At 61.4% G+C, this 55,714-nt stretch carries 54 protein-coding genes (2 of these 54 cut by a window edge); 26 read left to right on the forward strand and 28 right to left on the reverse strand.

What is annotated here, in order from left to right; translation table 11 throughout:
* The 3 genes from rdgC to B9A12_RS02205 form a co-directional block, all read right to left on the reverse strand.
* Window positions 1–719: the 5' portion of a recombination-associated protein RdgC gene (gene rdgC, locus B9A12_RS02200; protein WP_084055898.1), read on the reverse strand. Its footprint begins 403 nt before the window's first position; 719 of the gene's 1,122 nt are visible here — the first part of the coding sequence; its start codon is at window positions 717–719; its stop codon lies beyond the left edge, outside the window.
* A gap of 127 nt (window positions 720–846) precedes the next feature.
* Complete coding sequence (locus B9A12_RS17735) at window positions 847–981, reverse strand: DUF6800 family protein (protein ID WP_281247889.1); 135 nt, start codon at window positions 979–981, stop codon at window positions 847–849.
* A gap of 114 nt (window positions 982–1,095) precedes the next feature.
* The gene (locus tag B9A12_RS02205; protein ID WP_084055899.1) at window positions 1,096–1,659 is read right to left on the reverse strand and encodes a hypothetical protein; all 564 of its coding nucleotides are present in this window, start codon (window positions 1,657–1,659) and stop codon (window positions 1,096–1,098) included.
* Window positions 1,660–1,890: 231 nt separating this feature from the next.
* Between B9A12_RS02205 and rfbC the strand changes: the two genes are divergently transcribed.
* Window positions 1,891–2,439: a dTDP-4-dehydrorhamnose 3,5-epimerase gene (gene rfbC, locus B9A12_RS02210; protein WP_084055900.1), complete on the forward strand. Its 549-nt coding sequence runs from the start codon at window positions 1,891–1,893 to the stop codon at window positions 2,437–2,439.
* Between the two features lie 19 nt (window positions 2,440–2,458).
* On the forward strand, window positions 2,459–3,319 hold the full coding sequence (gene rfbD, locus B9A12_RS02215) for a dTDP-4-dehydrorhamnose reductase (RefSeq protein WP_084055901.1): 861 nt from the start codon (window positions 2,459–2,461) through the stop codon (window positions 3,317–3,319).
* Between the two features lie 137 nt (window positions 3,320–3,456).
* Here rfbD and B9A12_RS02220 read toward each other — a convergent pair whose 3' ends face one another.
* The 4 genes from B9A12_RS02220 to B9A12_RS02235 all read right to left on the reverse strand — a co-directional run bounded on the left by B9A12_RS02220 (window position 3,457) and on the right by B9A12_RS02235 (window position 7,503).
* Window positions 3,457–4,335, reverse strand: a complete 879-nt coding sequence (locus B9A12_RS02220) for an aminotransferase class IV (RefSeq protein WP_170920277.1) — start codon at window positions 4,333–4,335, stop codon at window positions 3,457–3,459.
* Window positions 4,332–5,753, reverse strand: coding sequence for an aminodeoxychorismate synthase component I (pabB, locus tag B9A12_RS02225; protein ID WP_139796441.1), 1,422 nt, complete (start codon window positions 5,751–5,753; stop codon window positions 4,332–4,334). Before pabB ends, B9A12_RS02220 begins: the two co-directional genes overlap by 4 nt.
* Complete coding sequence (locus B9A12_RS02230; RefSeq protein ID WP_084055903.1) at window positions 5,750–6,418, reverse strand: anthranilate synthase component II; 669 nt, start codon at window positions 6,416–6,418, stop codon at window positions 5,750–5,752. The genes pabB and B9A12_RS02230 overlap by 4 nt, the downstream gene beginning before the upstream one ends.
* Window positions 6,419–6,522: 104 nt before the next feature.
* The gene (locus B9A12_RS02235; protein WP_084055904.1) at window positions 6,523–7,503 is read right to left on the reverse strand and encodes a methyltransferase; all 981 of its coding nucleotides are present in this window, start codon (window positions 7,501–7,503) and stop codon (window positions 6,523–6,525) included.
* A 176-nt stretch (window positions 7,504–7,679) separates the two neighbouring features.
* On the opposite strand from B9A12_RS02235, the gene B9A12_RS17925 reads away from it, so the two are divergent.
* From B9A12_RS17925 to B9A12_RS02295, 12 genes are all read left to right on the forward strand, one after another.
* Window positions 7,680–7,871: a cytochrome c3 family protein gene (locus B9A12_RS17925; protein ID WP_425430176.1), complete on the forward strand. Its 192-nt coding sequence runs from the start codon at window positions 7,680–7,682 to the stop codon at window positions 7,869–7,871.
* A 177-nt stretch (window positions 7,872–8,048) separates the two neighbouring features.
* The gene (ndk, locus tag B9A12_RS02245) at window positions 8,049–8,465 is read left to right on the forward strand and encodes a nucleoside-diphosphate kinase (protein WP_084055906.1); all 417 of its coding nucleotides are present in this window, start codon (window positions 8,049–8,051) and stop codon (window positions 8,463–8,465) included.
* 599 nt (window positions 8,466–9,064) lie between these two features.
* Window positions 9,065–10,156 (forward strand): lytic transglycosylase domain-containing protein, encoded by a 1,092-nt coding sequence (locus tag B9A12_RS02250; RefSeq protein ID WP_170920278.1) that lies wholly within the window; start codon window positions 9,065–9,067, stop codon window positions 10,154–10,156.
* A gap of 104 nt (window positions 10,157–10,260) precedes the next feature.
* A complete protein-coding gene (locus tag B9A12_RS02255) occupies window positions 10,261–10,998 on the forward strand; it encodes an SIR2 family NAD-dependent protein deacylase (protein ID WP_084055908.1) in 738 nt (245 codons plus the stop codon).
* 31 nt (window positions 10,999–11,029) lie between these two features.
* On the forward strand, window positions 11,030–11,854 hold the full coding sequence (tolQ, locus tag B9A12_RS02260) for a protein TolQ (RefSeq protein ID WP_245802320.1): 825 nt from the start codon (window positions 11,030–11,032) through the stop codon (window positions 11,852–11,854).
* 6 nt (window positions 11,855–11,860) lie between these two features.
* The gene (gene tolR, locus B9A12_RS02265) at window positions 11,861–12,292 is read left to right on the forward strand and encodes a protein TolR (RefSeq protein ID WP_084055909.1); all 432 of its coding nucleotides are present in this window, start codon (window positions 11,861–11,863) and stop codon (window positions 12,290–12,292) included.
* A 9-nt stretch (window positions 12,293–12,301) separates the two neighbouring features.
* Window positions 12,302–13,135: an energy transducer TonB gene (locus tag B9A12_RS02270; protein ID WP_170920279.1), complete on the forward strand. Its 834-nt coding sequence runs from the start codon at window positions 12,302–12,304 to the stop codon at window positions 13,133–13,135.
* A gap of 44 nt (window positions 13,136–13,179) precedes the next feature.
* Window positions 13,180–14,505, forward strand: a complete 1,326-nt coding sequence (gene tolB / locus B9A12_RS02275) for a Tol-Pal system beta propeller repeat protein TolB (protein WP_084055911.1) — start codon at window positions 13,180–13,182, stop codon at window positions 14,503–14,505.
* A 185-nt stretch (window positions 14,506–14,690) separates the two neighbouring features.
* Window positions 14,691–15,260 carry a peptidoglycan-associated lipoprotein Pal gene (gene pal / locus B9A12_RS02280; RefSeq protein ID WP_212636793.1) on the forward strand — a complete coding sequence of 190 codons (570 nt, stop codon included), beginning with the start codon at window positions 14,691–14,693 and terminating at the stop codon, window positions 15,258–15,260.
* 24 nt (window positions 15,261–15,284) lie between these two features.
* Window positions 15,285–16,061, forward strand: coding sequence for a tol-pal system protein YbgF (gene ybgF, locus B9A12_RS02285; RefSeq protein WP_084055912.1), 777 nt, complete (start codon window positions 15,285–15,287; stop codon window positions 16,059–16,061).
* Between the two features lie 35 nt (window positions 16,062–16,096).
* A complete protein-coding gene (gene bamA / locus B9A12_RS02290; RefSeq protein WP_170920280.1) occupies window positions 16,097–17,941 on the forward strand; it encodes an outer membrane protein assembly factor BamA in 1,845 nt (614 codons plus the stop codon).
* Between the two features lie 297 nt (window positions 17,942–18,238).
* Window positions 18,239–18,676 (forward strand): PaaI family thioesterase, encoded by a 438-nt coding sequence (locus tag B9A12_RS02295; RefSeq protein WP_084055914.1) that lies wholly within the window; start codon window positions 18,239–18,241, stop codon window positions 18,674–18,676.
* 16 nt (window positions 18,677–18,692) lie between these two features.
* Here the strand turns inward: B9A12_RS02295 and B9A12_RS02300 are convergent, their stop codons facing one another.
* Window positions 18,693–19,715, reverse strand: coding sequence for a zinc-dependent alcohol dehydrogenase family protein (locus tag B9A12_RS02300; protein ID WP_084055915.1), 1,023 nt, complete (start codon window positions 19,713–19,715; stop codon window positions 18,693–18,695).
* 214 nt (window positions 19,716–19,929) lie between these two features.
* Here B9A12_RS02300 and B9A12_RS02305 point away from each other — a divergent pair, with 214 nt between their 5' ends.
* From B9A12_RS02305 to B9A12_RS02315, 3 genes are all read left to right on the forward strand, one after another.
* Entirely contained in the window at window positions 19,930–23,427 is a 3,498-nt protein-coding gene (locus tag B9A12_RS02305) for a translocation/assembly module TamB domain-containing protein (RefSeq protein WP_170920281.1), read from the forward strand.
* Between the two features lie 80 nt (window positions 23,428–23,507).
* Window positions 23,508–23,735 carry a hypothetical protein gene (locus B9A12_RS02310; RefSeq protein ID WP_084055917.1) on the forward strand — a complete coding sequence of 76 codons (228 nt, stop codon included), beginning with the start codon at window positions 23,508–23,510 and terminating at the stop codon, window positions 23,733–23,735.
* A 122-nt stretch (window positions 23,736–23,857) separates the two neighbouring features.
* Window positions 23,858–24,226: a hypothetical protein gene (locus B9A12_RS02315; RefSeq protein ID WP_084055918.1), complete on the forward strand. Its 369-nt coding sequence runs from the start codon at window positions 23,858–23,860 to the stop codon at window positions 24,224–24,226.
* Here B9A12_RS02315 and yihA read toward each other — a convergent pair.
* The 8 genes from yihA to B9A12_RS02355 form a co-directional block, all read right to left on the reverse strand.
* Entirely contained in the window at window positions 24,214–24,828 is a 615-nt protein-coding gene (gene yihA, locus B9A12_RS02320; RefSeq protein WP_084055919.1) for a ribosome biogenesis GTP-binding protein YihA/YsxC, read from the reverse strand. The genes B9A12_RS02315 and yihA overlap by 13 nt on opposite strands.
* 99 nt (window positions 24,829–24,927) lie before the next feature.
* Window positions 24,928–26,076, reverse strand: coding sequence for a pyridoxal phosphate-dependent aminotransferase (locus tag B9A12_RS02325; protein ID WP_084055920.1), 1,149 nt, complete (start codon window positions 26,074–26,076; stop codon window positions 24,928–24,930).
* 2 nt (window positions 26,077–26,078) lie between these two features.
* Window positions 26,079–26,906, reverse strand: coding sequence for a tetratricopeptide repeat protein (locus tag B9A12_RS02330; protein WP_170920282.1), 828 nt, complete (start codon window positions 26,904–26,906; stop codon window positions 26,079–26,081).
* 65 nt (window positions 26,907–26,971) lie between these two features.
* A complete protein-coding gene (gene hisG / locus B9A12_RS02335) occupies window positions 26,972–27,844 on the reverse strand; it encodes an ATP phosphoribosyltransferase (protein WP_212636794.1) in 873 nt (290 codons plus the stop codon).
* On the reverse strand, window positions 27,841–28,221 hold the full coding sequence (gene hisI / locus B9A12_RS02340) for a phosphoribosyl-AMP cyclohydrolase (protein ID WP_245802321.1): 381 nt from the start codon (window positions 28,219–28,221) through the stop codon (window positions 27,841–27,843). The genes hisG and hisI overlap by 4 nt, the downstream gene beginning before the upstream one ends.
* Window positions 28,222–28,409: 188 nt before the next feature.
* Window positions 28,410–29,444 carry a dual-specificity RNA methyltransferase RlmN gene (gene rlmN / locus B9A12_RS02345; RefSeq protein WP_084055924.1) on the reverse strand — a complete coding sequence of 345 codons (1,035 nt, stop codon included), beginning with the start codon at window positions 29,442–29,444 and terminating at the stop codon, window positions 28,410–28,412.
* Between the two features lie 3 nt (window positions 29,445–29,447).
* Window positions 29,448–30,764 carry an arginase family protein gene (locus B9A12_RS02350; protein WP_084055979.1) on the reverse strand — a complete coding sequence of 439 codons (1,317 nt, stop codon included), beginning with the start codon at window positions 30,762–30,764 and terminating at the stop codon, window positions 29,448–29,450.
* Window positions 30,765–30,909: 145 nt separating this feature from the next.
* Entirely contained in the window at window positions 30,910–32,634 is a 1,725-nt protein-coding gene (locus B9A12_RS02355) for a hydantoinase/oxoprolinase family protein (protein ID WP_084055925.1), read from the reverse strand.
* Between the two features lie 463 nt (window positions 32,635–33,097).
* On the opposite strand from B9A12_RS02355, the gene B9A12_RS02360 reads away from it, so the two are divergent.
* The 7 genes from B9A12_RS02360 (at window position 33,098) to B9A12_RS02390 (ending at window position 39,663) form a co-directional block, all read left to right on the forward strand.
* Window positions 33,098–34,075: a CoA transferase subunit A gene (locus tag B9A12_RS02360; RefSeq protein WP_084055926.1), complete on the forward strand. Its 978-nt coding sequence runs from the start codon at window positions 33,098–33,100 to the stop codon at window positions 34,073–34,075.
* Window positions 34,072–34,911: a CoA-transferase subunit beta gene (locus B9A12_RS02365; protein ID WP_084055927.1), complete on the forward strand. Its 840-nt coding sequence runs from the start codon at window positions 34,072–34,074 to the stop codon at window positions 34,909–34,911. The genes B9A12_RS02360 and B9A12_RS02365 overlap by 4 nt, the downstream gene beginning before the upstream one ends.
* Before the next feature lie 392 nt (window positions 34,912–35,303).
* Window positions 35,304–35,987: a rhomboid family intramembrane serine protease gene (locus B9A12_RS02370; RefSeq protein ID WP_084055928.1), complete on the forward strand. Its 684-nt coding sequence runs from the start codon at window positions 35,304–35,306 to the stop codon at window positions 35,985–35,987.
* A gap of 85 nt (window positions 35,988–36,072) precedes the next feature.
* Window positions 36,073–36,375 (forward strand): DUF167 domain-containing protein, encoded by a 303-nt coding sequence (locus B9A12_RS02375; protein ID WP_084055929.1) that lies wholly within the window; start codon window positions 36,073–36,075, stop codon window positions 36,373–36,375.
* Window positions 36,376–36,427: 52 nt separating this feature from the next.
* Window positions 36,428–37,603 carry an acetyl-CoA C-acetyltransferase gene (locus tag B9A12_RS02380; RefSeq protein ID WP_084055930.1) on the forward strand — a complete coding sequence of 392 codons (1,176 nt, stop codon included), beginning with the start codon at window positions 36,428–36,430 and terminating at the stop codon, window positions 37,601–37,603.
* Between the two features lie 16 nt (window positions 37,604–37,619).
* Entirely contained in the window at window positions 37,620–38,471 is an 852-nt protein-coding gene (locus tag B9A12_RS02385) for a 3-hydroxybutyryl-CoA dehydrogenase (RefSeq protein WP_084055931.1), read from the forward strand.
* Between the two features lie 43 nt (window positions 38,472–38,514).
* Window positions 38,515–39,663, forward strand: a complete 1,149-nt coding sequence (locus B9A12_RS02390; protein WP_084055932.1) for an acyl-CoA dehydrogenase family protein — start codon at window positions 38,515–38,517, stop codon at window positions 39,661–39,663.
* Between the two features lie 117 nt (window positions 39,664–39,780).
* Here the strand turns inward: B9A12_RS02390 and B9A12_RS02395 are convergent, their stop codons facing one another.
* The gene (locus B9A12_RS02395; protein ID WP_084055933.1) at window positions 39,781–40,722 is read right to left on the reverse strand and encodes a DMT family transporter; all 942 of its coding nucleotides are present in this window, start codon (window positions 40,720–40,722) and stop codon (window positions 39,781–39,783) included.
* Between the two features lie 302 nt (window positions 40,723–41,024).
* On the opposite strand from B9A12_RS02395, the gene B9A12_RS02400 reads away from it, so the two are divergent.
* Window positions 41,025–42,563, forward strand: a complete 1,539-nt coding sequence (locus tag B9A12_RS02400) for an SDR family oxidoreductase (protein WP_245802323.1) — start codon at window positions 41,025–41,027, stop codon at window positions 42,561–42,563.
* 3 nt (window positions 42,564–42,566) lie between these two features.
* On the opposite strand, the gene B9A12_RS02405 is transcribed toward B9A12_RS02400, so the two are convergent.
* From B9A12_RS02405 to B9A12_RS02425, 5 genes are all read right to left on the reverse strand, one after another.
* Entirely contained in the window at window positions 42,567–43,010 is a 444-nt protein-coding gene (locus B9A12_RS02405) for a flavodoxin domain-containing protein (protein ID WP_084055934.1), read from the reverse strand.
* 87 nt (window positions 43,011–43,097) lie between these two features.
* Complete coding sequence (locus tag B9A12_RS17850; protein WP_073035801.1) at window positions 43,098–43,205, reverse strand: RCKP-type rubredoxin-like domain-containing protein; 108 nt, start codon at window positions 43,203–43,205, stop codon at window positions 43,098–43,100.
* Between the two features lie 3 nt (window positions 43,206–43,208).
* Entirely contained in the window at window positions 43,209–43,436 is a 228-nt protein-coding gene (locus B9A12_RS02415) for a hypothetical protein (protein WP_084055935.1), read from the reverse strand.
* Window positions 43,437–43,497: 61 nt separating this feature from the next.
* A complete protein-coding gene (locus tag B9A12_RS02420; protein WP_084055936.1) occupies window positions 43,498–43,692 on the reverse strand; it encodes a rubredoxin in 195 nt (64 codons plus the stop codon).
* 354 nt (window positions 43,693–44,046) lie between these two features.
* Complete coding sequence (locus B9A12_RS02425) at window positions 44,047–45,438, reverse strand: sigma-54 interaction domain-containing protein (protein WP_245802324.1); 1,392 nt, start codon at window positions 45,436–45,438, stop codon at window positions 44,047–44,049.
* A 245-nt stretch (window positions 45,439–45,683) separates the two neighbouring features.
* Between B9A12_RS02425 and B9A12_RS02430 the strand changes: the two genes are divergently transcribed.
* Window positions 45,684–46,823 (forward strand): response regulator, encoded by a 1,140-nt coding sequence (locus B9A12_RS02430; protein WP_084055937.1) that lies wholly within the window; start codon window positions 45,684–45,686, stop codon window positions 46,821–46,823.
* Window positions 46,824–46,853: 30 nt separating this feature from the next.
* Here the strand turns inward: B9A12_RS02430 and B9A12_RS02435 are convergent, their stop codons facing one another.
* From B9A12_RS02435 to B9A12_RS02460, 6 genes are all read right to left on the reverse strand, one after another.
* Complete coding sequence (locus B9A12_RS02435; RefSeq protein ID WP_084055938.1) at window positions 46,854–48,767, reverse strand: transglutaminase TgpA family protein; 1,914 nt, start codon at window positions 48,765–48,767, stop codon at window positions 46,854–46,856.
* Window positions 48,754–49,599, reverse strand: a complete 846-nt coding sequence (locus tag B9A12_RS02440; protein ID WP_084055939.1) for a DUF58 domain-containing protein — start codon at window positions 49,597–49,599, stop codon at window positions 48,754–48,756. Before B9A12_RS02440 ends, B9A12_RS02435 begins: the two co-directional genes overlap by 14 nt.
* A gap of 29 nt (window positions 49,600–49,628) precedes the next feature.
* A complete protein-coding gene (locus B9A12_RS02445) occupies window positions 49,629–50,528 on the reverse strand; it encodes an AAA family ATPase (protein WP_084055982.1) in 900 nt (299 codons plus the stop codon).
* 348 nt (window positions 50,529–50,876) lie between these two features.
* Complete coding sequence (gene purM / locus B9A12_RS02450) at window positions 50,877–51,920, reverse strand: phosphoribosylformylglycinamidine cyclo-ligase (protein WP_084055940.1); 1,044 nt, start codon at window positions 51,918–51,920, stop codon at window positions 50,877–50,879.
* Window positions 51,921–52,020: 100 nt separating this feature from the next.
* Entirely contained in the window at window positions 52,021–55,443 is a 3,423-nt protein-coding gene (locus tag B9A12_RS02455) for a S16 family serine protease (protein ID WP_084055941.1), read from the reverse strand.
* Window positions 55,444–55,482: 39 nt separating this feature from the next.
* Window positions 55,483–55,714 carry the 3' portion of a universal stress protein gene (locus tag B9A12_RS02460; protein WP_084055942.1) on the reverse strand. The gene runs 221 nt beyond the window's last position, so only the last 232 of its 453 coding nucleotides appear in the window; its start codon lies off the right edge, out of view; its stop codon occupies window positions 55,483–55,485.

Here is a 55,714-nt window from a genome sequence, read left to right on the forward strand (position 1 = left end):
AGGGCGGCCGTCATGCCCGGGGCGAAGTCGCACTGACCCCCTTCCGTCTCGACGAAATGCCACAGCCAGGTCAGGAACTCGTAGCCGAGAAAGCGCCCTTCGTGCATGGCATGGGGGGACTTGATGGAAATGAGGCCGGCCAGCGTGTCCTTCTGGCGCCCTTCCAAAGGGAGCAAGTTCAGCGCCCATTGGGCGTGGTAGAGGGGCACCGGATAGAGTTTGAAATGGCGTTCGAAATGTTCCAGGAAGGCTTCCAGCATTTTGGGGCTGGAGGTGCCCACGAGCATCCACCGCCCCGCCGGATTCCACACCACGTCGCATCCTGAAGGCTGGGGAAGCACCTGGCTCAAAAGCCTGGTGTGCACTTCGTCGCGGATCTTCAATCTTTCCTGGCGCGGAGGGTAACGGCCCTCATGCTCCTTCCGGTACTGTTCCACGGCGTCTCGAACGTATTGCTTGAGCACCAGGGACGGGACCTTCTTCTGGTCCAGGCGGAACTGGAAAGCGATGTATTCACCCTTGTGGTAGGACGAATAGGCGAATGAAGGGTCGAAAAGATCCTCCCATGCAACGAATCCCCTGGGGGCCTCGGCGCCATCGGAGCCGTCCCGATAGGCTCCCGCGCGAAGCGTCTCATCCACATAGGACCAGAAATCCGCCACATGGGGTTCGGGCACGAAAAAGCGCGTAAAAGACGCGGATCCGCTCTGGATGGGCATGGATTCTTCCCTGCGTGTCTGTCGAAAGGGCCATTTCCGGTGTCACTCGCCGGGCACGAGTGGGAGCGGCACCTGATTAGGGCTTCGGCCCCCACCCGTCGTCGTTACGGTGCACCGGGATGGTGGTTTATCTGCTTTCGGCCTGCTGGTTGCCTTCCGCCGGGGGCAGCAGACCCTTGGCGCGCAGCTTGGCCCTCTTTTTCCTGCGGTGACGACGGCGATCCAGCTCCCTGCGACGTTCGATCCTCTTGTGACGTGCCATTCAAGCCTCCTCGTTCCACATGCGATTTATCAAACACAGAGCCGGCCCATGAGACCGGCTCCCGTTAATACCCCAAGTCAAAGGGTTTTCTTTTAGCGAAACCGACCCGGATCGTCAACGGGAATCTGCCGGATCCGTCTGGCTGCTCTGGCTGATGAAGGTCTCCATGTTGCGGCAGTCCTGGAAGGCCTGGAGTACTTCCGGCATCCCTTGCATCCTCAACGGGCCCAGAAATTCGGCGGTGAGGTGATGGACCCGAATTTCCTCCTCGTTCCTTTCCCGGGGTGGGGCGTCGAAGCTTTGCAGAAATCGAGCGAAACGCACCACATGGATCAACTCGTGGGTCACGATGTAGGTGGCCAGGGGGAGCAGGCGGATGTGGGGGTCCCGCGCAAGGGCTCTTCGGATCACGTGGTCCTGAAGGCAGATCTTGAAGTAGTCCCCATGCTTACTCGCCAAGAGCTTTTCATGGGGTTGGCGTGCGTAGCGCCGGATCTGGGCGAAGGCGCTGTCGGTGATCTCTTCCGGCCGCAGGTCTTTGAGCGACTGGATATCGTAGCGGTACCTTTTCCAATCGGAAGTGGAAATCCTGAAGCGATCTCCTATGAGCTCTTCGGCAATGCGAATCGCCTCGGTCAGAACGGGAATCTCTTTCTGGCTGAACGGCGATCGTTCCATGGGGCTCCTGCGTTCTTACAGTCACGGGAAAGGCCGCCGACCTTGGTATGAAGGCCCTCGTTCGCGCTCGTTTCGAGCGTTGAAAAAATATAGGTTACGCCACAAAAAATCAAAGAATACCTCTGGAATCCTCCCGGGCGCAGAACGTTCTTTGGGTTTGCTTTTTGCCCCGCTATAATGAAGGCCGCATGTTCCCATTCCCCATGACCCCTTACGACGGAGAGGCGGGCAGTGAAACGGCTTGGTACTCCCATTCCCGATCTGGTGCTTTTGGAGCCCCGGGTTTTTGAAGACGAGCGGGGCTTTTTCTTCGAAAGCTACAACAAACGAGTGCTTGCGGATCTTGGGCTTTGCCAGGAGTTTGTTCAGGACAACCATTCCAGGTCCCGGCGAGGGGTTCTCCGGGGCCTCCATTACCAGATGCCACAGCCCCAAGGAAAGCTGGTGCGGGTGGTGACGGGCGAAATCTTCGATGTGGCGGTGGATCTTCGCCGCTCCTCACCCACTTTTTTGCAGTGGTACGGGGTAAAGCTTTCCGCGGAGAACAAACTCCAGCTCTATGTCCCGGAGGGATTCGCCCACGGCTTTCTGACTTTGAGTGAATGGGCTGAAGTGCTCTACAAGACCACCGATTTTTACGCTCCCCAATACGAAAGATGCATCCGATGGGACGATCCCCAACTCCGGATCGAGTGGCCCCTGGATCCGGGCGTGCAGCCGGTGGTCTCCCCAAAAGATGCGGCGGGGGTCCCGGTGGAGAAAGCGGATCTTTTTCCGTGACCCAAGGTGAGGAGTGGGAATGCGTACGGTTCTCGTTACAGGGGCTGGTGGCCAACTGGGTTGGGAGTTGCAGCGTTGCCATCGGCAGGGCCTCCGGCTGGTGGCGCTTCCGCGCGCCGAACTGGATGTGACCCGGCCGGACCAGGTGCGGCGGGCTTTGGAACACATTCGGCCTCAAGTGGTGGTCAACGCGGCGGCCTACACGGCCGTGGACCGGGCGGAATCGGATCCGGAGGCGGCCTTTCTCATCAACCGGGATGGAGCGGCCCACCTGGCCCAGCAGTGCAGCCGGCAACGCATCCGGCTTCTGCATGTTTCCACGGACTTTGTTTTCGACGGAAACGCAAGCCGTCCCTACAAACCCACCGATCCGACCCATCCCCTGGGAGTTTATGGCCGGAGCAAGAGGGCCGGCGAGGAGGCGGTCTTGGAGCTTCATCCCGGCGGGTCCACGGTAGTGAGAACGGCATGGCTCTATTCCGAGCATGGATCCAATTTTGTGAAGACCATGCTGAAGCTCTTCTCCCAGCGGGAGGAAGTGGCGGTGGTTTGTGACCAGGTGGGAACCCCCACGTGGGCCCATGATCTGGCGCGATTCTTATCACACCTGGCCTTCCTGGACGATGCGCCGTCCATCGTCCATTTCACCGATGCCGGTGTGGCATCCTGGTACGATCTGGCCGTGGCCGTGGAAGAAGAAACGCGGGCGGCAAGAGGCCGCCGGGTTCGCGTGCGGCCCATCCCCAGCGCGGCCTACCCCACACCGGCGAAGCGGCCCAACTACAGTGTTCTGGACAAGGAAGAAACCTGGAAGCTCTGGCCGGAAGAGCCGCTCCATTGGAGGGAGACCCTCCGGCGCATGTTATCCCGCCTTCCATGATGCCACCTGGATACATGGGCCAAGCGGCTCTATTGCATGGCACGGCATCACCGCCTTGAGACCGAGGCCCCAAGGGTTCCGATCAGGAAAGGGGCCTTTGGTCGGCTCGGCGGGCCCATGCGTCTTCCCGCAAGGCCTTAGAGGCGTGTACCCGCTTGGAAAAAATGTTCGCGGTATTGGTCGGCTCGGCGTCGGAACATCCGGGGCAAGGCCACATCATCCACGCTCCGCACGGGCAGCACGCCCATGAGGGAGTTGGTGGTCCAAAGCGCCTCATAAGAAGAAAGGTCCCCTGGGGTGACGGCGGCACGGGTCACCTGCCAGCCGTCTTTTGAAAACATCCGAGCGATCCTCTCTTCCGCAGTTCCCGGAAGCCGGAAGGGGCTGGCGGAAAGTGTGCAGACGCCTTCGTTCAGGAAGATCAGGGAGCCGGTGCTGGTCTCGGCCAAGGTACCGTTGGGGTCCGTGAGGAGCGCCTCATGGAAGCCGGTGTCGCGCGCCATTTGCCTGGCCTGGAGATAGAGCAGGTAGTTGCAGGTCTTGAAGGCGGCGAGAGCGGAGGTGAAGGGCGATTTCACCAGGTGCAGCCGCCAGCCCGATTCGCACTCCCGGCGGGTGGGGGGGTGGTAGGGAGCCGCCATGGCCAGCAGGGTGGGGGAGGCCGGGGTGGGGAGCCCGAGATCCATGGCCCGTCCCCGGGTGATCTGGATTCTGAGGCGGGCCGGCCCGGCGGTGAGGCCGTTCTTTTTCAGTAGATTTTCCAATAGGTCCCGCCACCGGGAGATGTCTCTTAGCGACGGGAAGGCGTTTTCGGGCGTCAACCGCAGCTGCCCGGACGCTTTTCGAAGCCTTTCCAGATGGTCGGCCACGTAGAGCACGTTCCCGTTCTGAGCCCGCAGCGTTTCGAACAAGCCGTCGCCGTAGAGGAAGCCTCGGTCCAGGGGCGAAATCCGGGCGTCTGCTTCCGCCACGAATGAGCCGTTCAGCCACACCACGCGATCCGGACTGTCGGTCATGGATCTCCTCCGGTTTCCCGTTCCCATCTTTTCAGGAGATGAAAAAAAGTCCGCCCCTTGTGCAGCGTTTCCTGATACTCCGCCTCTTCGTCGGAATCGTAGACCACGCCCCCTCCCACGGCCAAGTGCAGCATCCCGTCCTTCAAGATGGCGGTTCGGATCGCGATGTTCAGGTCCATGTTTTCGTGCCAGCCCAGGTACCCGATGGATCCCGTGTAGACGTGGCGTACGTGCTTTTCCAGCTCGTCGATGATTTCCATGGCCCGGATCTTGGGGCATCCTGTGATGGATCCGCCCGGAAAAGTGGCCCGAAGAACCTGTCCATGGGTGGTGCCTTCTTTCAGGCGCCCCTCCACAATGGAGATCAGGTGGTGCACGTTTTCGTAGGATTCCACCTTCTTATGGTGGCGGACCACCACGGATCGACGGCGGCAAACCCGGCCCAGGTCGTTTCTCAAAAGGTCCACGATCATGGACAGCTCCGCGTCATCTTTGGGATGGATGATCAGGTCCCGGAGGTTTTCCGCGTCCTCTCCAGCCGTTTTACCCCGGGGCCGGGTGCCTTTGATCGGCCGGGTTTCGATGAGATCCCCCCTGCGGTAGAGAAAGCGCTCCATGGACGTGCTGAGCACCCGATGGCCGGGGGCGTGGATGTGGGCGAAGAAGGGGGCCGGGTTTTTCTGGAACAAGGCGGTCCAAAATCGCCAGGGATCTCCTGCAAAGGGAGCGGTAAACCGTTGGGACAAGTTCACCTGGTAGACGTGTCCCTGGCGGATGTAGCGCCGAATGGCCGCCACGGCCCTCAGGTATTCGCCGTGGCTGAAATCGCTGAAGGCTTGGCCTACGCCGTCCACCAGGTCCGGGGCCTTGACGGACGGGCCCCAAGGGGCCTCAGGAACAGTCCCGGCCTGGTCTTCCAAGGCGAAACGGATGTGGATCGTCCGGGAGCTGGCCCGGTCGTAGACCAGGATATCGCCCGGAATGAAAAGGTACATGTCCGGCAGGTTGAGATCATCTCGCGCGGTCTGGGGCAGTCTTTCCAGGGTGTTCTTGAGCTCATAGGCCAAATAGCCCACGGCACCGCCTGCAAAGGGTTCTGGGGCTGGAAGGTCGGTCGGGGTCGTGAGCTTGAGGAAGTCATCCAGCGCATGGAAGGGATTGGCCCGGAAGGTGTGTGCCTTGGTGGGCAGTTCCAAGCGTACCCGATGTCCCTTAGCCGATAGCACCGCCAGGGGGTTCCAGCAGGCCAGGCAATAACGGCTGCAGTCCAAACAACCGCCGCTCATGAGAACGGCGCTGTGGATTCTTTGTCCAATCGCTTTGGCCCTGTCCAGGAAAGATGGGTCCGTCTCCTGTTCTGAAACCACATGGGAGGACAGGTGCACCGCGGGCTTTAAGATCTCATCAAGACCTTTCACGGCCGGGCCTCCAACATCTCGGACCCGGGCGGCTCGGGCCTCAACCAGCGGGGAAAGCGGGACTTCTGCGGTGCAAGAAGGTCTGCGTCCGGGCAAAAGTTGGGATGGAGGGACAGAAAATTGGCCATGACCTCCAAGCCAAATTCCGACAGAAACGATTCGGGATGGAATTGCACGCCCCACACCGGCAGGCTCTGATGGCGGAGAGCCATGAGCACGCCGTCGTCGGCCCAGGCGGTTGGCACCAGAACCGGGGGCACATCGGCACATTGGAGGGAATGATAGCGGGCCACCCAGAAGGGAGAGGGGATCCCGGAAAACATGGGATCGTGTCCATGGTGAATCCGGCAGCGTTTGCCGTGCAGCGGGACAGGGGCGCGGGTGGTTTGGCCTCCGTAGGCCTCGTTGATCACTTGCATCCCCAGGCACACTCCCAGGATCGGTGTCGTTTCCTGAAAGGCCCGCACAACCTGGATACTGATGCCGGCATGGCGGGGATCCTTTGGGCCCGGTGAGATGCAGATCCAATCCGGGCGCATCCGGGATAGGTCCTGGAGGGTCACCACGTCGTGGCGATAGACCCGCACGTCGATCTGGAATTCGAGAAAGAGTTGGTACAGGTTGTAGGTGAAGGAATCGTAGTTGTCGATGAGCACCAGCTGCATGGTGTCCCCTCCCCAAAAAAAGAAGCCACCCCGCCCTGGAGGCTGGGTGGCTTGAATGGCCTGACATACCTCAATCATCTTTATGCCAGGGGGGGACGGCCTTGTCAAGAAGTGGCGAGAACGAGGGAATCCATGCGCGCTCCTTTGCGTATCCATTGCACATGGCGAAACCCCGCCCATTTTAGGTCTTCCGCCACCTCCTCGAAGGTGTAGGTGTCGCCCCCGGCGGTGTTGGCCAGCATGTTGATGGCAAAAAGGGCGCCCGCCGCCGGCCAGGTTCTATCTGAATCCATGATGTGGTCTCGGATGAGCAGACCGCCTTCGGGTTGCAAGGCCCGTTGGATCTTTTGGAAAAGCGTTCGGTTTTCTTCACGGCTGTTCTGATGGATGATGGCCGACAGTAGAGCCAGGTCGCAGCCGGATGGAAGTTCATCGTTGTAGAAATCTCCCGCAACCAGCGTCACGCGATCCAGCAGTCGTGCCTGCGCCAGCCTTTCTTGGGCCATGGGGATCACGTCGGGCAGATCGAACAGGACGGCTCTCATGGACGGGTTTTCTTCCAGGAACGCTATGGTGTAGGTGCCCGATCCCCCTCCGATGTCCAAAAGGCTGCGGTAAGGGCTCAGGTCCAGGGAGCGGGCGATCTCACGCGCCAGGTTCCGCCCCACCACGTGCATAGCCCCGATGAAGGCCTTTAGGGATTCAGGTCCCGAAGCCGTGGGGGCTTTGCGCTGCGCGTTGGTTCCTTCTTGCACGGTACGAGTGAGGTGGTGCCAATTGTCCCACACATGATTCATGTGAAGCACCATGGGCAAAACGCTCTCGGGGTGGCGGGCCGAAAAGACCGCCCCTTCTTCCGTCAGGCGGTAGGCGCCGTCTTCTTTTGCCAGGTGCCCGAAGGTGACCAGGCAGTCCAAAAGGCGGCTCAGGGCTCGCAGGTCGGTTCCCGTCTTTTCCGCCAGTTGCTCGGCGGACAGGGGCCCGTCGTGCAAGGCCGTGAACACATCCAATTCCGCCGCGGTGAGGAGAATGCGGCTCTTCATAAAACCGCGGACCGGTTCCAAAGGATCGGGGCTGGATGCCATGGGATCTCCTTTTCTGGGTGAAAGGCTCTCATTTTTGAATCACGCAAGAACCGATATCCCAGGCCCGGAGAGCCGTCAACCCGCATGTGGCAACGCGTTTTCGGAAAGGCCATCCGTCACGTTCCCCCATGAACGATACGCCGAGGCCATCGACTGCAGTCGCTGTCATCACGATTATGACCGCTCTGGAGCCAACCTGGGGGGGGGAGGAGCAGAAATGTTCCACCTGCCATACGGCGGTGGCTGACGGGAACGCCGTCCCCCTCAAGAGGGCTTTCCACCTGCAATGCAAATCGTGTGATGAACGGTTGAACAGCCGGGAAGGGATGAACCTGCCGGTGATGTGCGGCCAGTGCCACAAGCCCTGAGAGTGGCCCGGGGCCGACAGCGACACGGCAAACGCAACGCTGCGGGGGGCGAACGGCCCCCCGTTTTTTGTGGTCGCCCCATGGCTCGGCCCCACCTCAAGTTCTGGCTTGACTTTTGTCCCGGCAGACCGCATGAGGTAGCGGACTGAAAAAATCATCGTTTCTAGGAGGTAAGGAATGGAACGGACCTTGTCGATCATTAAGCCCGATGGAGTGGAACGCGGTCTCGTTGGTGAGGTGATCACGCGATTTGAAAAGGCGGGCATCCGGATTGCGGCCATGAAGATGCGCCATCTGACCAAGAAGGAAGCGGAAGCCTTTTACGCGGTACACCGGGAAAGGCCCTTCTTCGACAGCCTCACCACCTACATGTCATCGGGGCCCGTGGTCGTGATGGTGTTGGAAGGGGACCAGGTGATCCAGAAGAACCGGGAGATCATGGGAGCCACCAATCCGGCGGATGCCGCCCCGGGAACCATTCGCAAGGATTTTGCCCTGGACGTGGAAAAGAACACCGTCCATGGATCGGACGCCCCCGAAACGGCGCAAAAGGAAATCGCGTTTTTCTTCTCCGAGCTGGAAATCTGTTCCTGATCCCTTGGGGCATTCCCGCGTTCCTTCCAGGGGATTGCCTGACAATGGCCTTTCGGCCTTTTGTGGCTTTCTGACCGGTTGAAATTTCACCGGCCCCGTGGTGCTTTTTGAATTCTCGGCCAGCTTTTTAGGGGCGGGGTCAAAACCCGCCCCTATCTGCTGCAATGCAGGCCGGCAGCACGGGCCCGCCTGGTAGTCCCAACTTTCCATCCGCCCACGATGGAAACAACCTCCACGTTCTCGGAAAAGCTCCTTTCAGGGGCTTGCCTGCCCGGGCCTGCCTTGAAGGCACGTGGTGTCCAGGTTGTTTTGAAAGCCAGGGGCTTCCTTCTTCGTTCGTCGCTGCGGGGCTCCAGCGCCGCGACTCAATGGCCCATGGGGCGTCCGGGGGCTCTCCGGCGGATCCGATGGGCTGCGCTACGAGAAATCCTTGCATCCCCAGCGCTTACGGAGAGTCTCCTGGAGCCGGCGAACCTTCTCGTGACTCACTCCAACCTCTGTGGCATACTGCACCCACTCGCTGTGAAAATGATCCGCGCCTCCAGAAGGGAAACGGGACCGCCGGGTACCAAAAGGGATTGGCAGCCAGGAGTTGGACGATGATGGCAGGACGAAGACGGTGGGTTGGGGCCCTGTTGGGGATCTGCTTTCTGTGGAGTTCTTTCGCCATGGCTACGAGCGCCCAGTCGGAGCCTTCGGCGCCCGCTCAGGTGGTTCCCTACGTGGCGCCACCCAACCACCTGGACCTGTGCGGCGAGCCGGTTCCGCTCCATATCCAGGATGTGTGGGAGCGTTTCGATCGTGAGTTCACCATCCTGGTCTATGCACACGCCCAGGTCTATCTGTGGCTCAAAAGGGCCGAACGCTTTTTTCCCTGGTTCGAGGAAGAACTCAAACGGCGCAATCTCCCGCTGGATCTCAAATACGTGGCCGTAGCGGAGAGCGATCTTCAGCATGCGGCCTATTCGCCCATGGGAGCTGCCGGCATGTGGCAGTTTATCCCGGGTACGGGGCGGCGTTATGGCCTGGATAAGAGTAGGGCGCTGGATGAACGCTACGACTTCGAGCTGGCCACGGACAGTGCCCTTCGCTACCTCAAAGATCTCTATGACATGTTCCAGAACTGGACCTTGGCCATCGCCGCCTATAACTGCGGCGAAAAGCGCGTTCAGCAGGAGATCGAGCGCCAGAAGGTGCGCGATTATTACCAATTGAAGCTCCCGGCGGAAACCGAACGATACATCTTCCGGATCCTGGCTATCAAAGCCATCCTGTCCAGTCCGGAAAAGTATGGGTACGCGCTGCCGGAAGGGGCCGGCTATCCGCAGGAGACCTTCGACTATGTGGAGGCGGTGCTCAAATACCCCGTACCCATCCAGGCCCTGGCGGAAAAGGCGGGCATCACCTACCGCGAATTCAAGCGCCTCAACCCGGCGTTCATTTCCCAGGTGGTCCCCAGGGGGCACTACCGGTTTCGGTTGCCCCAGGGCCGGGGCGCCCCGTTTCGCGAGAATCTGACGGCGTTCCTCGACGCCTTCAAACCCAAGGAGATTGTCTACCGGGTTAAGAGAGGGGATACCCTGACGAGGATCGCCAAGCGCTACGGCGTACGAGTCTCACAGATCAAGCGATGGAACCGGCTTAAAGGTTCCACCATCCGGGTGAACCAAAGGTTGGTCATCCGGCGTTAATGACCGAAGACCCGGGCGACTCTCGGTCCTTGACAACCGCGCGGCGGCCCCACTACGATGCGGCATGGACTGAGAAATGGGTTAGATAACAGGAGTTTAACCACATGGACCGCCTCATCCAACAGGCTGCGGATCGGCTTTTGAGCAGTGCCTGGGCCGTGGCGCTCACAGGAGCGGGGATCTCCGTGGAGAGCGGAATCCCTGACTTTCGAAGCCCGGGTGGGCTGTGGTCCAAGTACGATCCCATGGAATACGGGGATATCCAGTCTTTTCGGCGCAATCCCGGGAAGGTGTGGCGGATGTTGCTGGACATGGACCACCTGCTCCAGAGCGCCGCTCCCAACCCGGCCCATTACGCTCTGGCCAGATTGGAACAGGAAAAGATCCTGAAAGGGGTTGTGACGCAGAACGTGGACAGCTTGCACCAGCGGGCCGGCAGCCGGAAGGTGGTGGAGTTCCACGGGCATGGTCGAAGCGCTCGATGCGATGGGTGCGGCAGGCATTTCCCGCGGGAGCATCTGGACCTGAAGGAGCTGCCGCCCCGTTGTCCATGTGGCGGTCCCATTCGGCCCAATTTTGTCTTCTTCGGAGAAGCCATTCCCGTGGAGGCCCAGAACGAGGCCCTCCGATGGGTGGAGCGCTGCGATGTCTTGTTGGTGGTGGGGACGTCCGCCACGGTGGCTCCGGCCTCTCATCTGCCGATCATCGCCAAGGGCCGCGGTGCCTTCATTATCGAAATCAATCCCCAGGAATCGGATTTGACGCCAACACTGACGGATCTGTACATTGGTGAGCCCGCCGGCCGTGCCTTGTCCGCTCTCGTTTCGGCCATGGGCCTTTGAACCGACGGCAAGGAAAGCGAGTGGAAACCTGATGATGAATCTAGCCCTTCTTCCAACCGTTTTGACAACCGTGGCTCTGGCATCGCCCTACCAGAGGGCTGGCAATGGTGTGAGCGACATGATTCGCCACGCCGGTCCCTTGGTGAAGGTGGTCCTGCTCCTTTTGCTGGTGATGTCCCTGGTCTGCTGGGGCATCGCCTTGGTGAAATGGCGCCTGTTTCGCCGAGCGGAGAAACAATCGGAGCAATTCTACGAGCTCTACCGGCAGAAGAAGAACTTTGCAAATCTGTACCGGGAGAGCCAGCTGCTGGATGAGAGCTATCTGGCTCAAGTCTTTCGCAGTGGCTATGTGGAATGGAGCCGGCTGAGCAAGACGCTGGAGGTGGGCAATCCCGGGGAGGGGGCCTTGAACGGGGTGGAAGACGCTCTGGAGACCGTGGAGCGCACCATGGAAGGTTCCATGCTCCTGGAAAGACGACGTCTGGAGCGGTTTCTGCCCTTTCTGGCCACCACCGGAAATACCGCCCCCTTCATCGGCCTGTTCGGCACGGTCTGGGGCATCATGACCTCCTTTCAGGAGATCGGTTTGAAAGGGGCGGCCAACCTGGCGGTCGTGGCTCCCGGCATCTCCGAGGCCTTGGTTGCCACCGCGGTGGGGCTGACGGCGGCCATCCCGGCCGTTGTCTTCTACAACCACTTCATCAACAAGGTTCAGGGCATCGACGGGCAAATGCGCTACTTTGCCTCCGACTTCTACAGCCTGATGAAGCGCGAGTGGATGCGCCGTTCTTACTACGGAGCACGGGCGGCGGAGGAATCGCCCGCCGGGGAGCGCACCGGAATAGCCAGCGGGTGATGGGCCATGAAGATCCCGGAATCTCGACAACGACTCATGTCTGAAATCAACGTGACGCCCTTCGTGGACGTCATGCTGGTGCTGCTGATCATCTTCATGGTGACCGCTCCCATGATGATGCAGGGCATCGATGTGAACCTTCCCGAGGTGGAGGCCCCGGCGATCCCAACGGAGCAGGAGCGGTTGGTGGTGACCATCGACGCCCAAAAAAAGGTGTACATCAACGAGTATCCCGTGGCGTTGGATGTGCTGGGACCCAAACTGGCGGCCATCTACCGCAATACGGGCGGGACCCAAGGGGTGTTCTTGCGTTCCGATGCGGCCATTCCCTACGGATACGTGATGCACGTCATGAGCCTGATCCGGCAGGCGGGCATCGATCAGATCGGTCTGGTGACGGAACCGGTGGGCGCCCCTGCGGAGAGCCGCGGTGATTGAGGGGACATGATGGTGGACGGTTCGACGGGATTTTCGCGCCTGCGCCTGCCCAAAGAAGACGTGGTGCTGGGCCTGGGGATATCCTTTGTGGTCCATGTGTTCCTTGCCGCCGCGGTCTTCTGGCTGCCCCAGGTGCTTCCCCGCAGGACCTATGAAATTCCCTTCTACACCGTCAAGCTGGTCTCGCCGGCGGACGTGGGGCTGCCATCTCAGGCTCCTCCTTCCCGATCATCGAGCCGGGGGAAGGCACCCGCCGTTTCCAAGCCCAAGACGGCCCGGAAAGGGTTCCGGCCGCCGCCCGTGGTGCCGGTCAAGAGGCTGGGTGAGGTCTTCAAACCCAAGGAAACCGAGGTCCATAAGCTGAACGCGCCGCTTTCTCCCCAGGTGGCCCCCGTGGAGAAGCCTTCCATCGAAGAGACGGTGGAAAAACTCCTTCCCCAGGAGGTGCCGCGCCGACGGACCGGATCGGCTTCCCAGGGCTCCAAGACCGAGACCCCCGGCCCTCCTTCGTCCCGTTCGGAGCGGGAAGCCCCGGAGGATGAAGACCTGGGCCTGGCCCGTCGGCTCTACTATACGGAGGTGTGGAACGCCATCCGGAGCCAGTGGGCGCTGCCCCGGTCGCTTTTGCAATCACGAAAACTGGAGGCGGTGGTGGTCATTGTGGTCCGACGCGACGGCACGATCGAAGATATCCGCTTCGAGAAGAGATCGGGAAACGCCCTGTTTGACGATTCCGTTTTACGAGCCATCCAGAAGGCCAACCCGCTGCCCAAATTCCCGGATATCTACAGTCCGCCGCGGGATGAGATCGGCATTCGGTTCCGGCCGGAGGACTTGGCTTGAGCTTTCAGGGAGGAGAGCCTTTGGCGAGGAGGAAGCAGCCCACAATGGGAAGACCGCTGGCCGTGTGGCTGACGTTGGCGGTCCTGGTGGCCCTGATGGCGTGGCCGCATCAAGGTGTGGCGGCTGAAAGGGTTTACATCGACATCACCCAACCGAATTTCGTCCGGCTGCCCATAGCGGTTCCCGATCTCCAAGAGGCGGATTCGAGCACCCAGGGGCTGGGGACCTTGCTGGCCTCCGTGGTGGCCAACGACCTGGATCTTTCCGGGTTGTTCCGGGTTCTGGATCCCAAGGGCTTTCTCGGCCCGGAAGCGGCTCCGGGCGTGACGGCGGCGGAGATCCGTTTCGACCGGTGGCGACGAGGGGGGGCGGAATTCCTGGTTCGGGGCCGCTGTGCTCGTTCGAGCACGGGGCTGCGAACCGAATTTCGACTCTACGACGTGGTGGCCCAACGCCTGGTCGTGGGCAAGATCTACGAAGGGCGACGGGAAGACGCGCGCATCATGGCCCATCGGTTCGCCAACGAGATCCTTGCGGCCTTGACCGGCGAGGCGGGCATGTTCGATACGCAGATCGCTTTCGTTCAGGCCAAGGACGGTTCCAAGGAAATCTTCCTCATGGACATTGACGGAGAGAACCTCAAACGGGTCACCGGGGACGGAAGCACCGCTTTGTCTCCGGCCTGGAGCCCCGACGGTCGTCAACTGGCCTACGTGAGCTACTTCGAGGGCACGCCGAGGCTCTATGCGGTGGACCTGTTCAGCGGAACACGGCGGACCCTGTGCGCCTACGCCGGGCTCAACATCTCCCCGGCCTGGAGGCCGGACGGAGAGGCTCTGGCGGTCACCCTTTCCAAAGACGGCAATCCCGACATCTACCTGGTGGATCGAAACGGTCGGGTGCTCCAGCGTCTGGCCGCCAGCTGGGCCATCGATGTGTCGCCCAGCTGGTCTCCCGACGGCACCCGACTTGCCTATGTCTCGGCCGAGACGGGCAATCCGCAGATCTATGTCCTGGATGTGGCCACGGGCAAAAAGGAACGCCTGACCTACCACGGCAAATACAACACGGCTCCCAGCTGGTCTCCCAAGGGGGATTGGATCGCCTACAGCGGCATGGACAAGGGGCGCAACAACATCTACATCATTCGACCTGACGGTTCGGAGATCCGACAACTGACCCATGGCGAGGGTGACAACGAGGCGCCGACCTGGTCGCCGGATGGACGGATGATTGCTTTTAGCTCCACGCGCCAGGGGGGACGCTCCGCCGTGTGGGTCATGCTCTACAACGGCGAGGGAGTCAAACGTCTGACCCGCCTTCCCGGTGAGCAGACGCTTCCGGACTGGTCGCCTCGTATCCGGCGCTAAAGCGTGTTGGAGTGGCCGTTGCCCCCTGCGCCGTCGGGAAGATGGATGCTCCGGGTTCCTGGGAGCTTGTTCCGGAAGGCCGCTTGTGGCCGAGCCGGGAAGGAACTCCGGGACGGAGCGAATGGATAAATGGAGAGCCCGCTTACAGACAGCCGGAATTCCAAACCTGGAAGATGGAGGAAGCCATGCACAAGATCGTGAATCGTATGCTGATCGGGGCGGCCATGGGCTTGCTGATCCTGTCCTTTTCCGCCTGTACCAAGAAGGCGGTGCCTGTGCAGGGGGGGGTGGTTCCCTCGGAGCAGATGCAAACCGAGGCGCCGGGAATGACCAGCACGAGCCGGATCGACGAAGCCACCTGGCAGGCTTTGGGCCTGCGCACAGAACCGGAACGCCGCCGGTTTCTCCAGGCCATGGAACGGTTCGAGAATGAGGATATTTACTTCGAATTCGATTCCTACGTGCTTTTGGAAGAAGCCCGGATGATTCTGGATCGGAAGGTGGAGTTCCTGCGCCGGTACCCCAAGGTTCAGGTCACCATCGAGGGCCACTGCGATGAGCGGGGAACCAGTGAATACAATCTGGCGCTCGGAGAGCGACGGGCCAACAGCGCCTGGCAGTACCTGGTGGATTCCGGCATCGATCCGGCGCGTTTGAGCATGATCAGCTATGGGGAAGAACGGCCGGTGGCCACGGGACATGACGAAGCGTCCTGGGCCAAGAACCGACGGGCGCACTTTGTGATCCATTTCTAACCATCCAACACAGTGGGGGAGACCATGACCGGCAGGATGAGGGCTTTGGGGGGAGCGGCCGTGGCCGCTCTGACGCTCATACTTCTCCAGGGGTGTGTGACAACCCAGCAAACATCCCTGCTCCAGCAAAGTGTCTATTCCCTTCAACAACAGGTTCAGGATCTGGACTCTCGGGTTCAGCGTGTGGAATCGGCCGTCTTTGGCACGGGAGAGGGACAGGGCCCGGGACGCCGAAGCCTGGCGGAGATGAACGCGCGCCTGGACGCCTTGAAGATGGAGGTGGCCAAATTGAAAGGGCAGCTGGAGGAACAGCAGCGGGCTGCGGCGCCGATTCCCGCCCCGACGGCCGCTCCGGCATCTGCCACCCCGGCCCCGTCCGGGACGACCGGAAGCCAGGCCGGGGTTCAGATCGTAACTCCTCCCCAGGATCCCGAAAAGGCCCTTTACAGCCGGTCCTTGGAATCTTTCCAAAAGGGCGACTATGAAAACGCTCTCAAAGGCTTTCGCCAGTTCGTGGATCGGTATCCCCAGTCGGATTTGGCGGATAACGCCCTCTTTTGGATCGGCGAATGCCACTTCATGAAAGGGCGGTACCAGGAAGCCATTGCCGCCTACCAGGACGTCCTGGACCGCTATCCCAAGGGCAACAAAGTGGCCTATGCGCTTCTGAAGCAAGGCGCCGCTTTCGAAAAGCTCGGGGACAAAACCGCCGCCAGGATACTCTACGAACGGGTGATCCAGCAGCATCCTCAGACCCCCCAGGCCGAGATTGCCAAAAAGTGGCTTGAACGGGTTCGGTGAGCGGACGTTTTCGAGCCATCCAGGGTTGCATGCAGATGCCCGCTGATCTCGCCAAGCGGCTTGTCCTGGTGACCCTGCTCGCCTTGGTGGTGGGCGGGGCCCCCGTATGGGCTGCCTCCCCAGAGACTCCTTCCTCCCCGGTGCGCTATGTGCGCCACATCCGATTCGTGGGCGTCAAGGGGCTGTCTCCCAAGGAATTGAAAAAGGTCATGGAGACGCGCGTACGGCGCTTCCGTTGGTTTGGCGGAGAGCCCCTGGATGAGCGTGTCCTGGCCAAAGACCTGGAGCGCATCGAAAAGCTCTATCGGAGTCAGGGCTACTACGATGCCCGGGTGGTCGGCCATCGACTCCTTCCCCTGGTCGGTTCCAACTACATCCTGGAAATAGAGGTGGACGAGGGGCAGCCGGTGCTTGTGGAATCCGTCCAGCTGTTTGTGGACGGAAAAGCAAGCAGCCCGTGGCATAAGGAACTCGTGTCGAACCTTCCCGTGCGCCCCGGGGAGCGTTTCACCACGCCGGCCTACGAGCATATCGACAGGACAATTCGGCGTTTTCTGGCGGAATGGGGATATGCACGGGCGAAGGTCACGACCCGCGGCATCTTGGACAAAAGAGCCCGGAAAGCCCGTCTGCGGGTGGACGTGCAGATGGGGCCTCCCTGTTATTTCGGTCCCATCACGATCGAAGGAAACCGCAAGGTGGATGCGAAAATCATCCGCCGGGAGTTGAACTTTCGGGAGGGGGAACGGTTTCGTACATCCGCCGTGACAGCCGCCCAGCGGCGCCTGATGAACACCCGCCTCTTTTCCTTCGTGAATGTGCAGGTGGTGGAAGAGGGCGATACGGGGCCGCGGCTGCCCATTCACGTCGTGGTCAAGGAAGCCAAGAGCCAGAGCGTGCGCTTTGGCGTGGGCTACGGAACCGAAGACAAATTGCGGGGAATCCTGGGTTGGGAATACCGTAATTTTCTGGGCGGCGGCCGCGATCTCCAGGTCCGTACCAAGGCCAGTTCCCTGGCCCGATATGTGGACGCCCGGCTTCTTCAGCCCCACCTTTTGGGTTTCAACGCCTTTCTTACCTCGTCTGCCGGCTATTCCAGGGAGATCCAAGAAAGCTTTGAGAACGAGCAGTACTATGTCCGCAATCAATGGAATGTGCGGGAATCGGACCGTCTCCTGCTCTACCTGGCTCACAACCTGGAAGCCAACCGGCTTTTGGACCTGAGCCTGGAACCGGATGAGGTCCTGGGCGCGGAGAAGGAAGGCGAAAACTACTTCGTCTCGTCCCTGGTGGCGGGCAGCACCTACCAGCGCGTGGACGACCTGCTGGATCCGCACCGGGGCTGGCAGGTGCTCCAGCGACTGGAATGGGGCAGCGGATGGCTGGCATCGGATGTGAGTTTTCTCAAGTTGAGCCTGGAAGGAAGGGCTTATCTGCCCCTTGACCCGCTGGGGGTATTGGCCATGAGGGCGCGCTGGGGAAGCATCAAGGAATTGGAAGACACGACCTATGTGCCGATTTTCAAGCGCTACTTCACCGGAGGAAGCAATTCGGTACGGGGCTATCCCTACCAGAAACTGGGCCCTCTGGACGATTCGGGCAATCCCTTGGGGGGGCTCACCGTGGTGGAAGCCAACCTGGACTGGCGGTTCCCCTTGAAAAATTCCTGGGAAGGGGTGCTTTTCCTGGATGCGGGAAACGTTTATCCGAGCAGCTATGAACTGGTTTGGGACCAGCTTCGCTTCACCACCGGCGTGGGGCTGCGCTATAAGACACCGGTGGGACCCCTGCGAGTGGACGTGGGCTACCAGCTCAATCCACCCAGTGATGTGCCCTTCAATCGGTATCAGATCCACTTCAGTATCGGCCACGCCTTTTAGGGACCCGCCATGAAACAGCCTGGTGATAGTTGGGGCCCCGGGTTCTCCTCCTGTGGGAGCGCCCAGAGAAAAATGAGGACGGCAAGAAGAAACAGGGGGGTGTCGCCCGCAAGGGGGGCGAAGCAACGCGATTTGCACGCAACGGCCTGAAGCAAGAAGCGGCCGGCGAGGCAACCGGGCCTATGGCGCAGGGCGGTGTGAACGTGCCCACGTCCGGACGGAGGCGGCCACCGATCTTGCCTATCGCAGCAAGGGGCCTTCTTGGAGAAGACCAGAACGAACACAGGGGTAAAACAGATGAAACCGGAAAAGATGACGGGCTTGGAGCTCATGCAGGCCATGGTGGAAGGTGCCGTGCCGCACCCGCCCATTGCCGAGACCGTTCCCATGAGGGGGGTGTCCGCGCAATGGGGTCGGGTCGTTTTTCTTGTCCAAGCGGACCAAAGGCATCTCAACCCGCTGGGCGGGGTCCACGGCGGGTTCGCTGCGACCGTTTTGGATTCGGTGACCGCCTGTGCCGTGCACACCACGCTGGACGCAGGGGCGGGCTACGCCACCATCGATTTGAATGTGAAGATGATTCGGCCCATTCCTTTGGGGACGGAGCTGACCGCCGAAGGGACGGTCCTCAGTGTTACGCGTTCCCTGGGCATCGCCGAAGGGCGCATCCAGGACGAATCCGGAACGCTCTACGCCTTCGCCACAGCCACTTGCATGATCATGGCCCCCCGCTGATGGGCATGAGGGCTCGTCAAGGCACCAAAACGGCGGTGCCGCGGATCTTGTCTTCTTTCAGATCCCGCAGCACCTGGTTGGCCTCCTCCAGTGCGTAGGTGTGGACCTCCGGGCGAATGGGGATGGCGCCCGCTATCTCCAGCAGCTCCCGAGCGTCCTGGCGGGTGTTGGCGGTCACGCTGTGGATGTTTTTTTCGTAAAAGAGGTGTTTTTCGTAATCCAGAGCCGGGATCTGGCTCATGTAGATGCCCGCCAGGGCCAAGGTGCCGCCTTTTTGCAGATGTTCCAAGGCCGTGGCAACCAGGTGACCCGCCGGGGCAAAGATGATGGCGTGATTGGGTTGGACGGGCATCTCCTGGGCGGAGGGCCCGGCCCAGCGGGCTCCCAGTTCCAGGGCCAGCTGCTGATGCCGAGGGGTTCGGGAGACGGCATACACGTCGTAGCCCCAGTGGCGGGCGATCTGGATGACGATATGAGCGGAGGAGCCGAAGCCGTAGAGAGCCAGTGTGGGGCGATCTTTGGGGTAGGGGCGAGGCTGCGGGCCGCACAGACACCGCTTGAGGCTCCGGTATCCGATGATGCCCGCACACAGCAAGGGCGTGGCCTCGGCGTCGTCCAGCGCCTGCGGAATGGGATAGGCAAAATCCTCGGCCACCACCACGTGCGTGGCATACCCTCCCGGGGCGTGGTATCCGGTGAAAAGGGCCTGTTCGCACAGGTTTTCGCGGCCTTCGGTGCAATGGACGCATTGGCCGCAGGTGTGGCGTAGCCAGGCGATCCCCACACGCTCTCCGCCCCTGAAACGCCTTACTTGCGGGCCCAGGGCGTCCACTTCACCCACCACCTGATGCCCCGGGATGACCGGATGGTCCAGTGGGGGAAGCTCCCCCTCCACCACATGAAGATCCGTTCGACACACGCCGCAGGCCTTCACCCGCACCCGGATCTCGCCAGGGCCCGGCTCGGGATCGGGCAGGATCCGGCGGCGAAGCGGTTCCGCCTCTATGGGCGCACAGCGTTCCAGAATCATGGCTTCCATGGACCGCGCCTCCGTATGAAGAGTTCACACACTGGTTGCCTTGCCCCATCGGGTGTAAGATAATCCACATATTGCACACAAACGGGGGGAGGGCGCAAGCCCCCCCCCGGCGAGGAGGTCGTATCTGAAATCCATGAACCATCCCAGGAAAGCTCTTCCCGCAGGCGCCAACGGCAGGCCGCGCCCCACGGGAGGCCGGATCTTCGCAGGCCTGATGCGTGGTGTACTGGCCGTTTTGGGAGTGGTGCTGATCGCCGCGATTGCCTTGATGCTGGCGATCCATGTGCCTTGGGTCCAAGGGAAAGTGATCGCGTACGGATCCGACTGGGTCCGCAACACACTGGGGATTGAACTGAATGTGGGCAAGGTGGCCTGGAACCCATTTCGGGGGATCCGCCTGGAGCAGGTGCGTGCTGCCGTGGCCCAAAAGAGATTCCTGGAGGCCGAAGCCGTGGCCTTGGACTACGGGCTGACACTGGCGCCTCCTTACTTCCACGCCCGGCGCCTGACGCTGGTGCGCCCGTTGCTCGATTTGGAAAAGGGGCCGGACGGGCGCTGGATCCTTCCCGTTTCCTCGAGCCGAAAGGGAGAAACGTCGGATGGGGGCCCCATTCGCTGGGATAAACTACCCTTGCCCTCTCTTCGAGTGATCCAGGCGCGGGTTCGAGCCCATGAAGATGGACAAAAGATTTTGGACATCCAGGAAATGACCGGGACCCTCCGCCTGGAGGGTTTTGTGCGAGACGACGGAAGCTCGGGTTTGAACATCCGATTGGACAAATGGCAGGGAACGGTTCAGGTTCCCGCCTATGGGCCCATCGCCCTTTCGGGGGCCTTGTCCTGGGCGGCGGATCGCCTCACGGTGGAAACTCTGGAAGTGCGTGCCGATGAGGGCGTTTCCGGCCGCCTTGAGGGGCGTTGGGACTCTTTTCCTTCCGGAGCTTTGGACCTTCACCTTGCCTACAGCGCTGCATGTCCCAATCCCATCCTGCCCCGCCTTTCCGGCATCTGCGCCGGTGGCGAAGGTCTGGAAGGCCGGGTGCGGGTTTTGGGAAGTCTCCGTGACTTCCAAGCCACCTATGAGCTCCAGCTCCTGGGCGGCCAAGTGCGAGGCGTCGCCCATGTCCGGCAACGGGACCAGGCGCTTTCGGCCACCGCTTCCGTGGCCTTTGAAAAGCTGAAGGCTTCTTTTCGGCGGGATATCACGGCCCGCCTTTCCGGCAACGCCGACCTGAAGGTGGAGCGGTCTGCCGCGGGGCAGATACAAGGGAATCTTGGGTTGAGCATCCGCCAGGGGACGGCGGCGGGCCTGTCCTTGGCCGGAACGAAAATCAACGGAACCTGGACCCCTGGGGCTCTGGACATCGGTGAGGCTCTGGTGAATCTGGGCCCCGGTCGCGTGCAGCTTTCCGGCCGCGTTCTTCTCCCGCAGAAGGCAAAGGCGCCGGAAGACGGGCCTTCGGCGCCGATCGCGCTCGATCTTCAGGTGAAGGGAAAGGACTTGGATCTCGCCGTTCTGGGGCGGGCCCTGGGACGGAAGTCCCTTTCGGGGACGCTAAATCTTGACGGGACCCTGTCGGGGCCGTGGCCTGCCCCCGTCTGGGACGGCTCCCTGTCGGCCAGCGATGTTGAAGGATTCGGCGTGCGAGCGGGGGCGCTTTCCATCCAGGGAAAGGGCCGGCTGTGGGGCCGGGCCGGGCCGCGCCATGTGGCGGTTCGCCTTTCGTCCTTTGTCCTCAAAGATACCCGAGGGCAATCCCTGTCCGTGGAATTGATGCAAAGCGGTTCCGACGAGATCCGCTTCCAGGCTACGGGTGAAGGCATCCAGGGCTCAGGAGCCTTTAGCGTTCAGGGGCGCGTGGAAAATGTGTGGGACCTTCCCAAGGTGTTTCAGGTGGAGCGCGGTACCGCTCGGCTGGGAAAGGATGGGGTCCGGTTTGAAGGGCGCGGGCGTCTGGCGGCGTCCGAGGTGGAGCTGGATGCCTGGCGCCTGGAGCACGGGACGGAATCTCTTTCACTGTCGGGCCGGCTGACCCGGAAGGGGCCTCGCCGGCTGCGCCTGACGTTCCAGGGGGTGGATCTGGGGACGTGGTCGAAACGGCTGGCAAAGCGCACAATGGGAACCGGAATCGTGGACGGAAGTCTTGTCATGGACGGTTCGTGGGAGAGCCCGGTCCTTTCCTATGAGGTGTCCGGCCGCGGGATCCGCCCGATGGGCGGCTCCGGATCTGTCCCGGCCGCCTTGCAGGTTCGTGGGACTTACCGCCAAGGCTTCTGGGACTTTAAGGGGCAGGTGCGATCCGAGCCCGGGAACGCGGTGGTGGACCTCCAGGGGCGGTGGCCGCTGGCGCTGGATTGGCCATCCCGCTCGTTTCGCAGCCCCGACGATTCCCAAGGTGTGATCCAGCTGGATTCCCATGGATTTCCCTTGGAGATCCTTACAGGGTACCTGCCTTTCATGAAGAGCCTCAAGGGGTCATTGGATGCCCGCATTCGGCTGGCGGGTTCGTTCAAGGATCTTCAGCTTCAGGGAGAAGGCCGCCTGGAAGACGGGGCCTTCCAACTGAAATCGTGGAAGGAACCCTTCCAGGACATCCAGGCGCGATGGCGCCTGGACAATGAACGGCTGTGGATTGAGAACGCCCGCCTGCGCCTCCTGGAAGGGGATGTGACCGCCCACGGGGTGCTGCGCCACAAGATGGGCAAGGTGCTCGGCTATGAACTTCAAGCCAGTGGGACCAATGTCCACTTTCCCGAGCTCTTCGGAATAGAAGGACGAGGAAGGGCCACGGCGGTCTTTTCCCAGGAAGGGGGAGCCTTCCGCCCGGACGTGAAGGGCAAGATCCATCTCTCGCAAGCGGACATGCGACTGGGGGAACTGGAACGGGACCTGGCCCGCAATATCCATGTGGTAGGGGACCGGGAAGAGGGGCCGGTGGTCTATCTGGGCGAGTCCCGGAAGGTCAAAAGAAGGCCCGGTCTTTTTCAGCGAACTACGTTGGACTTGGAGGTTCACCTGCCCAAGGAGGGTTCGTGGGTGAGAGGCTATGGGCTGGAGGCCCTGGTGCAGGGCGTGGCCAAGATTCAAAAGGCACGCCGGGGACCGGTGAGGCTCTACGGCGCTTTGCAGGCCACGCAGGGCGAGTACTTTTTCCAGGGGGTACGGCTGAAACTGGTCCGCGGCGAGCTCACCTTCCGGGGCTTGGAACGGCCTGATCCGCTGCTCGATGTGACGTGTGAGAAAAACGTGAGGGATGTGAGCATCACGGCATCACTCAGCGGCCCGTTGAGCAGACCGGTGCTCAATTTTTCCAGCTCCCCTTCCATGGATCAGGTGGATATCGTTTCTTACCTCCTGTACGGCAGGGCGGCGGGGGAACTGAACGCCCAACAAGCCGGAGCCCTCCAACGACGAGGGGTTCAGTTCGTCGGCTCGGGAACCACCGCCGTGGTGCGCGATATGCTAGGCGAGACGCCCCTCAAGCCCGATGTCTTTGAACTCAAGGGAACGACCGGTGGCAATGTGGTGGAGATCGGAAAATACGTTACACCGGAGCTTTTCGTCACCTACCAGAAAGGGGTGACGGGGGACGAAAAGGATCAGCTGCGGGCGGAATACCGCCTCAACCGGCACATCTCCGTGGAAAGCCAGTGGGGAAGAGAGGATCAGTCCGGGGTGGACGTCTTCTTTCGGTACGATTTCGGCGATTGAGCCTTGGGGGAGTGGTGTGGACGCATCGGGGAACGGGGGCCCTGTGGTGCGACCGAACGGGGGGAAGAAGGAGTGGGGACATGAAGATGCAGGAAGTTCGGATCAAGGCCAAGGCATTGGGAATCAACTCCTTCGGGAAGAAGAAGGTGGATCTCATTCGAGAAATCCAAAGGGCCGAAGGCAATTTCGATTGCTTTGGAAGAGCCCAGGGGTACTGCGACCAGTGGGACTGCTGTTTCCGGGATGCGTGCTTGGCGCCGCCGGCTTCAAAGGCTCGTAAAACGCGAGGGGCGAGTCGTAAGGCCTGAATTTTGCCCGCGACCGGAATGGAGGTTCTATCTTTCTTTGGCCCTCACCGGCGCATCACGCATCCCGCGTTGCAAAGGACGGCTGTCTCTGCCGGGGGCGGCTGTTGAGAAAAGGAAAGGTCATGGAACATACGGAAGACAGCGCCAGGATCGAATTGTTGAAGATCCAAAACAACCGAAAACCCGAACAAGTCATCTCACTGGTCAGGGAGCCCAATGCAGGGGGACTGCATACCGAGGGGCTCACCAAGCTTTTCAATGTCCAGGAGATTTGGATCGATACGCGAAACATTGCGGACGCCCTGAACGAGTACGCCCGCGTGCTCTCCTTTCTCATGGAAACCATGTCCCAATCGGAGGATCTGGCGCTTCCTTACGGGTTTCAGGATGAATTCACCTTCGACGGGGTGCGCTATTCGCTCAAAAGCGAAGGCCCCTACCGGGTGCTGCGGCGGGTCCCGGAGACCGGGCAAATGGTCTACGACAAATAGCCGATCCAGGGCATGAGCCGCTCCCAAAGCTCCTGCCATCCTTCCCGGGTCACGGCGGAAAAGATCACGGGCTCCCGGGATGGGATGCCCAGTCGCTGGACGGCGTCCCGAAGGTGTTTGGCGCGCTTTCCCCGCGGGACCTTGTCCGCCTTGGTCAGTACGGCCAGCGCGGGGATTCCGATCTCCTTCAGCCAGTTCCACAGCAGAAGATCGTCGGTCGTGGGCGGATGTCGCAGATCCATGATCTGAACCACGCCGGTCAGCTGCTTTCGGCCGGTGAGGTACTTTTCGATCATGGGCCCCCATTGTTCACGGATCTTCTGGGGGACCTTGGCGTAGCCGTAGCCGGGAAGATCCACGAAAAGGAACCGGTCATTGATGCGAAAGAAATTGAGGGTCTGGGTCCGGCCGGGGGTTCGGCTGGTGCGCACCAGTTTCTTTCGGCCCAGCAGGCAATTGATCAAGGAGGATTTGCCCACGTTGGAACGACCGGCGAAGGCCACTTCGGGCTGGTCTCCCGCCGGGTAGCCCTCTGGGGCCACCGCGGAGGTGACAAATTCCGCCGATTGGATTGGTAAGGAAAATCCCGCCTGATGTGCCATGTCCCTAATCCGCCCTGGGTGTTTGGGTTACCGTATGGCGCAATGCGCGCTGGATGCGTTGTTCCTGGACCCTGAAAGCGAAGGGGCAGAGCCCGTTTGTCATCGTCGGGACAGGTACCTTTCCAATCGATCCATCCCTTCGGCGATGTTTTCCAGGGAATTGGCGTAGCTGAAGCGCACGTACCCTTCTCCCTGGCTGCCGAAATCCACCCCCGGTGTCAATCCCACTTTCGCCTCTTCCAGGACCTGGAAGGCGAAGGACAGAGAATCGTTGGAAAAACGGCGGGCGTTGGCGAACACATAGAAGGCGCCCGTGGGCTCCACGGAGATGCCGAAGCCCATCTCCCGGAGTCGCCGGATCATAAACCGGCGGCGCTGGTCGTAGGTGCGGCGCATGCGCTCCACGTCCTCTTGGACCGTCGGATCGGTCAAGGCGGCCAGGCCCGCCCACTGGGAGATGGAGTTGGCCGAGATGAAGAAGTTTTGCATGAGGGCTTGCATGGGGCGCACCAGGTCCTTGGGAACGATCAGATAGCCCAGGCGAAATCCGGTCATGGCGAAGAGCTTGGAAAACCCGTTGAAGACGATGCATCGGTCCGTGAATTCCAGGATGGAGCGCGCCCGTCCTTCATAGACCAGGCCGTGATAGATTTCGTCGCTGAGGACCCAGATGCCCAGATCGGTGATGGTTTCCAAACATTCCCGGTCCAGCAGGGTGCCGGTGGGGTTGGCCGGAGAATTGATGAGGATGGCCTTGGTTTTGGGCCCCACGCTCTGCCGGATGGCCTCGGGGCGGAACTGGAACCCATCCTCTTCCAGGACGGGCACCGGTTTGGGGACGCCTTCCAGGAAGTGCACGAAGCTGGGATAACAAGCGTAATGGGGATCGGACAGGATCACTTCCTCCCCGCAGTTCAGGATGGTGCTGAGGGCCACCAGGAAGGCGGGACTGGAGCCCGAGGTGACCATGATCTGATCCGGTTCCAGATGACGGACGCCGTAAGTTTCCGCATAGTAACGGCAAATGGCCTCTCGCAGCTGGGGGATGCCCTGGCTGTGGGTGTAATGGGTCTGACCTCGGTCCAGCGCCTCCCGGGCCGCCTGACGCACGGCCTCCGGTGCGTCGAAATCGGGCTCACCCACTTCCAGGTGAATCACCGACTCGCCGGCCCTTTCCATGGCCTGGGCCTTTTCCAGAACATCCATCACCAGAAACGGTTTGATTTCTTGAACCCGTCGGCAAATCATCGCTATTCGTCCTTGAATCCCATCGTGTGCAGGTAGTTGGCGGCGGCGTCCGCCAAAGAGGTCCCCGGGGCCAGTCGGATGACGCGCCGGAAGGCCTGGGCGGCATCGTCCCAGTTTCCCTCTTGGGCGAGAAAGCGCCCGTAATGGAATTGGGCCTCCGGCAAGTCCGGATCATAGTAGACCGCCAGCTGATAGGCGTGTTTCGCTTCTCCTTTGCGCCCCAGGGCTTCCAGCACCCGGCCTCGCTGCAGATGGGCCTGGGCATAGCCTTTTTCGAAATGGATGGCCTCATCGAAGTAGTGGAGCGCCTCCGCGTAGCGGGCCTTCTCCTGGTAAATCTTGCCCATATTGAAATAGGCGTAGTGGGGGGTGCGGTAGAAGGGATTGGCCAGAGCCCGGCGGAAATGCTCCAGGGCTTTGTCGCTCTGACCCCGCTTGGCGTAGAGGACACCCAGGGCGTTGTGGGCCTCGGAGTAGTCGGGTTGAAGGGCCACCGCCCGGTGCAGGTGTTCCAGGGCTTTGTCTTCCAGGCGCCGCTCCTGGTAGGCAAGCCCCAGGTCGTAGTGGATGGAAGGATCCTTGGGGGCCTTTTTCTCCGCCGCCACCAGGTACCGGAGGGCTTGGCCCGTATCTCCCGCGGCCATGAATTTTTCGCCCAGTTCCTGCAACTTTCGGGGGCCCATCCACGTCAGGGGGTCTGCGGTGTTCTGAACGGGGGCGCAGGCGGCGCAGAAAGCGAAGAGGCTCACACAGGCAAGGAACATCTGCGGGGAAAACCCACGGCGGAAGATGCTTGCAAAAATCGAGACCCTCCGGCGTCGCTTTCGCACCGTCACCCTCCTTTTCATCGGACAGAATCGCGGGGAGGGGCGGGCAGCAGCCCGCCTCCCTCCCGCTAAATCACCTTGTTCAGGCTGTATTCGATGATGCCTTCCGCCCCGCGTTTGATGAGCTGCGGGATCAGTTCGCGGACCCTGTGCTTGGACACCACCACCTCCACGGACACCCACTCCGACTGATACAGATGGGCCGTGGTGGGGGCGGTGAGGCTCGGAAGAATCTCAATCACTTGGTTGATCTTGTCTTTGGGAACGTTCATCTTGAGCCCCACCAGGTCTTCCGCGCGCAAGGCCGCCTGCAGCAGCAGGGCGATCTGTTCGATCTTTTCCCGCTTCCACGGATCCTCCCAGGCCTCTTTGTTGGCGATCAGCTGGGTGTTGGACTGCATCAGTTCTTTGACGATCCGAAGGCCGTTGGCCCGCATGGTGGTGCCCGTCTCGGTCACCTCCACGATGGCGTCGCAGAGTCCCGCAATGACCTTGGCTTCCGTGGCTCCCCAGGAAAACTCCACCTTCACGTCCACGCCCGCTTCGGCGAAGTAACGGCGGGTGAAGTTCACCAGTTCGGTGGCGATCTTTTTTCCCTGCAGGTCCTCAACGTCTTGGATGGGCGACTCGTAGGGCACGGCCAGCACCCACCGAGCGGGCCGCTGACTCACCTTGGAATAGATGAGGTCGGCCACCACGTGCACGTCGGAGTCGTTTTCCATGATCCAGTCTTTTCCGGTGAGCCCCACGTCGAAGGTGCCGTTTTCCACGTAACGGGACATTTCCTGGGCGCGGCAGATGGAGCATTGGATTTCGGGATCGTTGATTTCGGGAAAGTAGTTGCGGTTGCTGAGCGAGATTTTCCAGCCCGACTTCTTGAAGAGCGCGATGGTCGCTTCCTGCAGACTTCCCTTGGGGATTCCCAGTATCAACTGCTTCACGATTTGTATACCTCCTTGGGGTCGAATACCTTTTCTTCCGTGATTTCAAAAGTGCCGTCTTTCAGGCGTCTGAAAAAGCAGCTCTGGTAACCTTCGTGGCAGGCGGCCCCGCCCAGCTGATGGACCTTGATGAGGATCGTGTCCAGATCGCAGTCCACCAGGATGTCCACCACCTTCTGCACATGGCCCGAGGTCTCCCCCTTGAGCCACAATTTCCGACGGGACCGGCTCCAGTAATGGACGGTTCCGGTCTCCAGGGTCTTTTCCCACGCTTCCTGGTTCATGTAGGCCAGCATGAGCACTCGGCCGCTATCGGCGTCCTGGGCGATGACGGGCAACAGGCCGCCGCCTTTAGAAAAATCGGGTTGAGCTGTCAAGGTTTCCTCCTGAGATGGCGGCGAAACGGGCATGACGGTCCCGCCACCGGCGGGTCGGCATGCCCAGAGGCCGAAAGGGGTCTTATTATCACCTGGAGTATGGGTAGGTCTCTGGATGTGTTGTCCCCCGCCTCAGCGGGGGTGACGTCGAAACATGGCCACCAACCTCCTCAATGCGAAAAGCGAACTCAGGAAGATACCACCTGAGCGGCCAGTTGTCCACAGGCCGCGCGGATATCGGCTCCTCGACTCTGCCGGATGGTGGCTGTCACATGGGCGTTTTTCAGGATCTCCTGGAAGGCCAGGATGCGTTCTTCCGGGGGCGTCTGAAAAGCCAAGGCCGGGTGCGGATTGAAGGGGATGAGGTTCACCTTGGCGCGAACCCCGCTGAGCAGCTTCAGGAGGCGCCGTGCGTCTTCGGCCCGGTCGTTCACGTCCCGGATCAGGATGTATTCAAAGGTGATGCGCTTTCGGGAAGGCATGGGGTAGTGGCGGCACGCTTGCATCAGCTCTTCCAGCGGGTAGGTGCGGTTGATGGGCATGAGACGGTCCCGGGTTTCGTTGTCAGCGGCATGAAGACTGACCGCCAGATTGACGGGGCTTTCTTCGCCCAGTTGGCGCATCTTGGGGACCAGGCCCGCCGTGGACAGGGTGATGCGCCGGTGGGAAAAGCCAAGCCCCTTGGGGTCCAAAAGAATCTTGAGCGCCCGGATCACCTGACGGTAGTTGGCCAGGGGTTCGCCCATGCCCATGAAGACGATATTGGTGAGGCGCCCTTCTTTACCCAGGTGATGTTGCACCTGAATGACCTGATCCACGATTTCCGCCGTCATCAGATTCCGGGTCAGTCCCAGGGTGCCGGTCAGGCAGAAGCGGCAGCCCAAAGCGCATCCCACCTGGCTGGACACGCACAGGGTGTTGCGCGGGGGATCGGGGATGAGCACCGATTCGATGTGGTGGCCGTCGTGCAGGCGAAACAGGAACTTGCGGGTTCCATCCTCCGCCTCCTGGGTTTTGACCAGGCTCAAGGCGTCCAGATAGGTGCCGAACTCCAGCTGGGTCCGAAAGGTCTTGGCCAGATCGGTGCACTCGTCCCACGATCGCACGGAACGCCCGTAGACGTGCCGGAAGATCTGACGGGCCCGGAAACGCCGCTCGCCGATGCTCTCCACCCAGGCTTCCAGTTCGTCGATCGGATAGTCTTTGATGAAAATCCGTTCCATCCCTCAGCTGCTCTTGGTGAGGTAGCGGTTGTTGCGCCGGTCCTGCAGAAACGCCCGATCGTAGGCCCTGAGATTGACCGTGTCGTACCATTCTTCACCCAGCGCCAGGCAGGCATTGCAGGCCTTGCGCGGGATGTGGACCGCGAAGATATGGTATCCCCGGTCGGTCAGGGAGTCGATGGACAGGACACCGCTGCAGTCCGGGCACACGCGGAGGCGTTCCTTCTGGTTTTCCAGGATGTTGTCCGTGTCGTAAAAGATCGTTCGTTCGCGCTGGGCGAATTCCTTGCTCTCCCGGTTGTGTGCGACGATCTCGGCACACTTGCCGTAATAGTCCAGGATCTCGTCGGTCAGCTTGTGGATGTGGGCGTCCGTTTCGGCCGACTGGCGGATCTTTTCCGGGTCGTAGTCGGGCTCCTGGACCTTGCTGTAGTCCAGGCCCGCCAAGGCCAGGATGATGCCCACGTTCACATAGGGCAGAGCCCCTTCGATGGAATAGCCGCCTTCCAGGACGGCCACGTCCGGTTGCAGCATTTCCGTGAGCCGCGCGTAGCCCTGGGCGCAGAAGTTCATGTTGGTGATGGGGTCCGTGTAATGGTTGTCCTGGCCGGCGGAGTTGATCACGATCTGGGGCTGGAAGTCCTTCAGGATCGGGAGCACCACCTTTTCCATCACACGCAAAAACCCTTCCTGGGAGGTGCCCGGGGGAAGGGGGATGTTGATGGTGGATCCCATGGCCGTGGGACCGCCCAGTTCATGGTGGAAGCCTGATCCGGGATAGAGGGTCCGGCCGTCCTGGTGGATGGACAGGAAGAGGGTGTCGGGGTCGTGCCAGTAGATATCCTGAGTGCCGTCCCCGTGGTGACAATCGGTGTCCACGATGGCAATGCGTTCCAGGCCGTAGGCGGCCCGCAGGTATTCGACCATCATGGCCTCGATGTTCACGTTGCAGAAGCCGCGGGCTCCGTGGACCACGCGCATGGCGTGATGACCGGGGGGACGGACCAGTGCGAAGCCGCGCTCCACGCGCTTTTCCATAACGGCCGTGGCAATGGTCTTGGCGCCGCCCGCGCTGATCAGATGGCTCTGCGTCAGGACGCTCCACTCGTCCGGGACGCAGAAGTGCACCCGCCGCACGTCCTCGAGGGTGGCCATGTCCGGTTTCATCTCCACCACGCCGTCGATATCCAGGATACCTTCTTCGATGATTTGGTCCTGCGTATAGAGAAGACGCTCTTCCCTTTCCGGGTGCGTGGGGCTGATGGCCCAGTCGAAGGCGGGGAAAAAGACGAGACCGGTGGTGTGTTTTGCCTGCAGCATCATATCGTCTCCGTTCGTTGCCGGATCCGGCCCGGCACCCACTAAACCGCGGAAGTACCCGACTTGCCGGCGGTCGGGGCGCGGCGGCCCAAGCCCTTCCTGACATCCGTGGGCCCCTTGCGATTTCCCGGGGTCCCGGATCGACTCAACCTCTTTCCGGTGAGCCCGCCTGGCGAGCGACATCCCGGGAGGCATGGATCTGGTTGATGATCGACCGATAGGTGCCGATGAGCCCTGGTTTGACTTGGGCCTTCACCCGGAAGTTCTTCCCGGTGGTGTAGAATCCCCGAACCATGTTGAATTGGTGTTCTTCCAGGATCTCCATCTCCAGATCCCCGGGATCGGCTCCTTCGGCCAAGGCCTTTTCCCCCAACAGCTCAAGGGCCAGATCCACGGCCTTCTTCTTGTCGAAGTCCCTTTTCACCGGCTGGTAGAAAGCCTCTTCGGGTGCCGATGCAATGCCCCGTTCGGTGTCCACAAAGAGCGTCACTTCGCAGGTGGTTCGAGCCAGCCCCGCGCCCACGGCATTGGCCACGTGCCACTGGGGAACCACCCGAACCGTGTAGGGGCCCAGCTCTTCCATACGCGATGCGAAAAAGGGCGCCGGCCCGCCCAGCACCAGCAGTTCTTTGGGCTGGACCCGATAGCCTTCCAGCAGTTCGCGGACGGTGTAGACGGGCTTGGTGTTGATGGCGTCCACCATCTCCCGGGCCGCGTCCAGGATCCGGGTGCAGGCCAGATCGAAGACCCTGCGGGCCGCATCTTCCAAGGACGTGTCCAGTTCCCGGGCTATCCGTTGGAGTCCCCTGCGGGCGGCGTCCACGTCGCCTTGGGTGTCGCGGCCCAGCACAAACAAGGCGTCCGTGGGCGTGGGGCAGGGGCCGCCGTAGGCCATGGCGGGACCCTCCCGGTCCGGGCCGATCTCGAGGATGCCGTTCGCAACTCGGACGGCACTGTCGCCGCCGAGGCCGATGGAGCGGGTGTTGAGGGCGCGGATGAGCGTGCGGTAGCGGCCCAGCTGGGCTCCCAGCGGTGAGAGCAGGGGGGCGTCTCCCACCAGAACGGCCATATCGGTGGTGGTGCCGCCGATATCGAGAACCAGCGTGTCCGCTTCCCCCGAGACGAAAGGCAAAGATCCCATGACGCTGGCGGCGGGTCCGGAAAGGATGGACTGCACCGGCAGGTCCAGGGACGCCTTGAAGCTCATGGTGCCTCCGTCCGCCTTGAGGATGTGAATGGGAATGTGGAGGCCGTGTTCTTCCAGGGAACGACGGACGGCATCGAAAAAGCGCTTGTGGATGGGATAGACGGCCGCGTTCAGGTAGGCCGTGGCGATCCGCCGCGGAAAGTTCAGGTTGCCCGAAAGGCGGTGGCCCATGACCACGTAGTCGAAGTGATCCTCCAGGATCTGCTGGATCTGAATTTCGTGCTTGGGGTTCCTCACGGAGAATTTTCCCACCACCCCCACCTGGCGGATGCCCTGATTTCTCAGGCGTGCCCCCACGGACTCGATCTCCATGGGGTCGATGGGCTGAATCTCGCGACCTCGGTGGTCGATGGAACCGGAGACCACATGGTAGTGGGGGTTGGTGCGGAACGTTTCCGGATCCAGGCCGGGGCCGCTGGAAACGATCATCCCCACCGGCGCCAGCTTGTTTTCCGCGATGGCGTTGGTGGTCAGCGTGGTGCTCAAAACGACCCGCTCCAGCCTATCGGCGGGAAACCCGACCGTGACCTTTTCCAGGCCGCTCCAGACGCATTCGATGAGATTGGAGTGATCCGTGGGGACCTTCGCCTGCCGCTCGATTCCGCCGGGCCCCAGCAAGACCACGTCCGTATGGGTGCCGCCCACATCCAGTCCTATGATCATGACGTTCCTCGGGGTCTTCGGTAAAGTGCCGAGAGTGCATGGTACCGTCTTTGTTGATGATGCCGTCCAGTCCGCATGCGCCGCCGCATTCCGCTTGAAAATCTGCACTATAATCGGCCGAGATGCTAACGAAAAGACCGGGGAGTGTCAACGAACCTTTACCGTTGGTCGCCCTTGGGGCCGCGCTCGGCGCAGGGGGCCAATGCCACGAAAATGGGACTTGCCATCGTCCCAAGGACTTGCCCCCTGGCAAAACCTTTGACAGGGATCCGGACTTCATGTATTGGCGGGAAATATTTTTGGATTCAATGCCACACCGAACCTGTTCTTTGACATGAGGACACGAGCGCGCGGGCGCGAAAGTAGGTGGAGATCTTCCCGCCAACCCTAGACGACTTCATATTCTTTGGATTCTCATCGGCCATCAAGCGGACTCGACAGCGCACGACGGAAGGGAAAAGCCATGACGGACAGATCCAAGCAGATCACCCTCAGCGAAGCGGCGGAAATCATCAAGGATGGCACGATCCTCAGCTTTTCCGGATTCACCATTTGGAGACGCCCTTGCGCTCTTGTCTATGAACTCATCCGGCAGAAAAGGCGCCACTTGCACCTCATCGAGGTCAACAGCGGCCCCCATTCGGAGTTTCTCATCGGGGCCGGCTGTGTGGACGTGTGGGAGTCGTGCTGGATCGGCCATGAACTGTACGGGAAGTATGGGGCCAACCTGGCTCGCAAGGTCCGCCAGAAAGAGATCGTCTACGAGGACTACAGCCATGCGGAGATGGCCTTCCGGTTTCAGGCCGCGGCGAGCGGCATGCCTTTCATGGCGACTCAGACGTCTTTAGGGACCGATATCCACAACCCGGAATACGACATGCTGGCCCGTGCCGGGCTTCGCAACGGCAAGAACCCCAAAATTCCCCGAAAAAAATACGAATTCGTTGACGACCCTTTCTTCGGCGACGGACGCCAGACACTGGTACCGGCGGCCAAGGTGGATGTGTCCGTTTTGGCGGTTCAGCAGGTGGGCGAAGAGGGAACGGTGCGCATCGCGGGGCAGTTTTTTACGGATCCCGAGGTGTGTCGGGCGGCGGACATCACCATTGTGGTTGCCGAAGAGATCGTTCCCGAAGACTATCTACGTCGGGAATCTCACCTGAATAAAATTCCCAGTTTCCAGGTGGATTACGTGGTGGAAGGCCCCTGGGGGGCGCATCCCACGGGCATGTTCGGCTTCTACGACGTGGATGGTGAGTTCCTCCGCAATTTCTACATGCAGACCCGCAGTCAGGAAGGCTTCAACGAATTCGCCAAGGAATGGATCTTCGGTCTCAATCACGACGGATATCTGAATAAACTGGGTGTTCCCCGCCTGGCTCGTCTCAAGGCCAACACGGCTCTCCACTACAGCACCCGCGTCGAGAGGGGGAAGAAATGACAAGCGCACGCGATACTGCACAACCGGACGAATACACCCTGGCAGATCTCATGACGGTGGCAGCGGCTCGAGAGGTGCGCGACCATGAGGTGGTTTTTGCCGGTACCGGCATGCCCATGATCTCCATTATGCTGGCCCAGAAAACCCATGCGCCGAACCTCAAACTCATTTTCGAGGCAGGCACTCTGGATGGTCGGCCGCGGGAACTGCCGACTTCGGTGGGGGACCCGCGTTGTGAAGTGGGTGCCTCGGTCGCTTCGGGCCTCTACGAAGCCTTTAGCATCGCGCAGCGTGGCTATGTGGATTTGGGCTTCCTGGGCGGGGCCGAAGTGGATGAATACGGTAATGTGAACACCACTTCCATCGGCGACTACCTGAACCCCCTGCTTCGGCTCACGGGCAGCGGCGGCAACCCGGATATCAACTCTTTCAGCCAACGTACGGTCTACATCATGGTGCACGAGAAGCGACGCTTTCCCAAGCACGTCAGCTATATCACCAGCCCGGGTTGGCGGGTCAAGAAATGGCCGTCCGGGGAGTGGGTCCATCGCAGGGAGCTCTACGGATCGGCCTTCCGGGGCGGCCCCAGTGCCGTCATCAGCACGGCGGGGGTGTTCCGATTCGATGAGGAGACGGGCCGCATGTATTTGGAAACCTGCCATCCCGGCAAAACACCTGAGGAGATCCGCGAATTGTGCGAGTTCGATCTGGATATTTCCCGTGTGATCGGTGAAACGCTGGCGCCCACCCATGAGGAGATCCGGCTCATTCACGAGGTGCTGGACCCCGAAGAAATCTTCCTGCCCAGGCCGAAGAAAAGGGGTTCAGCCGGCTAATGATTACCTCTGAGTAGGCAAGTGATGTGGAGACGGAGTCTGAAATAGCCTGTGGCTCAGAAGCCGCAGGCAGGGAGTTCCAGGGTTTGGATTGTGTTGACCAGCTCTTCCATCGGCCCGTTGGTGATACGGTCGTAGGGGCGGGTTCGGAACCCGCCCCCATTCGAGGCTGTTCGAGAACAGCCAAGGGTCCACATGGGGCAGTGGAATCCAGGTCGTTAAAAGTACTCAAGAAAGACGAAAGGTCATTGGTGGACAGGCTCCTGGAGGGGGTCTGGTGCGCGATGCCTTTCAAAAAACCTTTCTTTACAACAAACGACAAAGCGGCTAAAGTTTCGTGATTTTTCTGTGCCCGCCGGCTTCCAGCGACCCGTGGTAAAGGCGATTCGACCATGATTCCCCTTCGCGATGCCAATCCATCCAGGCGAGTTCCCATCGTCACGTACCTGATCATTTCCCTGTGCGTTTTGGCGTTCTTTTTCGAGCTGCTGCAGGGACCGGGGCTTCGCGCCTTCCTGTTCCAATACGGCATCGTCCCCGTACGCTATACGCGCCTGGATGTGGCGGCCCATTTCACCGTCTGGGAGCAGGCCATTCCCTTCCTGACCACCCTGTTTCTCCATGGCGGCTGGATGCACTTGATCGGCAACATGTGGGTCCTGCACATCTTCGGAGACAACGTGGAAGGCGCCCTGGGACACGGCCGTTTCGCGCTCTTTTATCTCCTGAGCGGCCTGGCCGCATCGGTTTTGCACCTTGTGACCAACGTACATTCCGCCGTGCCGACCATTGGGGCCAGCGGAGCCATCGCCGGCGTCATGGGGGCCTACTTTGTCTTGTACCCCAGGGCCCGGGTGCTCACCTTGGTGCCGATCTTTTTCTTCTTCACCCTGGTGGAAATCCCGGCCTACGTGTTCCTGGGATTCTGGTTCGTTTTGCAATTTTTCAGCGGCGCCTTCTCCCTGGCCGGAGGGCAGGTGCAGGCGGGAGGCGTAGCATGGTGGGCCCACGTGGGAGGCTTTGTGGCGGGGATCTTTTTGCTTCGGATCCTGAGGCCCGCGCGGCGCTTTGCATGAATGAAGGGATCGGTGAGCTTCCGCTGACGAAGCACGGGCCGCGGCCTGCACGTTCGGGGAAGGACTCCAGGAAGAGAGGGAACCCATGGATCAAGCGTTTCTCCATTCCACCCCGGAAGGCGTGACCTTGACCCTGACGATCCAGCCCAATGCCAAGAAATCGGAATTGGTGGGCGTTCACGACGGCGCCCTTCGAATCCGCATCGCGGCTCCGCCCGTGGAAGGGGCGGCCAACAAGGAATGCATCCGGTTTTGCGCCAAGCTGTTCGGCCTTTCCAAGAGTCGAGTGAAGATTTTGAAAGGAGAAAAGGCCCGCCACAAGGTGGTGCTCCTGAAGGGAGCCGAGATGCGGGCAATCCAGGAGTGCCTGGGCGGCATGGTGCCGTGACCCAACGGGCACGGTTCCCAACCTGAAAAAGCGCGTTAGAGGAGGTGTGAGCATGCGGGAAGCGGTTATTGTCAGTGCGGTGCGAACCCCGTTGGGAAGCTTCAACGGAACGCTGTCTGGGATCGGGGCCACGGATCTGGGAGCAGTGGTGATCCAGGAGGCCGTCCAAAGGGCGGGGATTCAAAAGACGGATGTGAACGAAGTGATCATGGGCCAGGTGCTGCCGTGCGGATACGGCCAGAACCCGGCCAAGCAGGCGGCGGTCAAGGCCGAGATGCCCTGGGAAGTGGAGTGCCTGACAGTCAACAAGGTGTGCGGGTCGGGCCTCAAGGCCGTCATGCTGGCCGCCCAGGCGATCCAGACGGGCGATGCGGATGTGGTGGTGGCCGGCGGCATGGAGAGCATGAGCAGCGCGCCCTACTTTCTGGACAAGGCCCGGTCCGGCTATCGCATGGGCCATGGTCAGATCAAGGACCACATGGTCCATGACGGATTGTGGGACATTGTGAACGACTTCCACATGGGAATCTCCAACGAGCTCTGTTCGGAACGCTACGGCGTCAGCCGTGAAGACCAGGACCGGTACGCGGCGGAATCGTATCGAAGAGCTCTGGAGGCCATCGCGTCCGGGAAGTTCAAAGATGAGATCATTCCGGTGCCCGTGCCCCAGCGCAAAGGGGACCCGGTGATGTTCGCCCAGGACGAATGTCCTCGGGAGACGCCCTATGAAGTGCTGGCCAAGATGAAACCCGCCTTCAAGGCGGGCGGGGTGACCACGGCAGGCAACGCTTCGGTCATCTCCGACGGGGCGGCGGCCGCGGTGGTCATGGCCCGGGACAAGGCCGAGGCCCTGGGATGTCCGATCCTGGCCACCGTTGGGGCGCAGGCCTCCGCAGGCATCGACATGAAGTACGTGCTGGTGGCCCCCATCCGGGCGATCCCCAAGTGCCTGAAGAAGGAAGGGATCGGCCTGGGGGATGTGGATCTCTACGAGGTGAACGAGGCATTCAGCGGCTCCACGGTGGCGGTGCTCAATGAGCTGGAGCTGGACCCCGCCAAGGTGAACGTCAACGGCGGCAGCGTCTCCCTGGGCCATCCCATCGGAGCCAGCGGAGCACGGGTGCTGGTGACCCTGCTCCACGAGATGATCCGAAGTGACAAGAAGGTGGGGCTGGCGTCCTTGTGTCTGGGAGGCGGAGAGGCTGTGGCCCTGGTTGTCAAGAGGTAGGAAGGAGGAGATGGCGATGGAAGTGAAGACGTTTGGGGTGATTGGAGCCGGTCAGATGGGCAATGGCATTGCCCAGGTGGCGGCCATGAGCGGCCTGCAGGTGATCATGAATGACATCAAGGACGAATTCGTCCAGCGGGGCCTCAACAACATCAAGAAGATCCTGGCCCGCAACGTGGACAAGGGCAAGATGAGCCAGGAGGAGATGGACGCGGTTCTGGGACGCATCAAGACCAGCGTGGATCTCAAAGACATGGCCGCGGCCGATTACGTGGTGGAAGCCGCCACGGAAAACGAACCGATCAAGTTCCAGATCTTCCGGGACCTGGACGCCATCTGTCCCGAGCATGCCATTTTGGCCACCAACACCTCGTCCATTCCCATCGGACGGATCGCCAGCCAGACCAAGAGGCCGGAGAAGGTCATCGGCATGCACTTCATGAACCCGGTGCCCGTCATGAAGCTGGTGGAGGTGATCCGGGGCCTGGCCACCTCCGACGAGACCTTTAAGATCACCTGGGGACTGGCGGAAAAATTCGGCAAGACCCCCGCCGAAGCCCAGGATTATCCGGGATTTATCGCCAACCGCATCCTGATGCCCATGATCAACGAAGCGGTCTACTGCCTCTACCACGGGGTGGGAACCCGCGAGGACATCGACACGGTCATGAAGCTGGGCATGAACCATCCCATGGGTCCTCTGGCCCTGGCCGACCTGATCGGACTGGACACCTGCCTGGCTATCATGGAAACCCTGTACCAGGGCTTTTGCGATTCCAAGTACCGGCCGTGTCCGCTGCTTCGAAAGTACGTGGAGGCCGGCTGGCTTGGCCGCAAGACGGGTCGGGGATTCTATGAATACAGCTGATCCCCTTCATCATCCCTAATCGACAAAGATCGAGGTCTTCCCCATGAACTTTGAACTCACCGAAGAGCAAAGGATCATCCAGGATACCGCCGCCAAGTTCGCCAAGAACGAACTGGAACCGGTGGCCGCCGAACTGGACCAGACCAAGAACCGTGATATCCTCAAGCGGAACCTGAAAAAGCTGGCCGAGCTGGGCTTCATGGGCCTCAATGTGGACCCGGAATACGGGGGCACCGGCGCCGGTGTGGTGGCCTTTTCCCTGGCCATGACCGAGCTGGGTCGAGCCTGCGCCAGCACCACGGTGACCACTTCCGTCACCAACATGGTGGCGGAGGTGATTCAGGCCGTAGGGACCGAAGAACAGAAGCGCAAATACATCCCGCCCCTGTGCAGCGGCGAGTTTGCGGCTGGAAGCTTCGGGCTTTCCGAGGCGGGAGCGGGATCGGATCCGGCCAGCATACGGACCACCGCGGTGCAGGACGGGGACTATTGGGTGCTGAACGGCGCCAAGATGTGGATCACCAGCGCCGAATACGCCGGTGTGTTCGTGGTGTGGGCGGTGACGGACAAGGAGGCGCGCAAGGGCAAGGGCATCACGTGCTTTCTGGTGGAACCGGGAACGCCGGGTTTCACCATCGGCAAGGACGAAAAGAAACTGGGCCAGCACGGCTCCTCCACCAATGAGCTGCTCTTTGAGGACTGCCGGGTCCACAAGGACAACGTGCTGGGCAAGGTGAACGACGGATTTCGCATCGCCGTCTCCGAGCTGGCCGGGGGTCGGATCGGAATCGGTTCCATGGCCCTGGGCATCGGGTTGGCGGCCATGGACTTTGCCACCAACTATGCCAAGGAAAGGATCCAGTTTGGCGTTCCCATCGCCAAACACCAGGCGATCCAGTGGATGATCGCCGACAACTACACCCGTCTGGAAGCGGCGCGGCTGCTGCTCCTGAGGGCCGCCTACCTGAAGGAAAAGGGGAAGCCCTATTCCAAGGAGGCCTCCATGGGCAAGGTGTACGCCACGGAAGCCGCCAACAAGGCGTGCTACGATGCCCTCCAGATTCTGGGCGGCTACGGATACACCCAGGATTTTCCCATCGAGCGCTACTACCGGGATGTGCGGGTGACAAGCATCTACGAGGGAACCAGCGAGATCCAGCGCCTCATCATCGCCCGGGGACTGCTCAAGTAACCGAGGGCTTTGGCGGCGGATCGTGGAGACCGGATTCCAGCAAGCCCCCGCGAAAGCGGGGGTTTTTTATTGGGGTTCGGGGCAGGCTCGTCGGGCCAGTCCCCGACCGGTTCACCTTCACCCGTGTGAAACCTCCCCGCGCTCGGCTGCTCCAGGGGCCTCACCCTGGGGCAGGTATTCGGCCAGCTGGGAGAGGATCATGCCCGAAAGCATGAGGGCGCAACCCACCAGGCCCCGCAGCTCCAGTCGCTCCGACAGGATGATCCAGCCTCCCAGGGCGGCGAAGGCCGATTCCATGCTGAGCAATATGGCCGCGTGGGCGGGATGGGCGTCCTTTTGGGCCACCACTTGGAGCGTGTAGGCAATCCCCACGGACACCAGTCCCCCGTAGAGAATGGGCACGGTGGCATCCCGGATCCCCTGCAGGGTCGTCTCCTCGAAGACCATGGACGTGGCCAGGCTCAAGACGGAACAGACGGCGAACTGGCAGCAGGCCAGTTTGACCGGGTCGAGGCGGGGGGACATCCACCCGAGCAGGAGCACGTGTCCGGCCCAGAAGAAGGCGCCGGCCAGCACCAGCACGTCTCCAAATTCCATGGTCAGTTCTTCGGTCACACTCAAAAAATAGAGGCCCACGGCGGCGAGTACCGCGCCGGCCCAGGTGCCCAGAGGCGGTCTCTGTTTCCAGAATAGCCCCAGCAGGGGTACGATCACCACGTAGAGGCCCGTGATGAATCCCGCCTTGCCGGCCGTGGTGAAAACCAGCCCGGCCTGTTGCAGGGATGCCCCGGCAAAAAGGGCGAGTCCGGCCAGAAGGCCCGCCTTCCAGGCCGCTTTCCAGGAAGGGTCGTGGGCCGGATGGACGGAGTGGATGCCGTTTTTCCTGTCCAGGTACGTGATGAGAGGCACCAGGGAAAGGCTTCCCAGGGCGAAGCGGATCCCGTTGTAGGCGAAGGGACCGATGTGGTCCATGCCCACCCGTTGGGCCACGAAGGCGAATCCCCACAGGGTGGCGGTCAAGAGCAGCAGGAGGTCGGCTTTCAGAGCAGTGGTTTTCATGGGAGCTCCAGTGGTCTGGGTCCGGAAACAGTGAGGGCTGCACGGATCTCACCGCATACCGGATGGATCTCGGATCGTCAAGGACCGGCTGCGCGCAGGGGTTTGCAGCGCATGGAACGTGCCCGCAGGGGCCGGGAGCTCTCGAGCATCTCAGAGGCCTTCGCCTGGATGATCGGGGCGTGTCCCGCACCCCCGGAAGATCCAGCAGACCGGCTTTCCGGGATGGGGTTTTCCTGATAGATTCATCTCAATGGAATCCCGATGGGCTTTGCACGGAAGATGATCAGGCGGGGAGGATGGGCATGATGGACGACAGGCCGATTCTGCTGACGGGGGCGACAGGCTATGTGGGCGGGCGACTGGCGCCGCGCCTGCTTCATGCGGGCTACCGGGTGCGGGCCTTGGTGCGGTCTCCGGCCAAGGTGCGGTGCCGCCCCTGGGGAAATCATCCCAGGCTGGAGGTGGCCCGGGCGGACATTTTCGACCGGGATTCGGTGATCGCCGCCGCCGAGGGGTGTCGTGCCGCCTACTATCTGGTCCATTCCATGGCGCCCGGCAAAAAGGATTTTGCTTCCCTGGATCGCCGGGCGGCCGAGAACATGGTGATCGCCGCCGGCAAGGCCAAGCTGGAACGAATCATCTACTTGGGAGGGCTGGGGAAGGAAGGGAAGGACTTGAGCGAGCACCTGAGGTCCCGGCTGGAAGTGGCCCGGATTCTCCAGTCCGGCTTGGTTCCCGTCACCTACTTACGGGCGGCCATGATTCTGGGATCCGGAAGCGCTTCCTTCGAGATCCTGCGCTACCTGGTAGATCGCCTTCCCGTGCTCATCACCCCGCGTTGGGTGCGCTCTCCGTGTCAGCCCATTGCCATCGGCAACGTGCTCCACTACCTGATGGGGTGCCTGGAGTCTCCGCACGTGCTGGGGCAAACCCTGGATATCGGCGGTCCGGACGTGCTCACCTATGAAGATCTCATGCGTATCTATGCCCAGGAAGCTGGTCTGCCGCGGCGTTGGATCGTGCCCGTTCCCGTCCTCACGCCCCGCATCAGCTCCTACTGGCTCCATCTGGTGACGCCCGTGCCCATGGCCGTGGCCCGTCCGCTGGCCGAAGGGCTTCGCAATGCCGTGGTGTGCGAAGATTTTCGGATCCGCCAGTGGATCCCCCAACACCTTTTGAGCTGTCGGGACGCCATTCGAAAGGCGCTTCAAAGGATCCATCAGGAACAGGTGGATACCTGCTGGAGCGATGCGGGCCACCTCCATCCTCCCGAATGGGTCCAATGCGGCGATGCCCCCTACGCGGGCGGAACCGTTTTGGAATCGGCGCATCGCATGGTGGTTCCCGTAACACCCGGGCAGGTGTGGGCCCAGCTCCAGGGGATCGGCGGGCGGCAGGGCTGGTTTTTTGCCAATACCCTGTGGAAGATTCGGGGCTGGATGGATCAAGCTCTGGGAGGGGTGGGACACACGCGAGGTCGCAGAGAACCGGGGCGTCTCTTCGTGGGGGACACGGTGGATTATTGGCGGGTGTTGGAAATGGAGCCCGACAAGCGCCTGCTCTTTTACGCCGAGATGAAGCTACCCGGAGAAGCCATCCTGGACTTCCGGCTGGCACCCGTGGGCGAAAGCGACACCGAGGTGCAGGTGATCGCCCGGTTTCTGCCACGGGGCCTTGTGGGAATCGGCTACTGGTATGCCATGCTGCCGTTTCACAACAGGATTTTTTCGGGACTGTTGGGATCCCTGGCCCGGGCCCTGGGGGTTTCTCCCAGCCGCGGGCCAGAGGCGTTCGACGCCCGTTTGCCCCACGCCTGTCGGCTGGAGCCCCGGACGCCCTGAATTCTAGGCGTTGAGCATTTCGGCCACGGAGCGTCCGTAGTCCTGGCAGGCACGCGTGCCCTCCGGGGTGTTGATCTTGTGCTCCAGGAGATTGAAGGACCCCAGGTTGGTCATGCGCATTCGAAAGACGTGTTCCATGGTGTCGTAGATGTATTTGGGCGCATCTCCGCTGTGGGTATAGGAACCGAAGGCTCCGCCCACCTTACCTTCCAGCCCCGCGCCTTGAGCGAGAAAGAGGAAGGTCTTCATACTTTGGGTCATGTCCCGGTGATAGGTGGGGCAGCCGAAAAGATAGGCGTCGTAGCCTTGCAGTTCCTCGGGCTTCTTGATTTCCGAGACCTTCTTCAGCACCGGCTCGTGGCCGGCGAAACGAACGCCCTCGGCCATGTATTGGGCCATCTTTTCCGTGTTCCCCGTTCGACTCACGTAAGCGATCAACACCTTCATGGGACCCTCCGTCTTTGGTTGATGATACAGCGACACGAAAGAGGGTCGACGCTCCACCGCGGAGCGCCCGCCCTCTCATCCTACCGGCTAGGCCTTCTTTTCGAAGGTTTTCTTCTCCCCGCATTGCGGGCATTTCTGGGGCTTACAACGTCCTTCCTTTTCGAAACCGCACTTGGTGCACTGAAAAGTCGCCATGGATCATTCCTCTTTGGTGGTGTCACACGCCGCCCACCATCCTTTGCGGCGGTGGGCTTCTCGTTCCTGTTCCGCCAGCAGGCGGATCTTGTAGGCCGCATCCCGCAAAACGCCGTAAAGGATTCCACAGCCGGCATCCTCGCGGTGTCGGTCCCCTTCATCGGCGATCTCCAGCATCTGTCCCGTCAGTGCCAGAGTCTTACGGATGCTGTCGTTGCAGGGGCGGTCCATGAAAGTCCTCCCGGCCGGATCAAAAGGGAAAGCTCAGCTCGAGCCGCCTTGGGATGGAACCCTATTGGGAATCCTGCTCGGCCGCGCATTTGAACGCGCGTTTTGTCGCCCCGCATACCGGGCAACGCCAGTCGTCGGGAAGCTCCGAAAAAGGCGTTCCCTTGGGAATCTTGCCCCGCCGGTCGCCCCGATCGGGGTCGTAGAGGAATCCACACGAAGGTCCCTGGCATTGGTAGCATTCTTCCGGGCGTGCCATGTCTTTCTCCTTCTCATAACGTTTTGTGTCGGGTCGGCAAAGAGGTTCTCTTATGATTCTCACGATTCCTTCCCCATACTGTAACCAATTTCCATGCCGAAGCGGAGGGCTTGGAGCCAGGAATTAAAAAAGCAAGTGATGGAAGGGGGTTGGAGGCGTCGGAGCGGGCGTGTGGGGGGCGCGGTCCGGAAGGCGCCGGTGTCTCATGAGACACCAGCGCAGGGCCCCGGGGGCCTGTCTTCGCGGGATACCGGCAGGGAGGGTCGTGGTGTGGATCCAGACGTTTCAAGGAAAGGGGCGGTGAGATAGGGGGATCCGGCCGGGTGTCTCAGGCCGTCTTGAGACACTTTTGTTTCATGAGACATCCGGGTGAGCTGAAAGGAACCGGTAGAGGGTGGCCCGAGCCACCCCGAGCAGGCGAGCGGCCCGGACCTTGTTGCCCCCGGTCTCTTTCAGTGCGGCTTGAACCGCCTGTGGGGTCAGTTTGGGCGTGGGGCCGCGCCGGCTCTGTGCCGTTTCCTGGAGGATCTCGGTGGGGAGGTCGTCACGGCGAATGACGCCGTCGGAGGCCCGAAGCAGGGCGTAGTGCAGGGCATTTTGAAGTTCCCGCACATTTCCCGGCCACGAGTAGGCCAAGAGCGCTTCCAGGGCCTTCTGGGTCAGGCGCGGGGACGGGGATATTTCTCCAGCGGCACGGCCCAGAAAATGCTCGGCCAAAAGAGGGATGTCCCCCCGGCGTTCCCGAAGGGTTGGGAGAACGAGGGGCAGCACCTTGAGCCGGTAGTAGAGATCGTCTCGAAAGCGGCCTCGGGAAACTTCCCGGGCCAGATCCCGGTTGGTGGCGCTGATGATCCGCACATCGCATCGGATGGATCGCTCACCGCCCACCCGCTCGAAGGTCTTTTCCTGCAACACTCGCAGAAGCTTCACCTGGGTCGTGGGGGGCAGTTCCGCCACTTCATCCAAAAAAAGGGTCCCCCCGTCGGCCAGTTCGAAGCGGCCCTTCTTGTCCCGAACGGCGCCGGTGAACGCCCCCTTCACGTGCCCGAAAAGCTCACTTTCCAGAACCCCCTCGGGCAGGGCGCCGCAATTGACGGGAACGAAAGGGCCCTGTCGGCGGCGACTTTCCATGTGGACGGCGCGAGCCACCAGCTCTTTGCCCGTTCCCGTTTCCCCGTGAATGTGGACGGGATGATCGGAGGCGGCCACCAAACCAATTTGCCGGTAGACTTCGAGCATCCGGGGGTCCCGGCCGACCATGTTCCAGCGGGATTCCGCCTCGTCCAGGTGATCCGGGGAGGGGGCCTCGGAGGTCCTTTCGCGAAAGACCGCCAGCACGCCCACCAGGGCCCCTGATGCGTCCGTCATGCCGGTCACGGACATTTCAATGTCCTTGGCCGTGCCGTGCTTGTCCACGATCCGCACGGGGTAGCGGCGTCCCGTCCATGGCTCAGGTGCCCCATCACAAAAGGAACAGTGGGGTCCACAGAAAGGATTGGAGAAGGCCTGGTGGCAGTCTTTACCCAGGACTTCCTCGCGGCGATATCCTGTGATCCGCTCCGCCGAGCGGTTGAAATAGATGAGCCGCCGCCGGGTGTCGTGACCGATCACTCCCTCGGGAAGGTTGTCCAGGATCGATTCGAGAAATTGTGGGGAGGCTTTCATGGAATGTCCGCGGGACCGGTTTCCATCGAATTTGCCGGGAAGATAGGGGCACAGATCCTGCCTCGGCCATTGCCAACGCATCTTTTCTATCTCATGGTCGGGGCGGTCCACAAACCCTTTTTGGTACGGGCCGGGCGGCCTCTTTCCCTTCGCGGCGTCGCACCCAACCCCATGACGGCATCATTCCTCCGGCCACTTTTGTTTTCCTCTCCAGTCCATCGTTGCGCGCCGAGCCTCGGGTGTGCCATATTCCAAGAATCCTGTGGGTGCTGGGGGAGAAGGGCTTCTTTGGGAGCCTGCCGAGCTGATTCAGTGCGGGTGCGTCTGTGAACGAGCATGCCAGGTCAAAAAACATCCATATTCTTCTTGTCATCGGAAATGCGCAGATCCGCCGCGTTCTGAAGGCGGCCCTGCGCAGCCTCGGCTACGTACACATCCATGCCGCGGAAAATGGCGCGGAGGCCCTCCAATGGCTGGAGGCGGGCGATCCGGCCGATCTTGTGATCACCGGCCTCCGCATGTCTCGCCTGGACGGTTTTGAGCTGCTGGACAAACTGCGCTCCAATCCCAAAACGGAAAACCTGCCGGTGATCCTCATTGCCGGCCGGGCCACGCAGCAGCTGGTGGCTCAGGCCATCGAAACCGATGCCGACGATTACCTGCTGTTGCCCTGCAGCCCCGCGGATCTGGATCAGCGGATCCAACAGCTCATGGAACGACGCATCAACCCGAGCCTTTATCATCAGCTGTTGATCTCCGGGAAGGCCACCTTGGAAAAGGCCCCTTCCGAATCGCTCATGTGGTTTCGGGAAGCGGTCCAGGAAAATCCCGACAATCCCATCGGCTATTACTGGCTGGGCTGTGCTCTGGAACGATTGGGTTCCCGGGAGGAGGCGGAAAAGGCCTACCGCAAGGCCACCGAGCTCAATCCGCTCCACGTGAAAGCCATGGAACGGCTCCGGGAGATCTACCGGATGCAAAGGCGGCGAAGAGACCTGTTCCTCATATTGCGGGGTTTGCACCGGGTGCGGCCCGACCGGCTGGACATCAAAATGGAACTGGGGCCGCTGGCCCTGGAAATGGGGGATACGGAGACCGGCCTGAGCTGTTTCGAAGCGGTGGTGGGGCTGTGTCGTGATCGGCCGGGGGATCTCATGGAGGCCCTTGCCCGGTTTTCGCGCTTTGAGGCTTTGCAGGAAAACATTGCGCGTATCGCTCAGGGGCTCTTCATGCGGGTGCTGGAAAAGGATCCTGAGGCCGCCGTTTCCGTTGCCAAGATCCTGGTGATGTGTGGACAGGGCCCACGGGTTCGGGACGGCCTGATAAAGCTCCTTCGCCGATCCAGGGAATTGGGGAATCCACTGGCTGTCAAGATCCACCTGCTGCTGGCCCAGATCTATGAAGAGGCTGGGATTGCACGCCTGGCCAGGGAGCATCGGGAGACGGCGAAGCTTCTGGAAGAGTAGGAACGGCCGGCGGAGAGCCAGGTCGAATCGCTACAAGTCGCGCAGTATCCGGGTCAGATGTTTCACGGTGGCCTTATCCAGACACCCTTTCCGATACACCGCCTCGTTGAAGGGGCGGACGAATTCCAGGGCCTTTTCTCTCACATCGCGGGCTTCAAGGCGCAGGACGAACTCTTCGAGCCCTTCCCAGGGCTGGAGTTCGTAGCCGTAACGGCGCATCTTTGAGGCGAAGGCCCGGCGCAGTTTCCGGCCGGGATTTTCCCTGTGCCTTCGGCGGTGGAGAACCGTTCCCACAGCGGCCGTCAGAAGGGCCAACATCGCGGCGACTGCGGCCGCCGCCTTCCACCCCTGGGGTGGCTCGGGCCGTTTCGCCAGGTTTCGAGCCAGAGTGCGAGCTTTGCGCACCAGAGCCAGTTGCCGCTCCACGTCATAGTCCACCACCAGGCGAAACCAGTGGTAGTTGATGATGTCCATCAGGAGGCGCAGCCGCGTGAGAAGCCTTTCGCCATAGGCCAAGGCGGGCGTGCCGGCCAAGGGCGGCGTGGGATCCAGCCGGATCCAACCCTTGCCCGGCAGATAGCATTCCGTCCAGACGTGGGCGTGCTTTTGAAGGACCAGGTAGTAGCCCCCCGTTTCGTTGTAGTACCCGCCGCGGTAGCCTCCCACCAGGCGGCACGGAACGCCGCCCAGTCTCAGCAAGACCGCCAGCGCGGAAGCGAAGTATTCGCAGTTGCCCTTGCGTTTATCAAAAAGAAAGGATTCCAAATCCCGGGGCAGATCGTTCAGGGCGTAGCGGAACCTGTCCGATTGCAGGAAGGCCAGTGCGTCCCGGACGGCGTCCTGCGCCCTCTTTCCGGCCGTCAAATGCAGGCCCAGACGTCGGATGCGGGGCGGAAGATCGCCGGGAAGGGCCAGAAGCTTTTGCAGGTCTCCCGGGGCCTCCCGGTACGGGGTCTTCACCCGGGACCACACCACGTAACGGGTCTTCTTGAAGATGGGCGACCACACGCGAAAGGTTCCGTCGGCGCTCCGTTGGGCAGGCACCCCCTCGATTCTGACCGGGCGGTCCAGGCCGAAGAGCCGGTTTAAGCCATAGGGTTCCATGTAGATGACCTGGCGAAGATCGCCTGGCTGCGGGGATGCGGCTTGCGCGGGCGGTTCCGACCGGCTGGATCGGGAAGGCCGCCAGGTGATGCCATCAAATGCATCCAATACGATCCCGCGCCAATAGAGGAGGCCTTGGTCCACGGGCGCCATCTGGGCCCGAAAAACCACGGCGGAGTCTTCCTGGATGGAGGCCACTTCACCCAACCGCACGCTTTCGGCGAAGCCGGTGCGGCCGAAGGCCGCCTGGTTGAGGAAGTTGAGCAGGGGAAAGTTGGTGCGCGGCAAGATGAGGAAAAGAAGGGCGGCCACCGGAAGGCTCAGTACACACATAGCGCCCGCGTTCCAGGCGATTTTTCGAAGGGCCTCCTTGGGCAGGGCGGCGCCGGGGGCGGCGTCTTCGAAGGCCAGCAGCATCAGGGACACGGTGAGGAGCAGGGCCAGCGGAACCATGTAAAAGAGAAAGGAGGCGCTGAGGCTCATGAGTCCCGAGCCCAACAGCAGAAAGAGGCACAGGAGATAGATCTGCATGTAGTCCCGGGCCTTCTCGGCTTCCAGGAGCTTGATGCCCGTGAGGATGAGCATGCCGTCCAGGAGGGGCTCCACCAGGAAGTCCGCCCTCAGACGGGAAAGGGAAAGAACCATGACGGAAACGGCCAGCAGGTTGAGCCAGCGCCGGGACACCTGGAAGGGACGCAGACCGTGGCGGAAGACCGAAAGCACCGCCAGTGCCCAGAAGGCCGCGTGGCCGGCCGGATGCACGTGGGCCATCACGGTGACGTAGCCGATGGCCGCGGACAGATAGGTGACGGCAAAAAGGGCGGTTCTAGTCTTCACCATAGAGGGCCAGCGCTCGGAGAAGGGTCCGTTTGTGATGCGTGCCGGTTCCGGGTTCGAAAGACTCCCCGTCCAGAATGAGCCCCACCGAAACGCGGCGCCGCACCAGGGTGTTGATCCAGTAGGCGGTCCACGAAAGGCGCGCCTCCAGCGGCGATGGGCCCAGGTGGGAAGGAATCAGAATCACAGGTTCCGTCCGGGTGGAGGCGAAGTCCTTCACAAGGATTCTTCCCGCCTTGGCACTGGACTTCCAGTGGATTTTCTTGATCGGATCTCCCGGGTGGTATTCACGAATGCCGTAAATGTCGTGATCATCTCCGCTGTCCCCTGTTTCCACGGTTTCCCGATGGCCCTGGGGCCGGGATCTTCGCGGTGCGCCCGGGAAGGGGCCGGGACGGAGGCGGGGAAAGACCACCAGGTCCAGGCCGAGGTGAATCCGACGAAAGCGAACGAAGAAGTTGAAGGGAAAATTGGAGGAGATCTCCACCTCCCCAAGTCCGTACCGACCCCGTCGGGGAAAGGCCGTCGAGACGAAGGTCTGCGCGGTGGAGCGGGGTGGAACATAGGGCACAAGCGGGCTCTGGTCCCAAACATTCACGCGGATGAGAAACGCCGGCAGGAGGCTCCGGGGATTTTCGACCCGGATGCGGATCGGCGCGGGTGTGTCGGCGTAGATCTCCGGGGGCGGTTCCACGGTGATGCGCACGGCATGGAGGTTGGCACGGCCGAAGATACCGGAGATGAGCATGAAACCCAGCAGAAGGGAGGCCACCACGTAAATAAGGTTGTTGGCCGTGTTCACGGCGGAAAAGCCGATCAGGATGGTGACGGCCACGTAGAACCAGCCCGCTCGGGTGATCTTGATTACGCGGGAACGGGGACCTTTTCGAGCAGCGATCGGACGATCTCCTTTTTGTCCACGTGATCGTATTCTTCCCGGAAAAAGACCCGATGGGGAATCGCATGCAGGGCCATGGCCTTGACGTCTTCGGGCAGCACGTAGTCCCTGCCGTTCATGAAGGCATGGGCGCGGGAGGTGTGCAACAGGGCCAGCGCGCCCCGGGTGGAGAGTCCGGCGGTCAAAAATTCCGACCGGCGTGTGGCTTCGATGATTTGCATCATGTAGTCCAGGATGGGTTCCGAAGCGATGATGCCGTCGCGGATGAAGTGCTGGATTCTGAGGACTCCCTCCTGACTCAGTACCGGCTCCACGGAGTAGAGCTCCTTGCGCTTGCTTCCCCCGCGCAGGATCTCCAATTCGGCCTCCCGGTGGGGATAGCCGATGCGAATCTTCATCATGAAACGATCCATCTGGGACTCGGGAAGGGGAAAGGTGCCGAACTGTTCGGCCGGGTTCTGGGTGGCGATCACGAAAAAGGGCTGAGGCAGGTCCATGGTGCGCCCCTCGGCGGTCACCTGCTTTTCCCCCATGGCCTCCAGGAGGGCGCTTTGCGTCTTGGGCGTGGCCCGGTTGATCTCGTCCACCAGGATGATGTTGTGGAAGATGGGGCCGGGGTGAAATTCGAAGAGCCCGGACGTCTTGTTGTAGATGGAAAGTCCCGTGATGTCCGTGGGAAGGAGGTCGCTGGTGCACTGGATGCGCCCGAAGGTGAGCCCAAGCACCTTGGCCAGTCCGATGGCCAGGGTCGTTTTGCCAAGCCCGGGAAGGTCTTCGATGAGCAGGTGGCCGCGTGAAAAGAAACAGATGAGAGCCAGACGAAGGGGCTTTTCCTTTCCGTGCAGGTAGCGGCCCAGAACTTCCATGGCCTCCTGGATGGAACGCTGGGCTTGCTCCAGGTCCCAGTCTTTCCCTCCGAACGGCTTGGAAGGATCGGGCGTGTTGAGAGGCCTTTGGCTCACTTTGTGCCCTCTGCCGTCTTGGATTCGCCCGGGAGCGCGTTCGGAAACGCCGCATCCCCCGGCTGTCTCGAAACCGGTGGGTTCGAACTCCCCGCGGGATGGGATCCCCGTTTTCGCGCTGACGGCCGCGGATGGGGAGGCTGCGCAGCCGACGGAAAGTGGCTGGATCGTCCCGATGCCCTGAGGGTCCTAGTCGCCTGGACGTCTCCCTGCATGGATGAAAGGGGCCGCGGCACCAGGGCCCCAGCCGGATCAGACCAGGCGGACGGGCGGCGCGTCTTCTTCCCGGGTGACCACTTCGCCGATGCGATAGGCCTTCTGGCCCATGCCCGCAAGGCGGTCCAGGACCTCCTCCAGGTCCCTTTCGCGCACCACCACCACGTACCCGATCCCGCAATTGAAAACGTGGAGCATCTCCTCTTCGCTGATCTTGCCCGCTTCCTGGAGGATCGAAAAGATGGGCGGTCGCTCCCAGCTCGCCTTTTCCACCACCGCCTGGCACGGCTTGGGAAGGATCCGTTCCAGGTTGTCCTCGAAGCCCCCGCCGGTGATGTGGGCCATGCCCGAGATGTCGAATTGTTTGAGCAGTTTCATCACGGGATCCACGTAGATCTGCGTGGGTTCCAGCAACTCTTCGGCGGCGGTGCGGCCGCATTCGGCCAGGTACGTGTCCGGGCTCATCTTCATCTCGTCCAGGAGCACCCGGCGGACCAGGCTGTAGCCGTTGGAATGAAGGCCGCTGGAAGCCAGGCCGATGATCTGGTCCCCCTTGTGGATGGTGGATCCGTCGATGATCTGGGGATTGTCCACGATTCCCACGGCAAAGCCCGCCAGATCGTATTCGTTCGGGCCGTAAAAACCCGGCATCTCAGCGGTTTCGCCCCCGATGAGAGAACAGCAGGCCTGCTTGCACCCCTCCGCGATGCCGCGCACGACGGCCTCCACCCGCTCCAGATCCATGGACCCGACGGCCAGATAATCCAGGAAAAAGAGCGGACGGGCTCCCTGGACAATGATGTCATTGACGCACATGGCCACCAGATCGATGCCCACCGTGTCGTGCTTGTCCGCCCAGAAGGCCACCTTGAGTTTGGTGCCCACACCGTCCGTGGAGGAGACGAGCACGGGACTTTTCATGTCCGAACAGTCCAGCGAATAGAGACCGCCGAAACCGCCGATGTCGGTGATGACGTTGGCATGAAATGTCTGGCGGACCAGCGGCTGAATCCTCTTGACCAATTCATTGGCCTTGTCCAGATCCACTCCTGCTTCCTTGTAACGCGAGTGCCTTGCCATGGGGGTTTATTCTCCGCTTCGTTTCCGTTGAACTTTTCCGCAGGGTGCCGCATTGTAGGAGGGGCGTTCGGCGCCTGTCAATCACTCCCAAGATAACTTTCTAGTCGGTTTCTGGAAAGATTTCCTTGAACCACCGGCACAGGGCACGGTTCAGAATCCGTTGGGCCCGCTGGAGGTCGAGCCGGTATTTTTCGGGGATGAAGCTCAGGTCCGCGCATCCCACTGGATCCAGGAAGCCCAGGCAGGGAAGGCTTGTGAGAAGATCCGTGGGCAACACGGAGGCCAGGACCCAGGCGGCGTTGAGAACCGCCTTGCTCCCCTTGATCTTCACCTTCTGCACGGCGTAGTTGTTGGCAAAAAAACGCACGTCGCCCCAAGGCGGGGCGGCCCCTTCGCCCAAGATGCCGTCCCGGACCAGGAAAAAATAGGGGGCCACGATGTCCACGCCGGTGGCCGTGGCAACCTTCTGGGAACGGGCCAGGACCGCCGAAAGGCTCTCCCGCCGGCCGGGCAAGACCTCCAGATCCACGGGGACCTTCTGATCCGCCAGGCGCCTTTCCAGCCCTTCCCGATGCTCTTCCCAGCACACGAGCAGGCACTTGCGCCCGTTTTCATGCAGCCGCCGAATCATTTCCACCGGGATCTCTTCAGGGTCTTTTGTGAAAAGGACCGTGAGGCGCCGGTGGGTGCCACCGGACTGGGAAAGGACCTCCCTCAGGGGTGTGGCCCATGGCAGGAGGGCGCTTTCCGTCTGTTCCACCTCCTGCGCATCGATGAAGGCGATCCGGGCGGCCTGGACCACGTGGTCCACCGCCACCACCTGAAGCGCATGGTGTCCATACCGGAAGGGTTCGTGGTCCCCGGCCCACTGGTCGTAGGTGAGGATTTGCAGTTCCTTTTTCAGGGCCGATGGCAGCCGTTCGATGCTGTCGCCGCCCGACAGATTCTTGGTGGGCACGATGAGGGTGGTGCAGCCCGCGTCCAAGGCCGCCTCCAGCTTGATGGCGATCGCTCCCACGGCGGTGATGCGCCCCTGGGTGTCGATCTCTCCGGTCATGGCCACGTCCCGTCGGACGGCCCGGCCGGACAGGGTGGACGCCAGGGCCAGGGCGATGGCTCCGCCGGCCGACGGGCCGTCTTTCGGTGTGGATCCCCCCATGAAGTGCAGGTGGATGGGATCTTGCGTGGCATCCGCCTCGATGCCCAATTCCTCGGCGCAATAGAGGATCCCCGTGGTGGCCACCTTGCGGCTTTCGTCCATGACCTTTTCGATGTTTCCCGTGGCGTGCACCAGGCTGAGATATCCCGCGGGGTGTTCCAGGGGGGCTTGGGCGCCGAGCCGAACCCGGGTGGCCTGGATGGGAATGATGGAGCCCAAGCCCCGTTCCAGGTTGACCCCCAGCGCCAGCATCTCGCCCACCCGGTCCTCCTCGTGGATCTTCCAAGGGCGGCTCGGCGTGTCCAGGTATTCCTTGATCTTGCGGCGTGTGATGACCACAGGCCGGCTGGCGCCGGCATCCACTTCCTTTCTTTGAATGCGGAAAAAGAGCGTGCGCAGGAGCCTTTCCAATTCCCGAACCCCCGGCTCGTGGGTGTAGTCCCGGACCAGATGGGCGATCAGATCCCGTTCTTCATGGGGATCGAACACGATCTCGTCCTCGCCGATGTCGTAGCGAGTGCGCACCCTGCCGATGAGATGGCGCCGGGCGATGGCCACCTTTTCCTCCACGCTGTAGCGGTCCAGGAAGACCACCTCGCAGCGGTTCACCACCGGAGGCGGCACCGTCTCCAAGGTGTTGGCCGTGAGCACGAAATGGCAGTTGGAAAGATCGATGTCCACCGTGGTTTGCGTGTACTTGTCATGAAACAGGTGATTCTGCTCCGGGTCCAGGATCTCCAAGAGGGTGGCGATGGCGAACTTTTCCGTCTTGTCCGCCTCGTCCAGGATGAACATGCCGTTCATGCACCCCATCTTGATGAGCCCCTGCACGATGGCGCCCGGCTTGGAGCCTTCGTAGGTGAATCCGTGGCCCCGAAGATCCGATTCGTCGCGCATGCCGCCCAGGCTGATCTTGTGGTAGGGGATGCCCAGGTTCTGGGCCATGGAAATGGCCAGGGAGGTCTTGCCCACCCCCGGAGGTCCCACGAAGAGGAAAGCAGAGCCGGTTCTGTGCCAGGATCCCGCGTCGTTGGGGTCGAACCGGCGGTAGCGGCGGATCAGGTTGGCGAAGAAGTCGCACACCTGCTCCTTGGGCCGCTCCAGCCCGTAATGGGTTCGGTGGAGGCCCTCCTCGAACGCCTTCGGACTCACCGTGATGGGGTGGATCTTCTTCCACGGGATGGCCAACAAGGTTTCGATCAGCTCGCTGTACTTGGCCCCACTGTGCCCCACGGCGTGGGTCTTGTTCTTTTCAATAAGTTCGATCACCTGCGGGGGGAAGCTGGGGTCCGACTTGGCCTCCTCGATCCGATCGCGCAGACTCTTGGTGCCGATGCCTTCCGGCGCCACGGGAAGCGGTGAGGTGGGAACGGGAGCGGGGGCGCTGGCGTGGGGGGGTGCGGACTTGAGAAATGCTTCGATACGCTCGGAAAAGATGCGAAAGAGTCCTGCCAGGTCCTTTCCTTCCATCTTGTCCTGAGGGATGCCCAATTCGTGGAAGAGGCCCATGAGACCCCATCGGTCTTTGAAGGCCGAGAAGGTCTGGGAGGCCTTTTCCCGGCTGTCCTTCACGATGGCCTGGAAGCCTAGGGCCATCTTGTGCACGAAGCGGGACCGTTCCAGGAGCGAAAGGCTCGTGAGGCGACTCCGGTTCCAGCACTCCCCCAGGGCTCTGGCTCGGCAGTCCAGGCCCATGGTGACCAGGGTTTCCTGGAAAAGCGTTTCCGGAAGATCCGCCACCCACCCGGCGGCTCGCTGGGTCATGCGGTAGATGTGGGGTCCCAGGGTGGAGTCCTTTCGGGCGGCGTCGAAGAGTACCAAGTAGTCGCCGCCGCGAAGGCCCACCATCTCATCGCTCAGAATCGCCGTAAGCAGCCGGTAGAAGGTGGGATCTTCTTGGGCCATGCGGAGCGCGAAGGCCGCATCCGAGCGGATCACGTCGGTCTCCGAGGCTTCCGGGTAGAGGGAGTGCTCCACCTGGTGGCGTAACAAGAATTCCGTAAAAGCCAGAGCCTTTCGTTCCTCCGCGCTTCCTTCGGTCACCAGCCCGCGGGAATCGGACGGAAGTACGAAGACCAGATAGTCAAACAGGCGTTCGTGGACGGCGATGGTCCACCGATCACGTTGCCGCAGGAGCAGGCTGAGGGGGGCGATGGTTCGCTGTTCGTCTTCCAGTCGCTGGATCCGGATCTTGGAAAGCAGCCGAGCGGCTTGGCGGCTGTCGGTTCCCCGGCGGGTTCGAAAATCGGGGATGATCTTCGATTCCACCAGCGAAAGGAGAAGTTGGCTCACGCGCCGGATCGCCTCGTCATCGGGATAGGGCAGGCCTTCCAGGACCTGTCTTTCAAAGCTCATGGGGAACATGGGCTGGACCTCGTCTGTGCGGTTTCCGTTATGGCATGGCTACTGCACCACCCAGACGGTGCAGTTTTTGGCTTCCCGGATGATCTTGCTGGAAACGCTACCGAACAAGAATTCCTCCCGCTTGCTCATGCCCCGGCGCCCCACCACCACGGTGTGATAGCCTCCCCGGCGCTGTTCTTCCAGAAGGCGCCGGGCGATGCCTTCGCCTTTTTCGCATTCCTGGACCTGCAGGCGGATGTGTTGGCGGGGGATGCCCCGCTCCACAAGCCGC

Source organism: Desulfacinum hydrothermale DSM 13146 (genome assembly GCF_900176285.1).
GTDB classification, from domain to species: Bacteria; Desulfobacterota; Syntrophobacteria; order Syntrophobacterales; family DSM-9756; genus Desulfacinum; species Desulfacinum hydrothermale.

What these genes read in the sequence shown, in the direction of transcription:
- B9A12_RS02370 (WP_084055928.1), top strand. Translation starts at nt 35,304, where the DNA reads ATGATTCCCCTTCGCGATGCCAATCCATCCAGGCGAGTTCCCATCGTC.
- B9A12_RS02235 (WP_084055904.1), bottom strand. Translation starts at nt 7,503, where the DNA reads ATGGCATCCAGCCCCGATCCTTTGGAACCGGTCCGCGGTTTTATGAAG.
- B9A12_RS02220 (WP_170920277.1), bottom strand. Translation starts at nt 4,335, where the DNA reads ATGACCGACAGTCCGGATCGCGTGGTGTGGCTGAACGGCTCATTCGTG.
- B9A12_RS02390 (WP_084055932.1), top strand. Translation starts at nt 38,515, where the DNA reads ATGAACTTTGAACTCACCGAAGAGCAAAGGATCATCCAGGATACCGCC.
- B9A12_RS02425 (WP_245802324.1), bottom strand. Translation starts at nt 45,438, where the DNA reads ATGCGTTGGCAATGGCCGAGGCAGGATCTGTGCCCCTATCTTCCCGGC.
- ybgF (WP_084055912.1), top strand. Translation starts at nt 15,285, where the DNA reads ATGACCGGCAGGATGAGGGCTTTGGGGGGAGCGGCCGTGGCCGCTCTG.
- B9A12_RS02385 (WP_084055931.1), top strand. Translation starts at nt 37,620, where the DNA reads ATGGAAGTGAAGACGTTTGGGGTGATTGGAGCCGGTCAGATGGGCAAT.
- B9A12_RS02300 (WP_084055915.1), bottom strand. Translation starts at nt 19,715, where the DNA reads ATGGAAGCCATGATTCTGGAACGCTGTGCGCCCATAGAGGCGGAACCG.
- B9A12_RS17925 (WP_425430176.1), top strand. Translation starts at nt 7,680, where the DNA reads ATGACCGCTCTGGAGCCAACCTGGGGGGGGGAGGAGCAGAAATGTTCC.
- B9A12_RS02445 (WP_084055982.1), bottom strand. Translation starts at nt 50,528, where the DNA reads ATGGAAGTTCTGGGCCGCTACCTGCACGGAAAGGAAAAGCCCCTTCGT.
- B9A12_RS02230 (WP_084055903.1), bottom strand. Translation starts at nt 6,418, where the DNA reads ATGCAGCTGGTGCTCATCGACAACTACGATTCCTTCACCTACAACCTG.
- rlmN (WP_084055924.1), bottom strand. Translation starts at nt 29,444, where the DNA reads ATGGAACGGATTTTCATCAAAGACTATCCGATCGACGAACTGGAAGCC.
- B9A12_RS02405 (WP_084055934.1), bottom strand. Translation starts at nt 43,010, where the DNA reads ATGAAGGTGTTGATCGCTTACGTGAGTCGAACGGGGAACACGGAAAAG.
- B9A12_RS02355 (WP_084055925.1), bottom strand. Translation starts at nt 32,634, where the DNA reads ATGATCATAGGACTGGATGTGGGCGGCACCCATACGGACGTGGTCTTG.
- yihA (WP_084055919.1), bottom strand. Translation starts at nt 24,828, where the DNA reads ATGGCACATCAGGCGGGATTTTCCTTACCAATCCAATCGGCGGAATTT.
- B9A12_RS02315 (WP_084055918.1), top strand. Translation starts at nt 23,858, where the DNA reads ATGGAACATACGGAAGACAGCGCCAGGATCGAATTGTTGAAGATCCAA.
- B9A12_RS02455 (WP_084055941.1), bottom strand. Translation starts at nt 55,443, where the DNA reads ATGTTCCCCATGAGCTTTGAAAGACAGGTCCTGGAAGGCCTGCCCTAT.
- B9A12_RS02325 (WP_084055920.1), bottom strand. Translation starts at nt 26,076, where the DNA reads ATGATTTGCCGACGGGTTCAAGAAATCAAACCGTTTCTGGTGATGGAT.
- B9A12_RS02380 (WP_084055930.1), top strand. Translation starts at nt 36,428, where the DNA reads ATGCGGGAAGCGGTTATTGTCAGTGCGGTGCGAACCCCGTTGGGAAGC.
- ndk (WP_084055906.1), top strand. Translation starts at nt 8,049, where the DNA reads ATGGAACGGACCTTGTCGATCATTAAGCCCGATGGAGTGGAACGCGGT.
- B9A12_RS02205 (WP_084055899.1), bottom strand. Translation starts at nt 1,659, where the DNA reads ATGGAACGATCGCCGTTCAGCCAGAAAGAGATTCCCGTTCTGACCGAG.
- B9A12_RS02395 (WP_084055933.1), bottom strand. Translation starts at nt 40,722, where the DNA reads ATGAAAACCACTGCTCTGAAAGCCGACCTCCTGCTGCTCTTGACCGCC.
- B9A12_RS02350 (WP_084055979.1), bottom strand. Translation starts at nt 30,764, where the DNA reads ATGCTGCAGGCAAAACACACCACCGGTCTCGTCTTTTTCCCCGCCTTC.
- B9A12_RS02360 (WP_084055926.1), top strand. Translation starts at nt 33,098, where the DNA reads ATGACGGACAGATCCAAGCAGATCACCCTCAGCGAAGCGGCGGAAATC.
- B9A12_RS02420 (WP_084055936.1), bottom strand. Translation starts at nt 43,692, where the DNA reads ATGGCACGCCCGGAAGAATGCTACCAATGCCAGGGACCTTCGTGTGGA.
- pal (WP_212636793.1), top strand. Translation starts at nt 14,691, where the DNA reads ATGCACAAGATCGTGAATCGTATGCTGATCGGGGCGGCCATGGGCTTG.
- B9A12_RS02250 (WP_170920278.1), top strand. Translation starts at nt 9,065, where the DNA reads ATGATGGCAGGACGAAGACGGTGGGTTGGGGCCCTGTTGGGGATCTGC.
- B9A12_RS02435 (WP_084055938.1), bottom strand. Translation starts at nt 48,767, where the DNA reads ATGGTGAAGACTAGAACCGCCCTTTTTGCCGTCACCTATCTGTCCGCG.
- B9A12_RS02375 (WP_084055929.1), top strand. Translation starts at nt 36,073, where the DNA reads ATGGATCAAGCGTTTCTCCATTCCACCCCGGAAGGCGTGACCTTGACC.
- B9A12_RS17735 (WP_281247889.1), bottom strand. Translation starts at nt 981, where the DNA reads ATGGCACGTCACAAGAGGATCGAACGTCGCAGGGAGCTGGATCGCCGT.
- tolB (WP_084055911.1), top strand. Translation starts at nt 13,180, where the DNA reads ATGGGAAGACCGCTGGCCGTGTGGCTGACGTTGGCGGTCCTGGTGGCC.
- B9A12_RS02415 (WP_084055935.1), bottom strand. Translation starts at nt 43,436, where the DNA reads ATGGACCGCCCCTGCAACGACAGCATCCGTAAGACTCTGGCACTGACG.
- B9A12_RS02270 (WP_170920279.1), top strand. Translation starts at nt 12,302, where the DNA reads ATGGTGGACGGTTCGACGGGATTTTCGCGCCTGCGCCTGCCCAAAGAA.
- purM (WP_084055940.1), bottom strand. Translation starts at nt 51,920, where the DNA reads ATGGCAAGGCACTCGCGTTACAAGGAAGCAGGAGTGGATCTGGACAAG.
- bamA (WP_170920280.1), top strand. Translation starts at nt 16,097, where the DNA reads ATGCCCGCTGATCTCGCCAAGCGGCTTGTCCTGGTGACCCTGCTCGCC.
- tolQ (WP_245802320.1), top strand. Translation starts at nt 11,030, where the DNA reads ATGATGAATCTAGCCCTTCTTCCAACCGTTTTGACAACCGTGGCTCTG.
- tolR (WP_084055909.1), top strand. Translation starts at nt 11,861, where the DNA reads ATGAAGATCCCGGAATCTCGACAACGACTCATGTCTGAAATCAACGTG.
- B9A12_RS02365 (WP_084055927.1), top strand. Translation starts at nt 34,072, where the DNA reads ATGACAAGCGCACGCGATACTGCACAACCGGACGAATACACCCTGGCA.
- B9A12_RS17850 (WP_073035801.1), bottom strand. Translation starts at nt 43,205, where the DNA reads ATGGCGACTTTTCAGTGCACCAAGTGCGGTTTCGAAAAGGAAGGACGT.
- B9A12_RS02255 (WP_084055908.1), top strand. Translation starts at nt 10,261, where the DNA reads ATGGACCGCCTCATCCAACAGGCTGCGGATCGGCTTTTGAGCAGTGCC.
- B9A12_RS02310 (WP_084055917.1), top strand. Translation starts at nt 23,508, where the DNA reads ATGAAGATGCAGGAAGTTCGGATCAAGGCCAAGGCATTGGGAATCAAC.
- B9A12_RS02305 (WP_170920281.1), top strand. Translation starts at nt 19,930, where the DNA reads ATGCGTGGTGTACTGGCCGTTTTGGGAGTGGTGCTGATCGCCGCGATT.
- B9A12_RS02295 (WP_084055914.1), top strand. Translation starts at nt 18,239, where the DNA reads ATGAAACCGGAAAAGATGACGGGCTTGGAGCTCATGCAGGCCATGGTG.
- B9A12_RS02400 (WP_245802323.1), top strand. Translation starts at nt 41,025, where the DNA reads ATGATGGACGACAGGCCGATTCTGCTGACGGGGGCGACAGGCTATGTG.
- rfbD (WP_084055901.1), top strand. Translation starts at nt 2,459, where the DNA reads ATGCGTACGGTTCTCGTTACAGGGGCTGGTGGCCAACTGGGTTGGGAG.